The sequence below is a fragment of the Streptomyces sp. NPDC057854 genome (assembly GCF_042797055.1).
In the GTDB taxonomy this organism is placed as follows: Bacteria; Actinomycetota; Actinomycetes; order Streptomycetales; family Streptomycetaceae; genus Streptomyces.
On record NZ_JBHVMF010000003.1, the window covers coordinates 292,672 to 349,265 of the forward strand.

The 56,594-nt window shown below is 72.5% G+C and carries 50 protein-coding genes (2 of these 50 only partly in view); 31 read left to right on the top strand and 19 right to left on the bottom strand.

The annotated features are described in order from the left end of the window. The 3 genes from ACFVQZ_RS07610 to ACFVQZ_RS07620 all read right to left on the bottom strand — a co-directional run. A protein-coding gene (locus ACFVQZ_RS07610; RefSeq protein ID WP_383620377.1) for an enoyl-CoA hydratase/isomerase family protein crosses the window boundary here: on the bottom strand, window positions 1-170 show its beginning. 619 nt of this gene lie to the left of the window's left edge; 170 of the gene's 789 nt are visible here — the first part of the coding sequence; the start codon lies at window positions 168-170; the stop codon falls past the left edge of the window. Between the two features lie 7 nt (window positions 171-177). Next, a complete protein-coding gene (locus ACFVQZ_RS07615; protein WP_030494847.1) occupies window positions 178-2,400 on the bottom strand; it encodes an acetate--CoA ligase family protein in 2,223 nt (740 codons plus the stop codon). A 192-nt stretch (window positions 2,401-2,592) separates the two neighbouring features. After that, window positions 2,593-3,747 carry a flavin-containing monooxygenase gene (locus tag ACFVQZ_RS07620; RefSeq protein WP_383620379.1) on the bottom strand — a complete coding sequence of 385 codons (1,155 nt, stop codon included), beginning with the start codon at window positions 3,745-3,747 and terminating at the stop codon, window positions 2,593-2,595. Between the two features lie 159 nt (window positions 3,748-3,906). On the opposite strand from ACFVQZ_RS07620, the gene ACFVQZ_RS07625 reads away from it, so the two are divergent. The 4 genes from ACFVQZ_RS07625 (at window position 3,907) to ACFVQZ_RS07640 (ending at window position 8,298) form a co-directional block, all read left to right on the top strand. Then, window positions 3,907-4,356, top strand: a complete 450-nt coding sequence (locus ACFVQZ_RS07625) for a DoxX family protein (protein ID WP_383620381.1) — start codon at window positions 3,907-3,909, stop codon at window positions 4,354-4,356. Continuing rightward, window positions 4,356-4,772 (top strand): Zn-ribbon domain-containing OB-fold protein, encoded by a 417-nt coding sequence (locus tag ACFVQZ_RS07630; RefSeq protein ID WP_383620383.1) that lies wholly within the window; start codon window positions 4,356-4,358, stop codon window positions 4,770-4,772. The genes ACFVQZ_RS07625 and ACFVQZ_RS07630 overlap by 1 nt, the downstream gene beginning before the upstream one ends. A 593-nt stretch (window positions 4,773-5,365) precedes the next feature. Next, window positions 5,366-6,055 carry an ABC transporter ATP-binding protein gene (locus ACFVQZ_RS07635; RefSeq protein WP_383620384.1) on the top strand — a complete coding sequence of 230 codons (690 nt, stop codon included), beginning with the start codon at window positions 5,366-5,368 and terminating at the stop codon, window positions 6,053-6,055. Beyond that, window positions 6,052-8,298: an ABC transporter permease gene (locus tag ACFVQZ_RS07640; RefSeq protein WP_383620386.1), complete on the top strand. Its 2,247-nt coding sequence runs from the start codon at window positions 6,052-6,054 to the stop codon at window positions 8,296-8,298. Before ACFVQZ_RS07635 ends, ACFVQZ_RS07640 begins: the two co-directional genes overlap by 4 nt. A gap of 31 nt (window positions 8,299-8,329) precedes the next feature. Here ACFVQZ_RS07640 and ACFVQZ_RS07645 read toward each other — a convergent pair whose 3' ends face one another. Then, complete coding sequence (locus ACFVQZ_RS07645) at window positions 8,330-10,390, bottom strand: protein kinase (protein WP_383620388.1); 2,061 nt, start codon at window positions 10,388-10,390, stop codon at window positions 8,330-8,332. Between the two features lie 166 nt (window positions 10,391-10,556). Then, a complete protein-coding gene (locus ACFVQZ_RS07650; protein WP_383620390.1) occupies window positions 10,557-11,555 on the bottom strand; it encodes a LuxR C-terminal-related transcriptional regulator in 999 nt (332 codons plus the stop codon). 174 nt (window positions 11,556-11,729) lie between these two features. On the opposite strand from ACFVQZ_RS07650, the gene ACFVQZ_RS07655 reads away from it, so the two are divergent. The 4 genes from ACFVQZ_RS07655 (at window position 11,730) to ACFVQZ_RS07670 (ending at window position 15,290) form a co-directional block, all read left to right on the top strand. After that, on the top strand, window positions 11,730-12,026 hold the full coding sequence (locus tag ACFVQZ_RS07655; RefSeq protein ID WP_383620392.1) for a hypothetical protein: 297 nt from the start codon (window positions 11,730-11,732) through the stop codon (window positions 12,024-12,026). A gap of 274 nt (window positions 12,027-12,300) precedes the next feature. Beyond that, complete coding sequence (locus ACFVQZ_RS07660) at window positions 12,301-12,480, top strand: hypothetical protein (RefSeq protein ID WP_030494837.1); 180 nt, start codon at window positions 12,301-12,303, stop codon at window positions 12,478-12,480. 244 nt (window positions 12,481-12,724) lie between these two features. Then, entirely contained in the window at window positions 12,725-14,074 is a 1,350-nt protein-coding gene (locus ACFVQZ_RS07665) for an FG-GAP-like repeat-containing protein (RefSeq protein WP_051787817.1), read from the top strand. 82 nt (window positions 14,075-14,156) lie between these two features. Further along, window positions 14,157-15,290: an FG-GAP-like repeat-containing protein gene (locus ACFVQZ_RS07670; protein ID WP_383620395.1), complete on the top strand. Its 1,134-nt coding sequence runs from the start codon at window positions 14,157-14,159 to the stop codon at window positions 15,288-15,290. Window positions 15,291-15,336: 46 nt separating this feature from the next. Here ACFVQZ_RS07670 and ACFVQZ_RS07675 read toward each other — a convergent pair whose 3' ends face one another. Both ACFVQZ_RS07675 and ACFVQZ_RS07680 read right to left on the bottom strand, forming a co-directional pair. Continuing rightward, window positions 15,337-15,582, bottom strand: coding sequence for a DUF397 domain-containing protein (locus ACFVQZ_RS07675; RefSeq protein ID WP_383620397.1), 246 nt, complete (start codon window positions 15,580-15,582; stop codon window positions 15,337-15,339). Then, window positions 15,579-16,442 (bottom strand): Scr1 family TA system antitoxin-like transcriptional regulator, encoded by an 864-nt coding sequence (locus ACFVQZ_RS07680; RefSeq protein ID WP_383620399.1) that lies wholly within the window; start codon window positions 16,440-16,442, stop codon window positions 15,579-15,581. Before ACFVQZ_RS07680 ends, ACFVQZ_RS07675 begins: the two co-directional genes overlap by 4 nt. 91 nt (window positions 16,443-16,533) lie before the next feature. Between ACFVQZ_RS07680 and ACFVQZ_RS07685 the strand changes: the two genes are divergently transcribed. Continuing rightward, window positions 16,534-16,965, top strand: coding sequence for an ATP-binding protein (locus tag ACFVQZ_RS07685; RefSeq protein WP_383620401.1), 432 nt, complete (start codon window positions 16,534-16,536; stop codon window positions 16,963-16,965). On the opposite strand, the gene ACFVQZ_RS07690 is transcribed toward ACFVQZ_RS07685, so the two are convergent. The 6 genes from ACFVQZ_RS07690 to ACFVQZ_RS07715 form a co-directional block, all read right to left on the bottom strand. Next, entirely contained in the window at window positions 16,959-19,169 is a 2,211-nt protein-coding gene (locus ACFVQZ_RS07690; protein ID WP_383620402.1) for an FG-GAP repeat domain-containing protein, read from the bottom strand. The two genes, ACFVQZ_RS07685 and ACFVQZ_RS07690, sit on opposite strands and share 7 nt — an antisense overlap. A 36-nt stretch (window positions 19,170-19,205) precedes the next feature. Beyond that, the gene (locus ACFVQZ_RS07695) at window positions 19,206-21,455 is read right to left on the bottom strand and encodes an FG-GAP repeat domain-containing protein (protein WP_383620403.1); all 2,250 of its coding nucleotides are present in this window, start codon (window positions 21,453-21,455) and stop codon (window positions 19,206-19,208) included. 151 nt (window positions 21,456-21,606) lie between these two features. After that, window positions 21,607-23,850, bottom strand: a complete 2,244-nt coding sequence (locus tag ACFVQZ_RS07700) for a hypothetical protein (protein WP_383620404.1) — start codon at window positions 23,848-23,850, stop codon at window positions 21,607-21,609. Between the two features lie 49 nt (window positions 23,851-23,899). Continuing rightward, a complete protein-coding gene (locus ACFVQZ_RS07705; RefSeq protein ID WP_383620406.1) occupies window positions 23,900-26,107 on the bottom strand; it encodes an FG-GAP-like repeat-containing protein in 2,208 nt (735 codons plus the stop codon). 137 nt (window positions 26,108-26,244) lie between these two features. Continuing rightward, window positions 26,245-26,757 carry a DUF664 domain-containing protein gene (locus ACFVQZ_RS07710; RefSeq protein ID WP_030494826.1) on the bottom strand — a complete coding sequence of 171 codons (513 nt, stop codon included), beginning with the start codon at window positions 26,755-26,757 and terminating at the stop codon, window positions 26,245-26,247. Beyond that, a complete protein-coding gene (locus ACFVQZ_RS07715) occupies window positions 26,757-27,167 on the bottom strand; it encodes a DUF1992 domain-containing protein (protein WP_030494825.1) in 411 nt (136 codons plus the stop codon). Before ACFVQZ_RS07715 ends, ACFVQZ_RS07710 begins: the two co-directional genes overlap by 1 nt. Before the next feature lie 128 nt (window positions 27,168-27,295). Between ACFVQZ_RS07715 and ACFVQZ_RS07720 the strand changes: the two genes are divergently transcribed. After that, entirely contained in the window at window positions 27,296-28,201 is a 906-nt protein-coding gene (locus ACFVQZ_RS07720) for a M23 family metallopeptidase (RefSeq protein WP_081959034.1), read from the top strand. Between the two features lie 118 nt (window positions 28,202-28,319). On the opposite strand, the gene ACFVQZ_RS07725 is transcribed toward ACFVQZ_RS07720, so the two are convergent. Next, complete coding sequence (locus tag ACFVQZ_RS07725; RefSeq protein WP_030235313.1) at window positions 28,320-28,523, bottom strand: cold-shock protein; 204 nt, start codon at window positions 28,521-28,523, stop codon at window positions 28,320-28,322. A 295-nt stretch (window positions 28,524-28,818) separates the two neighbouring features. Here ACFVQZ_RS07725 and ACFVQZ_RS07730 point away from each other — a divergent pair, with 295 nt between their 5' ends. From ACFVQZ_RS07730 to ACFVQZ_RS07740, 3 genes are all read left to right on the top strand, one after another. Next, complete coding sequence (locus ACFVQZ_RS07730) at window positions 28,819-29,685, top strand: menaquinone biosynthesis protein (RefSeq protein ID WP_030494823.1); 867 nt, start codon at window positions 28,819-28,821, stop codon at window positions 29,683-29,685. A 280-nt stretch (window positions 29,686-29,965) separates the two neighbouring features. Beyond that, window positions 29,966-31,165, top strand: a complete 1,200-nt coding sequence (gene mqnC, locus ACFVQZ_RS07735) for a cyclic dehypoxanthinyl futalosine synthase (RefSeq protein WP_030494822.1) — start codon at window positions 29,966-29,968, stop codon at window positions 31,163-31,165. 7 nt (window positions 31,166-31,172) lie between these two features. Beyond that, a complete protein-coding gene (locus ACFVQZ_RS07740) occupies window positions 31,173-31,772 on the top strand; it encodes a hypothetical protein (RefSeq protein ID WP_030494821.1) in 600 nt (199 codons plus the stop codon). Here ACFVQZ_RS07740 and ACFVQZ_RS07745 read toward each other — a convergent pair. Beyond that, the gene (locus tag ACFVQZ_RS07745) at window positions 31,757-32,476 is read right to left on the bottom strand and encodes a hypothetical protein (protein ID WP_030494820.1); all 720 of its coding nucleotides are present in this window, start codon (window positions 32,474-32,476) and stop codon (window positions 31,757-31,759) included. The genes ACFVQZ_RS07740 and ACFVQZ_RS07745 overlap by 16 nt on opposite strands. A gap of 8 nt (window positions 32,477-32,484) precedes the next feature. Next, window positions 32,485-33,036: a SigE family RNA polymerase sigma factor gene (locus ACFVQZ_RS07750; RefSeq protein ID WP_051787812.1), complete on the bottom strand. Its 552-nt coding sequence runs from the start codon at window positions 33,034-33,036 to the stop codon at window positions 32,485-32,487. A 116-nt stretch (window positions 33,037-33,152) separates the two neighbouring features. Here ACFVQZ_RS07750 and ACFVQZ_RS07755 point away from each other — a divergent pair, with 116 nt between their 5' ends. Then, a complete protein-coding gene (locus ACFVQZ_RS07755; protein ID WP_081959055.1) occupies window positions 33,153-33,848 on the top strand; it encodes a demethylmenaquinone methyltransferase in 696 nt (231 codons plus the stop codon). 138 nt (window positions 33,849-33,986) lie between these two features. Further along, entirely contained in the window at window positions 33,987-35,273 is a 1,287-nt protein-coding gene (locus ACFVQZ_RS07760; protein ID WP_030494817.1) for a geranylgeranyl reductase family protein, read from the top strand. A gap of 80 nt (window positions 35,274-35,353) precedes the next feature. On the opposite strand, the gene ACFVQZ_RS07765 is transcribed toward ACFVQZ_RS07760, so the two are convergent. Next, window positions 35,354-36,286 (bottom strand): C40 family peptidase, encoded by a 933-nt coding sequence (locus ACFVQZ_RS07765; RefSeq protein WP_030494816.1) that lies wholly within the window; start codon window positions 36,284-36,286, stop codon window positions 35,354-35,356. A gap of 695 nt (window positions 36,287-36,981) precedes the next feature. On the opposite strand from ACFVQZ_RS07765, the gene ACFVQZ_RS07770 reads away from it, so the two are divergent. The 14 genes from ACFVQZ_RS07770 to nuoN are packed head-to-tail and all read left to right on the top strand — an operon-like array spanning window position 36,982 to window position 52,764. After that, the gene (locus ACFVQZ_RS07770) at window positions 36,982-37,341 is read left to right on the top strand and encodes an NADH-quinone oxidoreductase subunit A (protein WP_030494815.1); all 360 of its coding nucleotides are present in this window, start codon (window positions 36,982-36,984) and stop codon (window positions 37,339-37,341) included. 17 nt (window positions 37,342-37,358) lie between these two features. Further along, entirely contained in the window at window positions 37,359-37,913 is a 555-nt protein-coding gene (locus tag ACFVQZ_RS07775) for an NADH-quinone oxidoreductase subunit B family protein (protein ID WP_030494814.1), read from the top strand. Then, window positions 37,910-38,641, top strand: coding sequence for an NADH-quinone oxidoreductase subunit C (locus ACFVQZ_RS07780; RefSeq protein ID WP_030494813.1), 732 nt, complete (start codon window positions 37,910-37,912; stop codon window positions 38,639-38,641). The genes ACFVQZ_RS07775 and ACFVQZ_RS07780 overlap by 4 nt, the downstream gene beginning before the upstream one ends. After that, complete coding sequence (locus ACFVQZ_RS07785; protein ID WP_030494812.1) at window positions 38,638-39,960, top strand: NADH-quinone oxidoreductase subunit D; 1,323 nt, start codon at window positions 38,638-38,640, stop codon at window positions 39,958-39,960. Before ACFVQZ_RS07780 ends, ACFVQZ_RS07785 begins: the two co-directional genes overlap by 4 nt. After that, a complete protein-coding gene (nuoE, locus tag ACFVQZ_RS07790) occupies window positions 39,957-40,700 on the top strand; it encodes an NADH-quinone oxidoreductase subunit NuoE (RefSeq protein WP_030494811.1) in 744 nt (247 codons plus the stop codon). The genes ACFVQZ_RS07785 and nuoE overlap by 4 nt, the downstream gene beginning before the upstream one ends. Further along, a complete protein-coding gene (gene nuoF, locus ACFVQZ_RS07795) occupies window positions 40,700-42,049 on the top strand; it encodes an NADH-quinone oxidoreductase subunit NuoF (RefSeq protein WP_030494810.1) in 1,350 nt (449 codons plus the stop codon). Before nuoE ends, nuoF begins: the two co-directional genes overlap by 1 nt. Continuing rightward, entirely contained in the window at window positions 42,046-44,535 is a 2,490-nt protein-coding gene (locus ACFVQZ_RS07800; protein ID WP_383620413.1) for an NADH-quinone oxidoreductase subunit G, read from the top strand. The genes nuoF and ACFVQZ_RS07800 overlap by 4 nt, the downstream gene beginning before the upstream one ends. A gap of 29 nt (window positions 44,536-44,564) precedes the next feature. Continuing rightward, window positions 44,565-45,893, top strand: a complete 1,329-nt coding sequence (nuoH, locus tag ACFVQZ_RS07805; protein ID WP_321192755.1) for an NADH-quinone oxidoreductase subunit NuoH — start codon at window positions 44,565-44,567, stop codon at window positions 45,891-45,893. Continuing rightward, complete coding sequence (gene nuoI / locus ACFVQZ_RS07810) at window positions 45,853-46,503, top strand: NADH-quinone oxidoreductase subunit NuoI (protein WP_036414790.1); 651 nt, start codon at window positions 45,853-45,855, stop codon at window positions 46,501-46,503. Before nuoH ends, nuoI begins: the two co-directional genes overlap by 41 nt. Further along, window positions 46,500-47,324, top strand: coding sequence for an NADH-quinone oxidoreductase subunit J (locus tag ACFVQZ_RS07815; protein WP_030494806.1), 825 nt, complete (start codon window positions 46,500-46,502; stop codon window positions 47,322-47,324). The genes nuoI and ACFVQZ_RS07815 overlap by 4 nt, the downstream gene beginning before the upstream one ends. Next, on the top strand, window positions 47,321-47,620 hold the full coding sequence (gene nuoK, locus ACFVQZ_RS07820) for an NADH-quinone oxidoreductase subunit NuoK (RefSeq protein ID WP_383620415.1): 300 nt from the start codon (window positions 47,321-47,323) through the stop codon (window positions 47,618-47,620). Before ACFVQZ_RS07815 ends, nuoK begins: the two co-directional genes overlap by 4 nt. Before the next feature lie 10 nt (window positions 47,621-47,630). Beyond that, window positions 47,631-49,526, top strand: coding sequence for an NADH-quinone oxidoreductase subunit L (gene nuoL, locus ACFVQZ_RS07825; protein ID WP_383620417.1), 1,896 nt, complete (start codon window positions 47,631-47,633; stop codon window positions 49,524-49,526). A 5-nt stretch (window positions 49,527-49,531) separates the two neighbouring features. Further along, window positions 49,532-51,118, top strand: coding sequence for an NADH-quinone oxidoreductase subunit M (locus tag ACFVQZ_RS07830; RefSeq protein WP_030494803.1), 1,587 nt, complete (start codon window positions 49,532-49,534; stop codon window positions 51,116-51,118). After that, the gene (nuoN, locus tag ACFVQZ_RS07835) at window positions 51,115-52,764 is read left to right on the top strand and encodes an NADH-quinone oxidoreductase subunit NuoN (protein ID WP_383620419.1); all 1,650 of its coding nucleotides are present in this window, start codon (window positions 51,115-51,117) and stop codon (window positions 52,762-52,764) included. Before ACFVQZ_RS07830 ends, nuoN begins: the two co-directional genes overlap by 4 nt. An 83-nt stretch (window positions 52,765-52,847) precedes the next feature. On the opposite strand, the gene ACFVQZ_RS07840 is transcribed toward nuoN, so the two are convergent. Next, window positions 52,848-53,441, bottom strand: coding sequence for a hypothetical protein (locus ACFVQZ_RS07840; protein WP_383620421.1), 594 nt, complete (start codon window positions 53,439-53,441; stop codon window positions 52,848-52,850). 225 nt (window positions 53,442-53,666) lie between these two features. Between ACFVQZ_RS07840 and ACFVQZ_RS07845 the strand changes: the two genes are divergently transcribed. Both ACFVQZ_RS07845 and ACFVQZ_RS07850 read left to right on the top strand, forming a co-directional pair. Then, window positions 53,667-54,584 carry a helix-turn-helix domain-containing protein gene (locus ACFVQZ_RS07845; protein ID WP_030494800.1) on the top strand — a complete coding sequence of 306 codons (918 nt, stop codon included), beginning with the start codon at window positions 53,667-53,669 and terminating at the stop codon, window positions 54,582-54,584. 41 nt (window positions 54,585-54,625) lie between these two features. After that, the gene (locus ACFVQZ_RS07850; protein WP_030494799.1) at window positions 54,626-55,447 is read left to right on the top strand and encodes a carbohydrate-binding protein; all 822 of its coding nucleotides are present in this window, start codon (window positions 54,626-54,628) and stop codon (window positions 55,445-55,447) included. Between the two features lie 7 nt (window positions 55,448-55,454). Here ACFVQZ_RS07850 and fahA read toward each other — a convergent pair whose 3' ends face one another. Next, window positions 55,455-56,594, bottom strand: the 3' portion of a protein-coding gene (gene fahA / locus ACFVQZ_RS07855; protein ID WP_383620424.1) for a fumarylacetoacetase. It continues 87 nt past the right edge of the window; only the last 1,140 of its 1,227 coding nucleotides appear in the window; the start codon falls outside the window, past its right edge; the stop codon is at window positions 55,455-55,457.

Genomic DNA, 56,594 nt, shown 5'->3' on the forward strand with positions numbered 1-56,594 from the left:
CGCCCGGTGGCGGTGAGCACCACGCAGCGCACGGACGGGTCGGCGGAGGCGTCGGCCAGCAGGGCGGTGATCCGCTCCCGCTGCTCCCAGGTGACCGCGTTCATCGCCTCGGGGCGGTTGAGCGTGATCCACGAGACGCCGTTCTCCACCCGGTGCAGGACCTCGGACATGGGGCTCCTATCGGCAGACCGCGAGCGCGTCCAGTGCCACCGCGCCCTGGCCGCGCGGCAGCACCATCAGCGGGTTGATGTCGAGTTCGGCGAGGTCGCCGTCGAGTTCCAGGGCCATCCGCTGCACCCGCAGCACCACCTCGACCAGCGCGTCGACGTCGGCCGGCGGTGCGCCGCGTACGCCCTCCAGGAGCGCCCGGCCGCGCAGCTCGTCCAGCATCGAGCGGGCCTCGCGTTCGCCGAAGGGCGGGACGCGGACGGCGGTGTCGTTCAGGACCTCCACCAGTACCCCGCCGAGGCCGACCGTGACCGTCGGGCCGAACAGCTCGTCGTGGGTCACCCCCACCACCATCTCGACGCCCTTGCCGACCATCTGGCAGACGAGGATCCCGTCGAGGTCGATCTGCTCGTAGCGGGCGATGTCGGTGAGGTCGCGGTACGCGTCCCGGACCTGGCTCGCGGACGTCAGCCCGACCTTCACCAGGCCCAGCTCCGTCTTGTGGGCGAGCCGCGCGCCGGACGCCTTCATCACCACCGGGTAGCCGACGAGCCCGGCCGCCCGGACCGCCGCCGCCGCGCTCGTCACCAGCTGCTCGCGCGGCACGCGGATGCCGTACGCGCGCAGCAGCTGCTTCGCCGCGTGCTCGCTGAGCCGCTGCCCGGGCCGCATCAGCGCCTGCGCCTTGCGGAAGGACGGGGACGGGGTGCGGGGCGCCTCGTCGAAGGGGGAGCGGTAGCCGGCGGTGAAGCGGTGGTGGTCGAGGTACGCCTTCACCGCGCCGATGCAGTTGGCGAAGGTGCGGAAGGTCGCCACCCGGGACGAGCCGAGGAGGGTGGTCCGGTACGCCTCCTCCGTGCCGACGGGGGAGCCCCACACCACGCACACCAGCTTGTCGGTGGCCTCGGCCGCGTCCACCAGGTCCTGCGCCAGCTTGTCGCTCATCGGCGGGAAGGGGCCGGTGATGGGACAGATCAGCACGCCGACGGACGGGTCCGCGAGGATCGCGTCGATGATCTTCCGGCCGCGCCGGTCGCCGACGGGGTGGCCGCCGTTGTCGACGGGGTTGGCGACGTTCAGGTACTCCGGGATCCACTGGTGCAGCTCGTCCTGCTTGCCCTGCGGCAGCGTCGGCAGGCTCAGCCCGGCGGCCGTCGCCAGGTCGGCGAAGTGGGCGCCCGTGCCGCCGGAGATGGAGTAGACGACGACGCCCTCGGCGAGCGGCCTGCGGGCGCGGGCGAGCAGGGTGGCGGTGTCCTGGAGCTGGTCGAGCCCGTCGACGCGGATCACCCCGAACTGCCGCATGGCCGCGTCCACGACCCGGTCCGCGCCGGTCAGCTTCCCGGTGTGGGAGGCGGCGGTACGGGCCCCGGTCTCGGTCCTGCCGACCTTCACGGCCACCACCGGCACGCCCTCGCGCGCGGCCCGGTCGGCGGCGAGCAGGAACGACCGCCCGTCCTTCAGCCCTTCCACGTACGCGGCGATGGCGCCGACCTCGGGGAGGGAGGCGAAGTACGAGAGGAAGTCGGCGGTCTCCAGGTCGGCCTCGTTGCCGGTCGGTGCCCAGTGGGAGAGCCGGACGCCCAGCTCCTGGAGGGTGAAGACGGGCCGGCCCTGGTGTCCGGACTGGGTGATGAGGGCGACGGACGGGCCGTCGAGGTCGTCGCGGAACCGCTCGAAGGCGTTGAGGTTGGTGTTGGGCCCGAGGAGCCGGACGCCGGCCCGGCGCACGGCCTCGGCGAGCCGCTGCTGGGCGGCGGCCCCGTCGGCGCCGGTCTCGGCGAAGCCGGAGGCGAAGGCGACCGCGAACCGCACCTTCGCCGCGCCCAGCTCCTCGACGACCGGCAGCGGGTCGGCGACCAGCAGCACGGCCAGGTCGACGGGCCCGGCGAGGTCCTTGACGGACGGCACGCAGGGGAGGCCGAAGACGGCGGTACGGGTCGGGTGCACGGGGATCAGCTCCGCGCCGACCCGCCCGGCCCAGGCGAGCAGCTGCCGGGTGATGCCGGCGTTGGGGCGTCCCTCGGTGTCGGAGGCGCCGACGACGGCGACGGTCCGGGGCCGGAAGAACCGGTCGAGGTCGGGAACCTCGGCGTACAGCGCCCGCCCGCTGACGTCCCGGTCGCCGGGCGCGGCGGCGTGCCCGTGGACGGCGGTGCGGGGCGACTCCCCGCAGGCCTCCACGCGGGCGCGCAGACCGGAGGTGAAGGTGCCGTGAGTCGATCCAAGCATGGTTGCGCTCCGCCCTTCCGTGCAGGGACGCGTCCCGGACAAGTGACCTGACGCCCAGTCAGATTACAGAACTGACGCTCAGTCAGGAATGGGGCGGCGGGGAGGAAGCGCGGGAGGGGGCGCGGGCGGGGGCCCATGAGGGGCGCGGAAGCGCGAAGACCCCGCCGCGGCGGGGTCTTCTGGGCGCGGGTGCTACGTCCGCTTCGGTGCCGTGCGGGCGATCCGCCGCGCGATCCGTTCCGCGTCCCTGGCCAGCTCCCTCAGCATCCCGGAGATCGGGTTGGTGAACCCGGTGAAGTACAGCCCCGGCGCGTGCCGCGGGCTCCGGGCGCCGCGCACGACCGGCCGGCCCCGCGCGTCGAGCACGTCGAGGTGGCCGACGAGGGGTTCGAGGGCGCGGCGGTAGCCGGTGGCGGCGATCACCGCGTCCGGGGAGATCCGGCTGCCGTCGGCCAGCACCACCTCGTGCCCGTCCAGGGCCTCTACGGCCGCGACGACCTCGACCTTCCCGGCCCGGATCGCCGCGACGAGCCCCACGTCCTGGACGGCGATGGCGCCGTCGCGGACGCGGCTGGCGAGCCCGGCGTCGGGGCGCGGCAGCCCGTACGCGGTGAGGTCGGGCGAGGCGAAGCGGGCGACGCCCCGGCCGAGCAGGTCCACGACCGGGACGGGGAGGCGCCGGACGAGGATGCCGCTGCGCTGGGCGGGCCAGCCGGCGGTGGTGCGGCGCAGGATGTGCGGGGCGGTGCGGACGGCGATCCGGACCCGGCCGGCGCCGCCCTCGGCGAGGTCGGCGGCGATCTCGGCGCCGGTGTTGCCGATGCCGACGACGAGCACGTCCTTCCCGGCGTACGGCTCCGGATTGCGGTACTCGCGGGCGTGCACGAGGTCGCCCTCGTACGCGTCGAGCCCGGGCCAGGCCGGCACGGTCGGGGTGTGGTTGAAGCCGGTGGCGACGACGACGGCCCGGCCGGTCAGCCGCCGTCCGCCGGTCGCGTGCAGCACCCAGCCGGTGCCGTCCTCGGCGCGCTCGATCCGGTGCACCTCGACGCCGGTGACGACGTCCAGCTCGTGCTTCTCGGCGTACGCCTCCAGGTAGCGGACGAGGTCGGCGCGGGCGACCCAGCGGCCGTACGCGCGGGGTATCCGCATGCCGGGCAGGCCGGAGAGGCGCCGGGTGGTGTGCAGCCGCAGCCGGTCGTAGTGGCCGCGCCAGGAGGAGCCGACGTCCCCGGACTTCTCCAGGACGACGGCGCGGACGCCGCGGGCGCGCAGGGTGGCGGCGACCGCGAGCCCGCCGGGACCGGCGCCGATGACGTACACCGGCTCTTGGGGGGTGGTGACCATGAACGCTGAGCGTAATGACGTGTACACGCAGTGGGTCTCGCCGAAGCGGGGATTTCGGTTGCGAAACGGTCACGCGCGCCGACCCCTTGCGGAGCCCGGCGGCCCTGCGCTGAACTGACGTACTGTCAGATTCTTGGGTGTACGCCGAGGAGGCCCCCCATGCAGACCCTCTGGCTCACCGGCGCCGAATGGCTCGCCGTCCTCCGCATCGGCCTCGGCCTGTGGTGGCTGGAGAGCTGGCGCCACAAGGACCGCAAGGGCTGGTTCGAGCGCGGCACGGGCATCGCGTGGGCGGCGGACGTGGCCTCCCGGCACCGCTGGGCGGCGGTGCGCGGCGGCTTCGAGAAGGTCGTCGCCCCCCGCCCCCGGCTCATGGCGTACGTCGTCGTGTACGCCGAACTCGCCCTCGGCCTCGGCCTCACCGCCGGCTTCCTCACCCCGATCGCCCTCACCGGCGGCCTCCTCCTGAACCTCCTCTACCTCGTCCTGATGATCCACGACTGGGCCGAGCAGGGGCAGAACGCGATGATGGCGCTGATCTCGCTGGTCGCCCTCGGCGCGATGTCCTGGCAGACCTGGTCCCTCGACTCCGCGATCGGACTCTTCTGATGACGGCCACCCCCGAGGCCGACGCCTTCACCCGCCCCTACTGGGACGCCGCCGCCGAAGGCCGCCTCCTCATCCGCCGCTGCCGCGCCTGCGCCCGCGCCCACCACTACCCCCGCGAGTTCTGCCCCCACTGCTGGAGCGAGGACGTCGCCTGGGAACCGGCCACCGGCCGGGCCACTCTCCACACCTGGTCCGTCGTCCACCGCAACGACCTCCCGCCCTTCACCACCCGCACCCCGTACGTGGCCGCCCTCGTCGACCTCGCCGAGGGCCCCCGCATGATGACGGAGATCGTGGACGTCCCCGAGCCGTCCCTCCGCATCGGCATGCCCCTCACCGTCACCTTCCGCCCGTCCGACGACGGCTTCACGATCCCGGTCTTCACCGCCGCCCCAAACGCCTCTTCGGCCACTTAGGGAAGAACCTGTCCGAAAAGAATGCCGCGCGAACAAGCCATGAGAAGAGGGAGTTCGCGAGAGGGCTTCGGCCGTCTCCATCGCTGAGTTCCGTTCCGTATGTGCCGCAAACGCTCACTCGCACCCGCCGAAAAGTCCCCAGGTGATCACCGCACTTGACGCATTCCAGTTGTCTGCTGCTGGCAATTACGGGATGCGGGTACGCTGCTGGTGCGTTGCTCGATCCGCCGTCATGCTGTTTCGAGTCATGTTGAAATACCCCCCTTCGATCGCCCGTTACGAGGCGGCATAGTCGCGGTCCATCGCCCCCGGTGATGCCTTCGCAAGCCGGCGAGGGACGGTCCAGGTGCTGTGGCGGTCAGCGACACGAAGGCGGCCCGGTACCACCGTCTACAGCTCGGCGGACACGACCGACTACGTGACCAGGCTGCGGGCGTGCCAGGAAGTGGATTTCCTTCCGGACAGCTGCTCGTCCTACTCGTACCGGTAACGATTCCACTGCCTGAAAGGCCGTAGGGATGGCGGGGTGGCGCGTGGGGCGCGTCACCCCGCATTGCATGAAGACAGCGAGAGAAAGTCGCAGGAGGGGCGCCGTGGCGGAAGCGGTTCTGTCGGTGCGGGGGCTGGTGTACGACGTGCCCGGGCGGACGTTGTTCGGGGGGCTCGACCTCGATGTCGGGCCCGGGGAGTCCGTCGCGGTGATGGGACCCAGCGGATCCGGCAAGTCCACGCTGCTGTCCTGCGCCCTCGGGCTCGTCCGGCCGGCGGCCGGGACCGTCTCCGTGGGCGGCGCCGACATGACGGGGTTACGGGGCAAGGCCCTCGCCCGGCACCGCGCCCGGCACATCGGCATGATCTTCCAGTTCGGTGAACTCCTGCCGGAACTCTCCCCCCTCGACAACGTCGCCCTCGCCGCCCTCCTCGCCGGAGCCGACCGCGAGGACGCCTACCGGCGCGCCGGAGAACTCCTGGCCGAGCTCGGGGTGCCCGACGCGGCGACCAGCGTGGAGCTGTCCGGTGGCGAGCGGCAGCGGACGGCCGTGGCGCGCGCCGTGATCAACTCCCCGACCCTGCTCCTCGGGGACGAACCGACCGGCGCCCTCGACGAGACCGCCCGGGAGAAGGTGGCGGACACGCTGTTCGCCATGCCCCGGCAGCACGGCTGCGGCCTGCTCCTCGTCACCCACGACCCAGCCGTCGCGAGCCGGGCCGACCGCACCCTCACCCTCCACGGGGGAGCACTCGTCCCCGTACCGAGGAACGGGCAGGCGGCCGTCCGATGAACCACCGCCCCCAGCCGGCCCACCGCCGCGCCCCGAACCGCCGCCCCGGTCTCACCCGGCGCCTGCTCGCCGTCGGGGCCGAGGCCGGGCGCCGCGCCGAGGCGGGCCGCGTCCGCTTCGCCGCGCTCCTCCTCGCCGCTCTCACGCTCGCCCTCGCCCTCGCCTCCGTGGTCGCCGCGCACGCCACCTACCAGGGGCAGGAGGCCCGGGGGAAGGCGCGCGGACCGGTGTTCCAGCAGGACGCGCCCGACCGTCCCGCCGTGGCCCTCTGGAGCGTCACCGGCGACTCCGTCCCCGGGAGCGGCCAGTTCCCGGTCGTGTTCCTCACCCGGCTGACCGAGGACGCGCCGCTGCCGCCCGGCCTGGCGAGCTGGCCCGAGCCCGGCGAGGCCGTGCTCTCGCCCGCCCTGTGGGACCGCCCGGGAGCCCGGGACCTGGCGACCCGCTACGGCCGGACGGTCGGCACCATCGGAGCCGAAGGGCTCCAGTCGCCGGACGAACTCTTCGCCTACGTCGTGCCCTTCACCCGCGCGGAAGGGGACGGCGTCGATCCGATCGTCGGCTTCGGCCCGGACACCGGGTTCGTCGCCTTCTCCGTGGGCCAGCAGGACGACGCCAAGCCCGAGTGGAACTTCCTGCTCATGGGCGGACTTCTGCTCGTCCTGCCCGCCACCGTCCTCATGGTCGTCGCGGCCCGCGCCGGGGCGCACGCCCGGGACCGCCGTACCGCTCTCCTCGCGGTCCTCGGCGCGACCCCACGGAACCGCGCCCTGATCGTCCTGGGCGAGGCCCTGTACCCCGTCCTCGCCGGGGCCCTGCCGGCCGCCCTGGTGATCGCCCTCGCGGCCACGGTCGACATCCGCCTGCCGTGGGTCGGACACGTCCTGGTGGCCGCTGACGTCCGCGCGTGGTGGTGGGCGTTCCTGGCGGCCGTCCTCGCCGCCCTGCTGCTCGTGCTGGCCGTCGTCGTCCTCACGGACGCGACCGGCCGCGAGCGCGGGTCCGGCAACCGGATCAGAGGGGCTCGACGAGCTCCGGTGAGGTGGGCCGTCGCCTGTCCCGTTCTCGTTCTGATCGCCGTGCGCGGACCGGAGTTCTTCCCGACGGGCACGGCTCCGTTCGTCTTCGTCAACTGGCTGGGCGCCGCCGGCGCACTGGCCACGCTGCCCGCCGCGCTGGCCGTCGTTATCGGGGCTCTCGGACGCGGGCTGGCGGGGCTGGGCCGCCGCCTCGGCCGCCCCGGGCTCCTCGTCGCGGGCCGCCGCGCGGCGGCCCACCCCGGCCCCATGGCGCGGATGACCGCCGGAGTGGTGATCGCCATCGGCCTGCTGCTCCAGGCGGTCGCCTGGCAGGGGCAGCTCGGCTCGTACGCCAGGGCGGCCCAGGCCACGGTGGACCGTATCGGCACCTCGGCGCTCGTCGTCCGGCCGCCGACCGCCACGGCCGGTCAGTGGACCGCCTTCTCCCGCGCCCTGCCCGCCGGGACGGAGACCCTCTCGCTGACGTTCGAGCCGCAGGCGGGCCGGACGACGGTCACCGGCGGATGCCCGGCGCTCAGCGCCCTGGGGCTGCCCTGCGCGTCCGTGCCGGCGAGCGAGGTGGGCCTCGCGGCCGACCCCCGCCTGCGGGAACTCCTCGGCTGGAGCGACAGCGGCCGGAGCGCGGTGCGGGTGGTCCTGGGGGCGCCCGTCACCGGGCAGGGCGACGGCCGGGGCTTCACCCAGACCGTCCTGCTGTCACCCCGTGCGGGCGCGGACCTGTCGGAGGAGCGGATCAAGCAGGTCGCGTACGCGTCGTTCCCCATGGGCGCCAAGGTCGCCACCATCGGCGGCGAGTGGCTCACCGCCGCCCGGGTGAACCAGCTCCAGGGCGAGTGGCTCACCCTCTTCGGGCTCGCGGGCATCGTGATCCTCGCCATGGCGTCGGGGTTCGCGGGCCTGGCCGAGTTCCTGCGCCAGGGACGCGCGCTGGCCCCGCTCGCGACGCTGACCGGCAACGCGCGCGTGTACTGGTCCACGGCGCTGTACGGCATCCTCCTGCCGCTGGTCCTGGCGGGCCTGGTGGGCTCCGTCGTCGGCGCGTGGCTGGTCCTTCCGCAGACCGCGTCCGGGTCCTCGTACGTCTCCGACGGCCTGCTCGTCGCATGCGCCACCGCGGCCGCGCTGATCGGCGCCGCGGGCTGGGTGTGGGGCGCGGTCGTCTCCGTACGGCAGGCGGCGGCGTGGCGGCCCCGGGGCGAGTGACCCCGCCCGGGGCCGGGCCGGCGGCGGGCGGTCAGAGGGCGCCGATGGTGCGCCAGTGCTGGCTGGCTTGGGAGGTGTTGCAGGTGAAGGTGATCAGGGCGCCGGGGTTGACCGACAGGCACTGGCCGTTGCTCGCGTTCACCAGTTGTCGGCCCGCCGAGGTGGAGGCGCCGTACTTCCACGACTGGGAGCCCGCGCCCGTGCAGGCGGAGAGCGAGACCGAGAAGCTGCTGGCGACGTCCAGGCACTGGCCGGACCTCTTGCTGACCAGCCGGAAGGAGCCGTCCGCCTGGGTCCTGAACGTCCAGGAGTAGCCGACGGCGGCCGTGCTGGTCCCGCACCGCGTCGAGGTGACGGCGGACTGGCCGGGGTACTGCGGCTGCCGCTCCGCCAGGCAGTCGCCGCTGGTCCCGTTCTCCACCGCGTACGTCGACGAACCGCCGCCGCCCGAGGTCGGCGCGGGCCTGGGGGCGGACGTGGTGGGGGCGGGGCGGGGTGCGGAGGTCGCGGGTGGGCGGGTGGTGGTCGTCCCGCCGCCGGACGTCGAGCTTCCGCCGGATGTCGAGCCGCCGCCGGAGGACGTGCTCCCGCCGGACGTCGAGCCGCCGCCCGAGGACGTGCCGCCGCCGCCCGTCGTCGAGCCGCCGGAGGTCACGGTGCCGCCGGAGGTCGTGGTGCCCCCGCCCGTCGTCGCGCCGGAGGCGGACGCGCCGCCTCCGTCGCCGCCGGCCGCGGCGCCGCCGGAGGGCGGGTGTGCCGTCGCCGCGCCGGACGGCTTTCCGGCGGACGGCTGGGCCGTCGGTTTGGCGGAGGCGGAGGGGGAGGAGGGCTTCGCGCCCGGCTTCCCCGTGGTCGCCGGCGGGACGGACGGTGTCAGGGTGGCCGTCGGGGAGGAGGGCGGCCGGCCCTCCGCGCCCGCGCGGCCGATCTCGTACGGGGCCAGGGTGAGCGTCAGCGTCGTCCCCGTCGTGATCACGACCGGGACGGCCATCATGACGATCCGGTTCCGCCGCTTGCGCGCCCTGCCGTCCGCCGCCGCCCGCCCGTCGAGCGGGTGCACGGTGCCGGGCGGCGGCGGGACCGCCGGCTGCGGGGTCAGGGGCGCCGTGGCCACGTCCCTCGACGGGTCGGCGGCCTCCAGCTCGGCCAGCGCCTCGGCGGTCGGCGCCCCGGCCGCGAACGCGGCCCGCTCGGCGATCCGCGCCGCCACCGGCTCCGGCCAGCCGACCCCGGCCGCCCGCGCGTCCGCGTGCCCCACCAGCTCCGTCGCCGTCGGCCGGTCCTCCGGGTCCTTCGCCAGACAGGTCCGTACGAGGTCCGCCAGATCGGGGTCCGTCTCCGCGAGCCGCCCGAAGTCCGGCTCGCCGTGCACGACCCGGTAGAGCAGGTCGTGCCCGGAGCCGTCGCCGAACGGCGGCCGGCCGTTCGCCGCGTACAGCACCAGGCTGCCCAGCGCGAACACGTCCGCCGCGCCCGTCAGCCGCCGGTCCGCGACCGCCTGTTCCGGCGCCATGTACGCCGGCGTGCCGATGATCATCCCCGTCTTGGTGAGCCGGCTCTGGTCCGCCGCCCGCGCCACGCCGAAGTCGATCAGCGAGAGGCCGTCCCCGGTCAGCATCACGTTGGACGGCTTCAGGTCCCGGTGCACCATCTCGGCCGCGTGCACCGTCCGCAGCGCCGCCGCCGCCTCCCGCAGCAGCCGCCACAGCGCCCCCGCCGGCAGCGGCCCCTTGTTCAGCCGCAGCGCGTCGTTGAGCGTCACGCCCGGGATGAACTCGGTCGCGAACCACGGCGGCTTCGCCAGCCGGTCGCTCGCCAGCAGCTTCGTGCTGGCCCCGGCGGGCAGCCGCGCCAGGTTGTCCAGCTCGTGCCCGAAGTGGCTCAGGAAGTCCCGGTCCTCGGCGAGCGCCGGCAGCACCCTCTTGACGGCCGCGTACGTCCCCGGCACCGCGCCCAGGTAGACGCGGCCCATCCCGCCGGACCCGAGCACGCCGAGCAGCCGGAAGGCGCCGATCGCGCGCGGGTCGTCCGCGTCGAGCGGCATCGCGCCGCTGCCGCGCAAACTAGAGTCGTTTTCCAGTTCCCCCTGCATGGGGCACAGGGTAGCCCAGTGCGGCAGGCATCTGAATGGCCCTCAAGTCCCGGGGTGAGGGGCGAGGTTGAAGGTTCGGTGAACGGCGGGGCCGGGGCGGGGGCCGGGACGAGGGGCGGCCGGGGCCGCCCGGGGCCCCTTGCCGGGCCCTCCCCGAAGAGGGCCGTCAGGCCGGGTGGCGGGGCAGCCAGCCGCGCTGCACGGCCCGCACGCCCGCCTCGAAGCGGCTGCGGGCGCCCAGCCGTTCCATCAGGTCGGTGGCGATCCGCCGGGACGTGCGCTGGGAGACCCCGAGCCGCTTGGCGATCGCCTCGTCCGTGAAGCCCTCGGACAGCAGCCGGATCGTCGTCGCCTCCTGGCCGGTCAGCCCGTCGGCGTCCCGGACCGCCGGCCGCCCCAGCGGCTGCGCGGCGGCCCACGTGGTCTCGAAGAGCGCGCACAGCGCGCTCAGCGTGCCCTGCCCGGTCAGCACCACCGCCCCGGCCGCCGTGTCGTCGCTGTTCACCGGGATGACGGCGGTCGAACGGTCCGTGATGATCATCCGGGTGGGCAGGACGGGCGCGGTACGGATGTGCGCGCCGCGCGCCGACAGCCAGGAGACGTACTCGACGGTGTGCGGGCTGTTGCGGGCGCTGTCGAGGTAGATCGTCCGCATCCGGATCCCGCGCTTCAGCAGCTCCTCGTTGAGCGGGCGGGCCGCCGCGATGGACTCCGGCGTGTGGGCGCCGTCGGGCGCGAAGGTCATCACCTCGGTGGTCATCTCGCGGGTGAGCCGGGCCAGGCACTCCCGTATCCGGTCGAGACCGATCAGCTGCTCCACGCCCGGGCTCGGCTCCGCCGGCCGCAGGTCGGCGAAGTCGGCGATCAGCTGGGCCGCGGCGGCCCGCGAGGTCTCCACCCGCTGCTGCTGCGCCGCGAGTTCGGCCTGCTGCCGGGCGAGCAGGATCTCCATCCCGATGTCCGGCGAGACGGCCCGCAGCCGCCCCTCCTGCTCGGCGGACGGCCGGACGAGCGCCAGCTCGCTCAGCAGGTCGAGCGCGTCCCGCACCTGCTCCTCACCGAGTCCCGTCGCCTCCGCCAGGGCGGCCACGCCGGCCTGCGGCTGCGCGAGCATCGAGCGGTAGACGGACTCCGCGCGCGTGTCGAGGCCCAAAACGGCCAGCATCTCCAACCCCCCGCGAGAGACAGCACCAGCGAACTTCTCAGGCATCGTGATCATGCCATAACCGCAGGTGACCGGGCAGGTTTCCGCCGGGTCCTGGCCGGAACCGTCCATGGCCCGAAACGACCCCGCGTCAAACGTTGAACACGGGTCTACCTTCCTGTTTGGCTCGTACGCATGTATCTCATCCACGCGAGCCTGCGGGCGCTCGGTGGCGCTGCGACGCTCCCTTCCGACACCCGCGCTCTCGTCCTCGGCCAGGTGCTGCCCGGGGAGCGGGTCGAGCACGTGGCCGTCCACGCGGACGCGCTGCCCCACCCCGTCCTCGGGCTCTACGTCCTCTCGGGCCGGCTCCAGGACGCCGAGGCGACCGCCCGCGCGGTCTGCCGGCGCGCCCTGCTCAACTGCCCCCAGCTCGACGGGTGGACGCTGCTCCGCGCCCAGGCGCCCCTGCTCGCGCCCTTCTTCCCGTAGGGGCCCGGGCGCCCGGGGCCCGGGGCGGCCCCGGGGTGGACGGAAGGGTCCAAGGCCCTTTCGGGCCAGCCGGAAGCCCTTCCGGAGCCTGCGGCGGGCGACGAAGGTAGTGCTCGCCGGCAGGGAACACCGACCGGCGGGCAAGGACCGGAAACGCGTCACCGCGGGACGCGCACCGGTTCGGGCCACCACCCCGGGCACCCCGCCCGGACCCGCCCCGGACACGGCCCCGGGCCCAGCGCCCCCGGCCCGTACAGAGCAAAGGACTCACGCCATGATCAGCACCCGTATCGCCCTGGCCGCCGCGGTCGCCGTCCTCGCCCTCGCCGCCCCCGTCGCCCAGGCCGCCACCGCCGGCCCGGCCGCCGCACCCGTCACCGGGGCCGTGACCGTGGCCGCGAGCCCGGCGGAGGAGCCGGTCGTCGCCACCCCCGACGACATGATCTGGCAGTAAGTCCCCGGCACGTCCCCACCGGCGCCCCTCACGCGCCACCCGCCACCCCGGCCCCGCTCACCCGACCGCTGCTCCTGCAGGGCAGCAGTCGCAGGAGCAGCGACCGGCACCGGCGCAGGACCCGGCGCAGCAACCGACGCCGGCACAGCGACCGGCACGGCAACCGCCCCACCCACCGGCGCCGGCGCCCCGCGCGGCCCCCCTCGACCACCTCTCGGCAGTACCGACCCTTCAAGGATCTGACATGTCCATGTCTTTTCGCGCCCGTCGTACCGTCTCCGCCACCGGCGTCATCCTCGCCGCCATGGGCTGCACCGTGAGCCTCGCCGTCTCGCCGGCCTTCGCCGACACCACCGCCCAGGCCGCCGCCCTGGCCCGGGCCCAGCTCGGCGACCACGCCTGCTCCACCAACTCCCTCGGCGGCACCGGCTTCCTGACCAGCTGCAACACCTCCACCGGCACCGAGGCGGAACCCTGGTGCGCGGACTTCGTGAAGTGGGTCTGGAAGAACTCCGACTTCAACGTCAACGGCACGACCGCCGCCGCCTCGTCCTTCTACTCCTACGGCCAGGCCAACGGCACCCTGCACACCTCGTCCTCGTACCAGCCGCAGGTCGGCGACGCCGTCGTCTTCAACTACTCGGGCGGCTGGGCCCAGCACGTCGGCATGGTCACCGCCGTCAACGCGGACGGCTCGATCCTCACCACCCACGGCAACTGGAGCGACCGCGTCGCCGACGTCCCGGTCAGCGCCTCGCAGAAGCAGGTCGGCGACACCCCGAGCGGCATCGGCCAGCGGATCAGCGCCTACGTCTCCCCGGTCGGCGCGACCCCGGCCTCGTACAGCAAGGGCGACCGCGACTTCACCAGCGACCGCAACGACGACCTCCTCGGCGTGAGCGCGAGCGACGGCAAGCTGCGCATGTACGCCGGCAACGGCGACGGCGACTTCGCCTCGCACGAGGTCGGCCCGGGCTGGGGCGCCATGGACAAGGTCAAGGCCGCCGACTTCAACAACGACGGCGACGGCGACCTGGTGGCCCGCGAGGCCGCCACCGGCGAACTGCACCTCTACCTCGGCAACGGCAACGGCGGCTTCAAGTCCCGCACCGTCATCGGCACCGGCTGGAACGCCATGGACGACTTCGTCGCCGGCGACTTCACCGGCGACGGCAAGGCCGACATCGCGGCCGTCCGCAAGGACGACGCCACCCTCCGCCTCTACGCCGGCACCGGCACGGACGTCTTCTACGACAAGCAGATCGGCTCCGGCTGGTCCGGCATGTCCAAGCTCGCCGCCGGCGACTTCAACGGCGACGGCCGCGCCGACCTCGTCGCCCAGGTCGACGCCACCGCCAACCTCAACCTGTACGTCGGTACGACCACGGGTGTGGCCCCCGCGATCCAGATCGGCCAGAACTGGGGCGGCATCGGCAAGCTCACCCTCGCCGACATCGACAGCGACGGCCGCGCCGACGTCGTCGCCACCATCGCCAGCACCGGCGACCTCTACCTCTACAAGAGCCAGAGCAACAGCCTCAAGGCGGGCGTGAAGGTCGGCCAGGGCTGGGGCGGCATGAACCACCTCATCTAAGCGGTGCCCACCGGGGCCCGTTCCCCCAGGAACGGGCCCCTCACCGACCGACTTCCCCCTCCGACACGAAGGTCAGCCCGCCATGCCCTCGCACGCCCCGCGCCGCACCGCCCTCCCCCTCCTCGCCGCCACCGCCCTCGCCGCCCTGCTCCCCCTCACCGCCGCGTCCCCCGCCTCCGCCGCGTCCGTCGCCACCTGGGACAAGGTCGCCCAGTGCGAGTCCGGCGGGAACTGGTCCATCAACACCGGCAACGGCTTCTACGGCGGCCTCCAGTTCCTGAAGTCCACCTGGGACGCGTACGGCGGCGGCACCTACGCCGCCTACCCCCACCAGGCGTCCAAGATGGAGCAGATCCTCGTCGCCGAGAAGGTCCTCGCCTCCCAGGGCGAAGGCGCCTGGCCCACCTGCGGCCCCCGGGCCGGCCTCGGCTCGGACCACCAGGACCCGTACCCCGCGCAGCCGGTCGTCCCCCGCGACCACGACTTCACCGGCGACGGCAACGACGACCTGCTGAGCGTCAGCGCCGCCGACCACAAGCTCCGCCTCTACGCCGGCAACGGCGACGGCCAGTTCGCCTCCAGCGAGGTCGGCGCCGGCTGGGGCGCCATGGACAAGGTCAAGGCCGCCGACTTCAACAACGACGGCGACGCCGACCTCGTCTCCCGCGAGGCCGCCACCGGCGAACTGCACCTCTACCTCGGCAACGGCGGCGGCGGCTTCAAATCGCACACCGTCATCGGCACCGGCTGGAACGCGATGGACGACTTCGTCGCCGGTGACTTCACGGGCGACGGCAAGGCCGACATCGCCGCCGTCCGCAAGGACGACGCGAGCCTCCGCCTCTACTCCGGCACCGGCACCGACGTCACGTACACCAAGCAGATCGGCACCGGCTGGTCCGGCATGTCGAAGCTCGCCGCCGGCGACTTCAACGGCGACGGCCGCGCGGACCTGGTCGCCCAGGTCGACGCCACCGCCAACCTGAACCTGTACGTCGGTACGTCCACAGGCGTGGCCCCGGCGATCCAGATCGGCCAGAACTGGGGCGGCATCGGCAAGCTCACCCTCGCCGACATCGACAGCGACGGCCGCGCCGACGTCGTCGCCACCATCGCGAGCACCGGCGACCTGTACCACTACGCCAGCATGAGCAACAGCCTCAAGCCCGGCGTCAAGATCGGCCAGGGCTGGAACGGCATGAGCCACCTCATCTGACGCGACGAACCGCCCGGCCCCTCCTGGGGCCGGGCGCTTCCGTCGTTCAGGCCCGGGACGCCCCCGCGACGAACGCTGCCCAGGCGGCGGGGGAGAGGGCGAGCTGCGGGCCGTCGGGAACCTTGGAGTCACGGACGTGGACGGTGGAGGGGTGAGCGGCGACCTCGACGCACTCGCCGCCTTCGCCGCCGCTGTAGCTGGACTTGCGCCAGTCGTAGGCGACCTCGATGCAGTTACCGCCGGAGGCGTCGCTGTAGCTGCTCTTGAACCAGGCCAGATCCGCGGTGCTCATCGTTCTCCCAGCAGTTTCTCGATCCAGGTCAGGGACTCCCGTTTGGAGAGCGCCTGTGAGCGCAGGATTCCATAACGCTCAGAGTGCTGGCGAACCTCTTCCGGATCGGTGATCAGCCGTGCGTGGCCGTAGATTTCGGTGTACGCGACCTCCCGCCGCCCTGGTGGCGTCAGCAGGGTGAAAGCACCGCCCAGGTAGGGGTGATCGTCTCTGTCGAGCATCAAAACCTGGAGCTCTACAGTTCGGCGCTGGCCCACCTCAAGGATGCGCTGCAGCTGTTCCCGGTGCACTTGTCGACCGCCGAAGGGGCGGAGCAAGACCGCCGCCTCCAGCACGAAGGTAATCGTTGGCGCCGGCCATCTCTCAAAGAGCGCCTGCCGCGAGATGCGGTCGGCGATCCGCCTCTCGATCGTTTCCTCGTCCAACATCGGACGGCGGTGCTCGAACAACGAGCGCGCATATGCGGGCGTCTGGAGGATGCCCGGCACCGCCTGCACCTCGTAATAGTGCGCCGCCAGCGCCCGCGCCTCCTCCTTCGCGAAGCTCTGGAACCAATCCGGGTGCCGTACCCGCGCCCGGGCCAGCGCCTCCTCCGTGTCTTGAACGGCCGCCGCCAGCACGCCGCCCGCGTTCAGCACCGTCTCCGCCCGCAGCAGAAACTCCGGCTGCAGCGTCCGCACCCCCCGCTCCATCGCCGAGACAAGGTCCTCGCTGCAATGCGTAGCCGAAGCCAGCTGCGCCTGGCTCATCCCCGCGTTCATGCGCAGCACCTTGAGGATCTTCCCCAGCGCCTTGAACAGGTGCGTCGTACCGTCCACTTCGGAGGGCTTCTCCGGCCGCTCCTCTTTGTTCCCCGACATCCGTACCGCCCTCTTGGCGTACCCGTACAGTTACCCAGCGTCGTGGCGTCGCTGCTGGTCAGCGTACGGCCGGGGCGCCACCCTCGAAGGCATGAAGCCGGAAATCTCCACTCCAAGAAGTGAGCGCACGCCGGAGTTCGCGCTGCGCCTGAGCCCCACGCCCCGGGGCGCGCGGCTGGCCCGCCTCCTCGCGGCGCACCAGTTGCGGGACTGGGGCGTCACGGGGGCCGCGGCGGAGGCGGCGGAGCTGGTGGTGGCCGAGCTGGCGAACAACGCGGTCCAGCACGGCCGGGTCCCGGGCCGGGACTTCGAGCTGCGCATGGGGTACACCGGCGACCACGTGACGGTCGAGCTGTCCGACGCGCGGGGCGAGAGCCGGCCGTTACCGTGCCGGGAGCCCGACGAGGGCGGCTACGGACTCCTCCTCGTAGCCACCCTCGCCACCACCTGGGGCGTCAAGGACCGTCACGTCGGCAAGACGGTCTGGGCGACCGTCCCGCTGGCCCCGGCCGTGCGTCAGTAGTAGGTGCCGCTCCCCAGGTAGTAGTCGTGCATGTCGTTGCGGGCCGCCAGGGGCCGCTTCCAGTCGCCGGTGCCGCGGTAGAGGGCGGGGCCGGTCCCGTCGACCGCCATGAGGTCGACGCGGCCGTCGCGGTTCTGGTCGCCGACGTCGATGATCTGGGTGAAGCCCTTCCAGCCGCCGCCGATGCGGGTGCGGGCGGCGAAGGTGCCGTCGCCCTTGCCGAGGTAGAGCCACAGGACGCCGTCGCGGTCGCGGGCGACGAGGTCGCCGGCGGGGGCGCCGCCGAGGTTGCCGACGGCCGCGATCTTGTCGTAGGTGTTCCAGCCGCCGCCGACGCGGGTGCGCGCGGCGAACGGGGCGGTGGCGTTGCCGGTGCCCTTGTACAGCCACAGGACGCCGGTCTTGTCGGTGGCGACCAGGTCGGTGCGGCCGTCGCCGGTGAGGTCGGCGGCGCTGGTGAGCTGGTCGTAGATCTGCCAGCCTCCGCCGACCTTGACGCGGTGGGCCAGGCCCGTGCCGTTGCCCTGGTGGAGCCAGAGGACGCCGGTGCGGTCGCGGGTCAGGATGTCGGCGTGGGCCGCGCCGCCGACGTTCGCGGTGGGGACGATCCGGTCGTACACGTTCCAGCCGCTGCCCAGGACGGAGAGGGAGCTGCGGTTGCTGGCGGCGTCCCAGGAGGAGCCGATGTAGACGACGGTGTTCCGGTAGAACCCGCCGGTCTCGGAGAGGGACAGGACGTCGGGGAGCCCGTTGTCGTCGAAGTCGTGCGGGACGACGGGGCGCTGCATGCGGAAGGTGCCGGTCGTGTCGAGGGCCGGGCCGATCCCGTTGTGCGGCTTGGCGGTCAGACGCCAGGTGTAGGCACCGTTGGGGCCGGGCACGTCGGTGTCGAACTCGCCGTTCCAGTAACTCTCGGCGGTGCCGTTGGCGTCGGCCCAGAGCTTCAGCGTCCGGGACCACCCGCTCGCCACGTGGGTGAGGGTGGCGGTGGCGACGACGTGGGTGTTGCTGAGGCGCCAGGTCAGGGGCACCGGGTGCCGGTTGTCGAGGTTCATGACGGCCGGGAGGTCGCTGCCCAGCAGCGTCACCGCGGTGGGCCGGCCGGTGCTCGCCACCTGCCGTGCCGCCGGCACGCCGTCCGCTCCCGGGGCGATCCGGTACATGCCCTCGCCGGCGGCGAGGGTGCCGCCCTGCACGAGCGCGGTGCCGTCCGGGCCGGGCGCGGACGCCGTGTACGTGTCGAGGACCTTGAGCGTCGTCGCGCCGGTCAGGGAGCGGGCGGTGAGGCCGTACAGCGGGTTCGGGGTCGAGTACGACTTGTCATGACCGCCCATGCCGTAGAGCACCCACCCGTCGATCAGCCTGACCGACACGCCCGTCGCCTTCGTCAGGGGGATGCGCAGGGCGCCGGCCGGGGTGCCGCCCCGGGGCATGACGACGACGGTGGCCGTGGAGCTGGACGGCTGCTCGACCCAGGCGAGGTGGGTCGCGGAGGCGGCGACGGAGACGGCCGGGTGGGCGGGCGCCACGTCCACGACCCGCTCGGCCCGCGCGGTGTCGACGAGGGCGATGCGGGAGGTGGCGGTGGTGTCGGCGGGGTCCGTGTACCGCACCAGGACGGTGCCGGGGGCGGGCGTGGAGAAGGAGGTGATGTCCGCCCCGGCGGGCAGGCCGGTGACCGGGTCGGCGCGCAGCCCGTCCGCCGTCGCGGTCACGAGGTGCAGTTCCTCGCCGCCGGACGGGTTCGCCCGCACCGTCACCAGGGAGGCCGGGCCGACCGGGTACCCGGCCTGGTAGCCCGCGCCGAGCGCGGCGAGGTCCATGACGACGGGCTCGGCGGCCGTCCCCATGTCGCGGAAGGTGTGCACCAGCCCGTCGACCTTGACGACCACGTCGGTGCCCCGGAGGTGCCGGTACGGGCCGGTGCCGTGCGGCAGGGCGGTGGTGGAGCCGTCGGCGTACCGGGTCCAGACGGACGAGCTGACGCCGTCGGCGGAGTGCCACGTCAGGAACCCGGACGGCCCGGCGGCGTACAGCGTCCCGCCGTCCCGGATCACCGGGACCTCCTGCTCGACGGCGGTGGCCTCGCCTGCCGCCACGGCGACCGGCGCCCCGGCGGCCACCGCCGGGGCGGTCAGCACTCCGGCGGTGACGGCGAGGGCGACGAGGGTGGCCGCGGCGAGGCGGCGGGGGGTGGATCTCATGGACTGCTCCGGGGGTGGTGAGGCGTGGTGGAGGGATCAGAAGAGGACGGGGCGGGTGCCGTACGGGGAGGCGTACGGCGGGATGCCGATCAGGTGGCGGGCCTTGAAGGGGGCCTTCCAGTCGCCCGTGCCCTTGTAGACGCTGAGCCAGGGGTCTTGCTGCGTGCCGTCCTCGGCGAGCAGGTCGGCCCGGCCGTCGCGGTCGACGTCGCCGATGTTGACGATCTGGTCGTAGGTGCCCCAGCCGCCGCCGACCCGGACGCGCGGCGCGAAGGTGCCGTCGCCCTTGCCGAGGTACAGCCACAGGACGCCGTCCCGGTCGCGGGCGAGCAGGTCGCCGGCCTTCGCGCCGCCGAGGTCGCCGGGGGCGTTGAGGAGGTCGTACGTGTTCCACCCGCCGCCGATCCGGACGCGGGGCGCGAACGGCTTGGCGGCGGTGCCGGTCGCCTTGTACAGCCACAGGACGCCGGCCTTGTCGGTGGCGACGAGGTCGGGACGCCCGTCGCCGGTCAGGTCGAAGCCGGCCGCGAGCTTGTCGTACGCGTTCCAGCCGCCGCCGACCCGGAGGGGCTTGCCGAGCGCGTGGCCGGTGCCCGGGTACAGCCACAGGTCGCCGGTGTCCTTGCGGCGGGCGACGACGTCGGAGTACGGGCTCGCGTCGAGGTTCCCGGCGGACAGCATCCGGTCGTACACGTACCAGCCGCCGCCCCGCTCGGTCCGCTCCCAGTCCCGGTGGGGCCCCTCGACGAACTGCCGTACGTCGTACGAGGCGAGGTGGCCCGAACCGTCGCGGAGGAGCAGGTCGGGCGAGCCGCTGTCGGAGTAGTCGTGCGCGGCGGTGCCGCTGTCGACGGTCAGGGTGCCGGTCCGCACGACCTTGCCGCCGACCCCGCTCATCGATTCGACGGTCATCTCCCAGGTATAGGCCCCGTTGTACGTGGCCGTCCCGGTGTAGGCCAAGGGGCGGGCCTGGGCGTCCCAGCCGCCGAACGTCCCGTCCCAGTCGAACGCCGCCTCGGTCTGGGTGCCCTTGAGTGTCCGGCCCTGGGACCAGCTCCTGCCCGACTTCGTGTGGGTCACCTGGAGGCTCACCCACACGTCGCTGCGGCCGTACGTCCACCGCAGCACCGCCTTGGCGCCGGCGCGCCGGAAGTCGGCGGCGGCCGGCACCTGTTCGGTCAGGACGGTGGTCGGCGTGGTCGCTCCGTTGGTGGCCAGCAGGGTCGCCGTCGGCCGTCCGTCCACGCCGGGTGCGATCCGGTAGACGCCCTTGCCGCCCTCCGGAGTGCTGCCCTGCGCCAGCAAGCCGTCGCCGGCGCCGAACAGCCATCCCGTGGCGGAGGCGAGGAAGCCGCTGACGGTCGTCCCGTCCTGGAGGGAGACGGCCGAGAGCTCCTTCCCGGGAAGGCCGTACACGGCCCAGTCGCTCAGCAGGGAGACGCGCACGGGGGACCCGCCGGCCGGGACCGCGTGCCGTGTGGTCTGCGTGGTGCCCCGGCGGACCGCCACCAGGGTCACGTTGTTCTGGGAGTCCGATTCGGGCCAGGCCAGGTGGGTGGCCGACACCGCGATGCTCCCGTTGGGGGAGAAGCGGGGCACGGCGCGGTCCTCCACGACCTTCGCGGTCGCGAGGTCCACGACGGCCAGGCGCTGCCCGGTCACGCCGCCGACCGTACCTCTGTACTGGACGGCGAGAACGCCGGAGGCGGAGTACGCGCTCCTGTAGATGTCCGCATCGGCGGGAAGGCCCGACACCTGGCGGTGGACGACCGTGTCGGCGGGCTTGGAGACCAGATGCAGGCTCTCGCGCTGGGTTCCGTCGTACCGCACCAGCACGAGAGAGTCCCCCGCGAGCTGCGAGAGGTACGCGTTCGTGCCGATGGTGCTGGTGTCGATGTCGACGGACGCGCCGGCCATGTCCAGCAGCCGGTACACGCTCCGGCCCATCTGCACGGCGACGCGGTCGCTGTCGGGGGCCGCGACGGGCCGGTAGTGCAGGGCGTCCTGGGGCAGAGGGATGACCGCCCCGTCCTCAAGCCGGTGCCACCGAAAGGCGCGGCCCGTGCCGTCGTCGGTCACGGTGTCGGTGATGAAACCGTTCGCTCCGGAGCCGGTCAGAATCTCGTCCGTGCCGAGGACGAAGGGCCCTGCCTGCCCCGCCGTGGCGGACGCGGCCATGGGGACGGGCGGCGCGGCGAACGAAGGGGCGGCCGTCCCGGCCGTCACTGCGAGTGCGACGGCGACGGCCACGGTGAGGCGGCGGCCGGCCGGGCGGAGGTGCTTCAAGGGGATTCCTCCCGAAGTCTGTGGTCGAGACGTCGGTGCGTCTCGACCACAGGACTCCTGAAGGTCGTTCAGGGTTGTACGGCAGTTCGAAGCAGGTTCCCCCGTTCGTCACGCCGCCCGCCGGCGGGACTCCCGCCCGCCGCTCCGGACGTCAGGACACGTTCGTGAACTTCGTGCCCTCGTTCGGGTACAGCCACGTCTTCATGCGCGCGAACGGCGCGGTGGCCGAGCCCGTCGAGCGGTAGACGTACGTGCCGCCCGAGCCGTACGCGATCAGGTCCGGACGGCCGTCCGCGTCCACGTCGCCCGCGCCGACGAGCTGGGAGAACGCGTTCCAGCCGCCGCCGATCCGCTGGCGCGCCTGGAAGCTGTAGCCGTTGCTCTTGTAGAGCCACAGCACGCCGTCCTTGTCGCGGGCGACCAGGTCGCCGCCCGCGTCGCCGGCGACGTTCCCGAGGGCCGTGATCTGGTTGTAGGCGCCCCAGCCGCCGCCGACCCGGATCCGGGGGGCGTACGGCTTCGCCAGGTCGCCGGTGCCGCGGTAGTACCAGAGGTAGCCCGCGGTGTCGACGGCGAACAGGTCCGCCGCGGCGTCCGGGGTGTGCCAGTCCGAGCCGCCCGCGAGCTTGGTGTACGCGCCCCAGCCGCCGCCGACCCGCACCCGCGTCCCGAAGGTGCCGTCGCCCTTGCCCGGGTAGGTCCACAGCACGCCGGTGGTGTCGAGGGCGACGAGGTCGCCGTTCTTGTCGCCGCCGATCTGCCCGGCCGCCTCGATCTGCTTGTACGTGTTCCACCCGGAGCCGATCCGCGTCCGGCGGGCCGACTGCGCCTGGCCGTTGACCGGCCAGTCGTACAGGTCGTCGCGCCACAGCACGCCCGCCGCGTCCCGGGCGAGGACGTCGGTGGAGCCGTTGTCGGTGTAGTCGTGCGGGTTGGCGGTGCGGGTGACGGTGAGCGTGCCGGTCCGCGTGTCGGTGGCGGTCCCGTCCTGGGAGGTGGCGGTGACCTGCCAGGCATAGGCGCCGTTCGGGGCGCTGACGCCGTCGAGGACGCCGTCCCAGGCCGTCCCGAACTCGCTGCCGCCGTCGGCGAGCGGCGGCAGGTCCCGGACGAGCTTCTTGCCGGAGCGGGTGTGGGTGAGCGTCAGGGTGACGCGCGCGTCGGGCCGGGACAGCTCGACGGAGAGCGGGACGCTCGTACCCGGCTTCTCCAGGCTCACCGAGGCGGGCACGGACGCGCGGGTCACCTTCAGGGCGACGACCCGGCCGGTGTCCGCGACGAGCGAGAGGGCCGGCTTGCCCGCCCAGTCCGCCGTCACCTTGAACAGGCCGTCGGCGGTGCCCGTCGCGCCGCGCACCAGCAGGCTGCCGTCCTCGTGGTGGGCGACGGAGGAGAAGTTCTCCATGACCTTGACCGGCGCCGGGGCCGCCTGCGTCAGGTCGAGCGCGTACAGCGGCGTCAGGACCTCGGGGCCCGCGAACGGGTCGCGCTGGGCGGCGTAGAGGGCCGTGTCGCCGATGATCCCGGCGAGGACGGCCTTCCCGGGCACGTGCGGGAGCGTGAGGGGGGCACGGCCGTACACGCTGAGCTGCGCGCCGCCGCCCGCCGGGTGGGTGATCCAGGCGCGGTACTTCCCCCCGATCGCGCCCGTCGTCGACGCGTCCCAGTCGCCGCCCGGTCCGCCCGGGGTCTCCTGGACCATCGGCGTCCCGGTGGGCACGAGGACCACGCGGTGCGTCGTGTACGGGTCGGGCTGCTGGTTGCTGAGCCGGTAGCCGCGGATGAGGACGAGGGCGACGAGGTTGCCGCTGGCGTTCCGGCCCGACGCGACGACCTTGTGCTCCGTCTCGGTGTACTTGTTGAACTGGTTGCCGTTGGTGTCGGTGAGCTTCGTCTTGCGGACGACGCCGTTGACGTGCTCCAGCTGCCACAGCTCGCGGCCCACGCCGGACTCGGCGGTCCGGCTCTCGTAGGCGACGTTGTGTGCGACGCCGGCCAGTTCGCCGGTGAGGGTGTGGTTGGCGTACTTCCCCTGCGTGGGGTTGTAGTGGGTGAGGTAGCCCTGGTTCTGCGTCACCATCCAGTCGGAGAAGGAGTCGTGGACGTTCGTCTCGCTCCCGAAGACGGCGGTCGAGCCGTCCGGCTTGTGCAGTGTCAGCGTCCGCTCGCCGTTCTCGTCCGTGCAGGACGTGACGTAGCCGAAGGAGCCGGAGGACACGACCTCGGCGCCGACCGGCAGCAGCCCGGGCGCGGACGGCTCGCAGCGGGCCGTGGCGGTCGCGGCGGCCGGGGCGGCCACCGCCGGGGCGGTGACGAGGGTGCCCGTCACCGCTCCGACGGTGGTCAGGGTGACGAGGGCGGCGGCGAGCCGGCGCCCGGTGATGCGGTGGTTCACGGTGCTCCCGTTCGATAGGAAGACGACGAGGAAGAGAGGGGGGCGACGGTCAGGCGACGCTGGTGAACTTGGTGCCCTCGCCCGTGAACACCGCGGTGCTCAGGCGGGTGAAGGTGCCGGTGACCGTGCCGTTCGCGTGGTAGACGGACGTGCCGCCGGCCCCGTAGGCCAGCAGGTCGGGCCGCCCGTCGCCGTCGACGTCCCCGGCGCCGACGAGCTGGCTGAAGGCGTTCCAGCCGCCGCCGATGCGGGTGCGGGCGAGGAAGGTGCCCTTGCCGGTGCCCTGGTACAGCCAGAGGACGCCGCTCGTGTCGCGCGCGACGAGGTCGCCGGCGGCGGTGCCGGCGATGTTCCCCGTGGCGACGAGCTGGTTGTAGACGCCCCAGCCGCCGCCGACGCGGACCCGGGTCGCGAACGGCCTGGCGAGGTCGCCGGTGCCCTTGTAGAACCACAGCACCCCGGAGCCGTCGGTCGCGAGCAGGTCGGACCGCCCGTCCCCGTCGAGGTCGGACCCGCCGGTGAGCTTGTTGTAGATCCCCCAGCCGCCGCCCACGCGGACACGGGTGCCGAAGGTGCCGTCGCCCTTCCCGGCGTACGACCAGAGCACCCCGGCGCCGTCGAGCGCGACGAGGTCGCCGGTCAGGCTGCCGTCGAGGTCCCCGACGGCCTCGATGTGCTTGTACGTGTTCCACCCGGAGCCGATCCGGCTCCGCTGGGCGGTCATGACCTGCCCGTTCACCGGCCGGTCGCGCAGGTCGTCGCGCCACAGCACGCCGGCGGCGTCCCGGGCGAGGACGTCGGTGGAGCCGTTGCCGGTGAAGTCGTGCGGGTTGACGTCGCGGCTGACGTACATCTGCCAGCCCTGGTAGGCGGGTTCACCGGAGCCGTCGAGGAGCGACGCCTCGGCCTCGATCGCGTACCGGCCGTTGGGGGCGTCGGTGCCGTCGTCGAGGGTGCCGTCCCAGACGAAGGAGAACCGGGTGCCGGTCTCGGGCGCGGGCACGCGCGCGTGGAAGGTCTGCTCGGTGACCGTGTGGTGCAGCGTCACGTCGAGGAAGGCGTCCGGGCGGGACAGGTCCCAGCCGAGCGTCACCTTGCCGCCGGTCCGGTCGAGGTTCACCCCGTCGGGGACGTGGACCTGCTCGATCGCGAGCGGTACCGAGGTGTCCAGCTCCGCGACCTTGGTGACGACGGGCACGCCGCCCGCCGCCGCGGTGATCCGGAACAGCCCGGCGCCGTCCTCGGCGCGCGAACCGGCGGCCACGACGCTGCCGTCGGTGCCCGCGGCCAGGCCGGACAGCGTCGTGGTGAGCTGCCGGGTCCCCGCGCCGGTCAGCGAGACGGCGGTGGCGGGCTCGCCGTCGGCGCCGTACACCAGCCAGTCGCCCGCCAGCGCGGCCCGGGTGTGCAGGCCGGGGCCGAGGACGGTCGTCTTCCGCTCGCCCGTCGCGCGGTCGACGGAGACGACCCGCCGGCCGTCACCGGAGCCGGCCTCCAGCCAGGCCACGTGGGAGGCGGACAGCATCAGGCCGCCGGCGGTGCTGCCGTCGTCGCCGGGGGCGTCGTGGTGCGCGACGACGGTCTTCTTGCCGAGGTCGACCAGGGCGCGGGCGGGGGTGTACTCGGCGGTGTCGCCCGACGTGTAGGAGACGACCGCGAAGCCGTCCCGCACGGGGGCGGAGGACCGGAAGAACCCGGCGTTCGCCGGCAGTCCGGAGATCTTCTCGCTCCGGAGCACGCCGCCGTCCTGGGTCACGACGTGCAGCTCGACGGTGTGGTCGTCCAGGACCACCTCGGCCAGCACACTGTTCCGGCCCAGCACCGAGAGGAAGGTGCCGCCGATCTCCGCCAGGTCGATCGTGACCCCACGGGCGGTGGGGGAGGCCATGTCGTGCAGGGTGAAGCGGTTCATCGGGTACTCGTGCCCGACCGCGACGACGTCGCCGGACGAGGCCCAGCCCAGGCGGCCGTCGAACCGCTGCGCCGTGCCGCCGGCGTACGGCGTCCACAGCAGCTGCTCGTCGGCGAGCTGCGCGAGGAAGCCGCTCGGCCCCGTGGCGACGAGAGCCGCGCCCGCGGGCAGCACCGGCAGGCCGGAGACGGCGGCCGGGGCGGCCGGGGCGGCTTCCGAGGTGGCCGCGAAGGCGGCGGGTGCCGTGCCGAGGGTGCCCGCGCCGAGCGCGGTGACGGCGAGAACGGCGGTGACGGCCGCGGCGAGACGCGGACGGCTGGTGCGGAACTGCAAGGAGACCCCCACGATGAAGACCGGGCACGAGACGTGCCGCGCCCGGTCAGACTCGTGATCGGGTCGGGTGGTTGTACGGAGGATCGAGGATTCGTTCGATCGATCTCCCGCCAACCTCCGGCGGGGCAGGAGAGGTTACGGCGCACGCCTCAGCCGCCCGTCCGCTCCAGCACCCCCCGCACGTACCCCGCCTGCCCCGCGTGCTGGAGGTCCTCCGCGAGCACCGACACCAGCCGGACGCCCAGCGTCACCGGCGGGTCCCACGCGGTGTCCACCACCCGGTCCAGGTCCGCGTTCGTCACCCCGGCCAGCAGCGACGCCGTCCGCTCGTGCACCGCGTCGTGGTAGCCGAGCAGCAGCTCCGCCGGCACCCGTACGGCCCCGACCTGCGCGGACGTGTGGCCGAAACCGGTCGCGCCGGGCGGGAACGGCAGGCCGAAGCGGTCCCGCCAGCCGTCGGAGCGCCACACCTGCTCCGTACCGAAGGCGTCCGCCAGGTGGTCGTCCTGGACACGGGTGAGGTGCCAGACGAGCCAGGCGATCGAGTTGGCGTCCGGGTCGATCCGGGCGGCCAGCCGGTCCTCGTCCAGGCCCTGCACGGCCGCGTGGACGGCCTCCCGGATCCGGCCGAAGGAGTCGAGCAGCAGGCCGGCACTGTTCATCACGCCCCCTTGGGGTCGCGCGCCGCCCGCCACCGGGCCAGCTCCGCCTCGACGTCGAAGGGCGCCAGGCGCAGCGGGGGACCGGCCGGCGGGCGGCGCAGGGCTTCCGCGATCTTGGTGTTGATCTCGCCGAGGATCCGCCGGACCTGCGCCTCGGACCGGGCCGCCGCGACCGCCGCGGCGGCGTCCTCGACGTCCTTGCGCAGCTGGAGCGCGGGCGGCAGCACCGCCACGCCCTCCCGGTGCAGCTTCTGCTTGACCCACCACAGCGCGTCGTAGGGCGCGGTGTCGTCCGGAAGGGGCTTGCCGAAGCCGGAGAGCGCGCGGAACTCGCCGCGCGCGGTGGCCTCCCGGATCTGCTTGTCGACGAAGGACTCGAAGCTGACGCCCGGCGGTTTCCGTTCGGTCATGTGTCCAGCGTACGTATCCGGGCCGTTCCGCATGTGGTGAACGCGGTCTACTCCGGCGCCCGGTCTTCCGGCACCCTGAGGGCGGTCAACGCGCGTAAACCCTGGTCACCTCACGCCACGGAGGACACATGCGTCACCCGCGTACGACTCGCCCCGCCCCCCGGGCCACCGCCGCCACCACCGGCCGCGCCCGCCGCCCCGCCCCCCGGGCCACCGCCCTCGGCGCCCTGCTGGCCCTGCTCGCCGGGCTGCTCACCGTCCTCGGCACGGCCGGCACCGCCCACGCCGCGCCGCTCTTCAAGGCCCCCTTCGCCTGCGGCCAGAAGTGGACGTACAGCCACCACTCCGCCGAGGTCCGCCAGGCCCTCGACTTCGTCCGCTCCGACGGCGGCGCGACCGCCGGCGCCCCGGTCCTCGCCTCCGCCTCCGGCACCGCCTACCGCTACTCGCAGCCCTCCGGCGCCGGCAACTACATCGTGGTCGACCACGGCGGCGGCTGGAAGACGTACTACTTCCACCTGAACGCCTACTCGGTCGCGCACGGCGCCGCCGTCTCCCAGGGCCAGCAGATCGGCACCACCGGCTCCACCGGCAACAGCTCCGGCGCCCACATCCACTACGAGCAGCTGTACAACGGCGTCGGCCAGACCATCGTGATCAACGGCGTGTCGCTCGCGCCCTACCCCGGCTCGTACGGCTCCAAGCACCTGACCAGCGACAACGGCTGCTCGGGCGGCGGGACCGGGAAGTACTGGGTGGACACCTTCGCCAACGCCACCGGCTACGCCGCGCCCAACACGAACGACCCGCAGGGCGTCCTGAACGCCGGCACGAACTACGTGTACTGCAAGGTCTGGGGCCAGGAGATCCGCGACGCCTCCGGCAACTACAACCACTGGTGGCTCCGCACCGACCTCGACACCGTCTACGCCGGGAAGAACGGCCGCGGCGCCTACGTCTCGGCCTACTACCTGTCCCGCTGGGGCAACGACGAGGCCCGCGACAACAACGGAACCGTCATCCCGAACTGCTGAGCGGGCGGACCGGCCGGACCTCCCGAAAACGGGCAGGAGCCCCGCTCGTGCCGGCAGGCGGCACGGAGCGGGGCTCCTTGGGTACTGCTCTAGAAGATCTCGATCGCCACTACGGCGTTCAGATCGCGGTGACGTTCTCCGCCTGCGGACCCTTCGGGCCCTGGGTGACGTCGAAGCTCACCGCCTGGTTCTCCTCGAGGGAACGGAAGCCGTTCGCGTTGATCGCGGAGTAGTGGACGAAGACATCCGGGCCGCCGCCTTCCTGGGCGATGAAGCCAAAGCCCTTTTCAGCGTTGAACCACTTGACGGTTCCGGTAGCCATGAGCCCTCCTATGGGCCAAAGGGTCGCCCTGCTCCAGAACCTGCAAACAAGTCTGAAAACTACAAAAGCCTGCGGGTCACATGCTCCGCAGGCTCTGTACTGCAAGGGAAACCAAACTGCAACTTGCGTCGAGCGTAGCACGCAGTGTGTGCGACGCGATAGAGGGAAAGATCACGTCACCCGCATGTTTGATCCCGGCGCTATGCCGCTGACGCGCCGCGCCGGTGAGAGCGACGGCCTTCCCGACCGGATCCCCGGCGATGTCCACCGTACGAGACGGGGCTAGCCTCGCGATGTGGACAATGCGAACGACGAGCACCAGCGCAGCCGGCCCCGCGTCGGGCACATCCAGTTCCTGAACTGCCTGCCCCTCTACTGGGGCCTCGCCAGGACCGGGACGCTCCTCGATCTGGAGCTGACCAAGGACACCCCGGAGAAACTGAGCGAGCGGCTCGTCCGGGGCGACCTCGACATCGGTCCCATCACCCTCGTCGAGTACCTGCGCCACGCCGACGGCCTGGTCGCCCTCCCCGACATCGCCGTCGGCTGCGACGGCCCCGTCATGTCCTGCGTGATCGTCTCCCAGCGCCCCCTGGAGGAGCTGGACGGCGCCCGCGTCGCGCTCGGCTCCACCTCGCGGACCTCGGTGCGCCTCGCCCAGCTGCTGCTCGCGGAGCGGTACGGCGTCACGCCCGACTACTACACCTGCCCGCCCGACCTGGGGCTGATGATGCAGGAGGCCGACGCGGCGGTCCTCATCGGCGACGCCGCCCTGCGGGCCTCGCTGCACGACGCGCCCCGGCTCGGCCTCGCCGTCCACGACCTCGGCCTGATGTGGAAGGAATGGACGGGACTGCCGTTCGTCTTCGCCGTCTGGGCCACCCGCAAGGAGTACCTGGAGCGCGAACCGGAGACCGTCCACGAGGTCCACCGCGCCTTCCTCGCCTCCCGCGACCTCTCCCTCGACGAGGTCGCCAAGGTCGCCGAACAGGCCGCCCGCTGGGAGGCATTCGACGCCGAGCTGCTGGAGCGCTACTTCCGCACGCTCGACTTCCGCTTCGGCCCCGGGCAACTCGCCGGAGTACGCGAGTTCGCCCGCCGCACCGGTCCGACGACCGGATTTCCGGCGGACGTGCGGGTCGAACTGCTGCCGCCGCAATAACCCGCCGGGCGACCCGCCCGCCGCCCGCCGAATTCCCGCCCGGATTTCCGGGCCGCCCCCGTTTCCCGGCCTCTCCGGCGCCTTCCCATTCCCGCCGCCGGAATCGCGCAAGGGAACGTTCATCGGAAATTCATCCCCACCCGGACCCCGGCCCGGCGGGCGGACCCCCCTGGCGTACGCTGGATCGGGCCGCCGACCGGCCCTGAAGCACGCGCGCCGGCACGCTCGACCGCACGCCTCGACTGCCCGCCCCGAAGCAACCTCCGAAAGGGACGAAACGGTGACCGAGAAGGCCGACCTCCAGTCCGTTCTCGACCGTGCCGCCGCCGGTGGCCGCATCACCCCCGAGGAGGCGCTCGACCTCTACCGCTCGGCGCCCCTGCACGCCCTCGGCGCCGCCGCCGACGCCGTGCGCCGCCGCCGCTACGCCGGTACCGAGCACATCGCGACGTACATCATCGAGCGGAACATCAACTACACCAACGTCTGCGTCACCGCCTGCAAGTTCTGCGCCTTCTACGCGGCCCCCAAGGACACGAAGAAGGGCTGGACCCGCGACCTCGACGACATCCTGCGCCGCTGCGCGGAGACCGTCGAGCTCGGCGGCACCCAGATCATGTTCCAGGGCGGCCACCACCCGGACTACGGCGTCGAGTACTACGAGAAGCACTTCGCCGCCATCAAGAAGGAGTTCCCGCAGCTCGTCATCCACTCCCTCGGCGCGTCCGAGGTCGAGCACATGGCGCGCATCTCCGGCGTCTCCGTCGAGGAGGCCATCGGCCGCATCCACGCGGCCGGCCTCGACTCCTTCGCCGGCGCCGGCGCGGAACTCCTCCCCGAGCGCCCCCGCAAGGCCATCGCGCCGCTCAAGGAGTCCGGCGAGCGCTGGCTGGAGATCATGGAGATCGCCCACGGCCTGGGCGTCGAGTCCACCTCCACCATGCTCATGGGCACCGGCGAGACCAACGCCGAGCGCATCGAGCACCTGCGGATGATCCGCGACACGCAGGACCGGACGGGCGGCTTCCGGGCCTTCATCCCGTACACGTACCAGCCCGAGAACAACCACCTCAAGGGCCGCACGCAGGCCACCCTCTTCGAGTACCTGCGCATGATCGCCATCGCCCGGATCTTCCTCGACAACGTCGCCCACATCCAGGGCTCCTGGCTCACCACCGGCAAGGAGGTCGGCCAGCTCTCCCTGCACTACGGCGCCGACGACCTCGGCTCGATCATGCTGGAGGAGAACGTCGTCTCCTCCGCCGGCGCGAAGCACCGCTCCAACCGGCTGGAGATCATCGACCTGATCCGCAAGGCCGGCCGCGTCCCCGCCCAGCGCTCCACCACCTACGAGCACCTGGTCGTCCACGACGACCCGGCGAACGACCCGGCCGACGACCGCGTCGCCTCCCACATCTCCTCTGTGGCCATCGAGGGCGGCACCGCCCACCCCGAGCTGAAGCTCCTCGACGCCCGCTGACCGCCCCGTGCTCACCCTCCACACCGCCGACGCCGCCCCGGAGCTGGCCGTCCTCGTCGACGGCCCCCGGATCGCCGCCGTCGGCCCGTACGAGGAACTGGCGGACGCCCACCAGGACGCCCGCCTCCGCCGCTGGCCCGGCATCCTGCTGCCCGGCCTGCTCAACCCGTACGCCCCCGAGCTCCTGGAGCGCACCTACCACCCCGACCCGCGCGAGGCCGACACGCTCGGCACCGCGCCGATCACCGGGGAGCGGGCGGCGGAACTCTTCCGCGCCGACCCCGCCCGCCTCGCCGCCAGCGCCCGCCGCGGCGTCCAGCGGCTGCTCGCGCACGGCACGGTCGCGATCGCGGGCGAGCTGCGCACCCGCGCCGCGGCCGACGCGGTCCGCCGCGCCGGCCTCGCCACCGGCCGGCGCCCCGACCAGCTCCCCGGCCCGCCGTCCCTCTCCCCGCGCCCGCTGATCCTCCTGCCCCGCCCGACCCCCGGCGCCCCGGCCCGCTTCGCCGTCTTCGACGTCCCCGACCCGGCCACCCTGGTCCGCCGCGGCGCGTCCACCTGCGTGGCCACGGTCCTCGACGGCCGCCTGGTCTACCGCGCCCGCTGATTCCCGGCGGGCGGGGCGACCGGGTCGAGCGGCGGGTCGTCCGCCTCCATCTGGTAGAAGTACGCCCGCTCCACCAGGCTCGGGAAGGACCAGTCCCCGGCGACGGCGAGCAGGTCGGCGGCCTTCACCGGCACCTTCCCGTCCTTCCCGGCGTACACGGCGAGGACGACATCGGCGTCCTTGTACGCGTACCTCACCAGCACCCGGTCGGGCGACTCGCTGACCGGCCCGAGCCGCAGCTCCCCGACCTCCATCTCCCGCCGGTCCCGCCGCACCCCGTCGTTCACGGGCCGCCGCACCGACACGACCGCGCGGAAGCTCCCGCCGCCGGCCTCGATCACGTACTCGCTCACCCGGTCGCCCACCGGCCGGACGAGCTCCACCGGCAGCTCCGAGCCCAGCAGCCGGGCCATCTGCCCGCGGTACTCGTCACGGCGGACCCAGTCGGCCCCCGTCAGCCGCGTCTCGCGGACGGTCGGCGCGGCCGGCAGCGGCTCGCCGGTACCGCCGCCCGGCAGCAGCGCCAGGCCGAGCGCCCCCGCCGTGACCACGGCGAACGCGGCCGTACCGACCGCGAACCGGGCACGGGCCCGCCGCCTGCGCCCCTCGCGCACCGCCAGCGGCACGAGGTCGGGCAGCGGCGGAAGGTCCTCGGCCGTACGGTCCAGGGCGTCGCGGAGCAGAAAGGTCTCATCGGTGTCCACGGTGAACCTCAGCTTCCTTCCATCGAGAGCCCGGCGTCGGCCAGCCGGGTGCGGAGTCGGGCGAGCGAGCGCGAGCACTGGCTCTTCACGGTGGCCTCGCTGCACCGCAGCAGCGCCGCCACGGAGGCCACGCTCTGGTCGTCCCAGTAGCGCAGCACCACCATCGCCCGCGCCCGGGGCGGGAGTTCGGCGAGCGCCGCGAGCAGCGTCACGCGCAGGTCGGCGTGGTCGGCGACGGCCTCGGGCACGGTCCCCCCGGCCCGGCCGAGCGCCAGCAGGTCCCGCAGCCGGCGCCGCCGCTCGGCGAGGAACGTCCTGGTCAGCACGGTCTTGGCGTACGCGAGCGGATGCTCGGCCGCGCCCGCCCGCCGCCAGTGCTGGTACAGCTTCGCGAGCGTGGTCTGGGTCAGGTCCCGCGCGCCCTCCGCGTCCCCGCAGAGCAGGTACGCCGTCCGGTACAGCCGCTGCTGCGCGGAGCGCGCGAACTCCTCGAACCCGGTCTCCGACCCCACGTCCACGGCCGGGACCGCCCTCGGCCCGGCCTCGGTCGTCACTGCCATCGCACCTCTGCTCTCCTCGCCGCCGTCTGCTGTGTCCGACCGTCCTTGAGCACGCCCGGGCCCGAAAGGTTGAAGCGGTACGGGGAGAGATTCGGGCGGCTGCTTGAATGGGTTCCGTGACCCGAGCCAACCTGGACAAACAGCCGCACGAAGTCGCCTCCATGTTCGACGACGTGGCGGCCAACTACGACCTCACCAACGACGTGCTCTCGCTCGGCCAGGACCGCCGCTGGCGCAAGGAGGTCGCCAAGGCGGTCGACGCCCGGCCCGCGCAGAAGGTCCTCGACCTCGCGGCCGGCACCGCCACCTCCTCGCAGCCGTTCGCGCGGGCGGGCGCGTACGTCGTCCCGTGCGACTTCTCGCTCGGCATGCTGCGGGTCGGGAAGCAGCGGCACCCGTGGATGCCGTTCACGGCGGGCGACGGCACGAAGCTGCCCTTCCGGGACGACGTCTTCGACGCGGTGACGATCTCCTTCGGGCTCCGCAACATCCAGGACACCGAGCAGGCGCTGCGCGAGCTGTACCGGGTGACGAAGCCCGGCGGCCGGGTCGTCATCTGCGAGTTCTCGCACCCGACGTGGGGCCCGTTCCGCACGGTGTACGAGGAGTACCTGATGCGCGCGCTGCCGCCGGTCGCCCGCGCGGTGTCCTCCAACCCCGACGCGTACGTCTACCTCGCCGAGTCCATCCAGTCCTGGCCCGACCAGCCGTCCCTCGCGGGCCTGCTCCAGAAGGCCGGCTGGTCGAAGGTGGCCTGGCGGAACCTGACTGGCGGCATCGTCGCCCTCCACCGCGGCTTCAAGCCCGCGTAACCCCCGCAGCGCCCCGTCCGCCGCCGGGCCCGTCCGCCGCCGGAGACCCGGTCGGCGGTGCAGGGCGCCGTCGTCGGCGGAGGGGCCCGCCCTAGACTTCCCTACGACCCTCTTCGCCGACCTTTCGGGAGATTCGCCGTGACCGAGACCCCCCTCTCCGAGCACAGCGCAGATGTGATCGTCGTCGGAGCGGGCCCGGCCGGCTCCACCACCGCGTACTACCTGGCCAAGGCCGGCCTGGACGTGCTGCTCCTGGAGAAGACGGCGTTCCCGCGCGAGAAGGTCTGCGGCGACGGCCTCACCCCGCGCGCCACGAAGCAGCTCGTCTCGATGGGCATCGACATCTCCGAAGAGGCCGGCTGGCTGCGCAACAAGGGCCTGCGGATCATCGGCGGCGGCGTGCGGCTCCAGCTGGACTGGCCCGACCTCGCCTCGTACCCGGACTACGGACTGGTCCGCAAGCGCGACGACTTCGACGAGATGCTGGCCCGGCAGGCGCAGAAGGCCGGCGCCCGCCTGTACGAGCGCTGCAACGTCGGCGCCCCGGTCGTGGACGCCCGCACCGGCCGGATCACCGGCGTCCACGCCAAGCTCGGCGAGGAGAAGACCGAGGTCACCTTCCACGCCCCGCTGGTCGTCGCCGCCGACGGCAACTCGACGCGCCTGTCCCTCGCCATGGGCCTGCACCGGCGCGAGGACCGCCCGATGGGCGTCGCCGTCCGCACGTACTTCACGACCCCCCGGCACGACGACGACTACCTGGAGTCGTGGCTGGAGCTGTGGGACAAGCGCGGCCCCGAGGACCGCCTCCTCCCCGGCTACGGCTGGATCTTCGGCATGGGCGACGGCACCTCCAACGTCGGCCTGGGCATCCTCGACTCCTCGTCCGCCTTCCGTGAGCTGGACTGGCGCGAGGTGCTGAAGACGTGGTGCGCGTCGATGCCGGAGGACTGGGGCTTCACCCCGGAGAACATGACGACGCCGATCCGCGGCGCGGCCCTCCCGATGGCCTTCAACCGCCAGCCGCACTACACCAAGGGCCTGCTGCTCGTCGGCGACGCGGGCGGCCTGGTCAACCCGTTCAACGGCGAGGGCATCGCCTACGCGATGGAGTCCGGCCAGATCGCCGCCGACGTCATCGTCCAGGCCCACGCCCGCGCCACCCCCGCCCAGCGCGAACTGGCCCTCCAGCGCTACCCGCGCGTCCTCAAGGACACCTACGGCGGCTACTACACGCTGGGCCGCGCCTTCGTGAAGCTCATCGGCAACCCGAAGATCATGAAGATCGCCACCCAGCGCGGCCTGACCCACCCGCTCCTGATGAAGTTCACCCTCAAGATGCTGGCCAACCTCACCGACCCCACGGGCGGCGACGCGATGGACCGCATCATCAACGGCCTCTCGAAGGTCGCCCCGAAGGCCTGACGCCCGGGCCCCGGACACGCCGAAGGGCCGTCGCTCCCCCGAGGAGTGACGGCCCTTCGTACTGCTCCGATCGCCCGGGATCAGAGGATGCGGACGGCGCCCGACGGCGGGTCCCAGTCGAGCGAGCGCTCGACGACGCCGGTGGACGAGTTCTGCGCGCCGACGTACTTGCCGCCGCCGACGTAGACGGCGACGTGGTACGAGCCGCTGCGGCTGCCCCAGTAGAGGATGTCGCCCGGCTGGAGGTTGCCCAGGGAGACGGAGGTGCCCATGCTCGACTGCTGGTACGAGATGCGCGGCAGGTCGATGCCGGCGGCGGCGTAGGCGGCCTGGACGAGGCCGGAGCAGTCCCACGAGTTGGGGCCGGTGCCGCCGGTGACGTACGCGTCGCCGACCTGGGCGCGGGCGAAGGCGACGATCGCGGCGGCGGTGCCGGAGGCGGCCTGGGTCGACTCCGAGGAGGAGGCGGAGGAGCCGCTGTCGCTCGACGAGTCCGCGCGCGAACCGGAGTCCGAGGAGGAGGACGAGGAGGACGCGTCGGACGCCGCGGTGGTGCGCAGCTGGGTGCGGGCGGCGTCGCGGGCGGCGCGGGCCTGCGCCTCGGCGCGGGCCTCGGCCTCGGCGCGCTCGCGCTCGGCCTTCGCCTCGGCCTCCTGGCGGGCCTTCTCGGCGCGCTCGGCCTCGGCCTTGCGGTCGGCCTCGGCCTTGGCCTTCTTGGCCTCCTTGGCGGCCTTCTCCAGGGCGGCGGCCTCCTGGGCCTGCAGGCTCTGGTCGAGGGCCTCCTGCTGGGACGCCTCGGCGGAGGCGGCCACGGCGCTGGAGAGGTCCGCGGTGAGAGAGCCCAGGGTGGGCATCTCGATGGTCTCGGTCACCGGCTCGGCACTCGCCGGGCCGGCAGCACCGGCCACCGCGATGGTGCCGAGGACGCCACCGGCAACTCCGGCGCGGAGCGCGAGCTTCGAGGCGCTGCGGCGGGGCTTCCGGTGGCTGGGTATGTGAGCGGTGTGGGACATGGGTACAACCGCTATCAGGGCTTCACGGTTCCCTTCAAGAAACGTGGGTTGCGCCACAGTTACGACCGGAACTCCACAATCCGCTTCCTCGGCCCCCTTATTGACGCCGTAACGGGCAAAACGGGCACGGCTCATTGTGCCCTTGATCATGGGTTTTCAATGAGATGCCCGAATTGCCCCTCGCTTACCACCTCTTGAAGCCGATGGCCAAGCCCCGTTCTTTTCGGGCCGCCGCGGCGTGACGCAGGTCACACCCTCGTCTCGTGAACGCGTGCACACGGAGCCGCGGCGTCCACTTCCGTCCCGCGGGCCCCTCGGACGGGCGACGGCCCTGCCTATATCACCCAGACGCGTCCACTGCCAATTTGCTTGCACGGCCCATCTCTTGATAGAGCGCCACCCGTTCCGACCAGCGATTTCCGGTCCGAATGTCACACCTGGTGATCACCTGGGCGCTTCACGCGACAAGATCACTGCTCATCCGACTTCATGATCCTTCGTCAGGTGGTGGAGATCACAAATCCGTTGGCGACCCCCGTGTCGCAGATCACAGAGGGGCGGGCTTAAGATACGCGGACGTCGGGCTTGTGAACTGCCTCACATGTGGGCGATCTTCCCGGAGGTCGCCGCGGGGCTCCGCGAGCGAGCCGACAGTGCGGTCCAACGGTCAAGGACGACTGGAAGGAGCGAGGAGCGTGAATGCGTACGCGCCCATCCTCGTGCTCGGTGCCCTGGGTGCGGGGTTTGCGATCTTCTCCGTGGTCATGGCCACGCTAATCGGGCCAAAGCGGTACAACAGGGCAAAACTTGAGGCGTACGAGTGCGGCATCGAGCCCACGCCGACGCCCGCCGGGGGAGGCCGCTTCCCCATCAAGTACTACCTGACGGCGATGCTCTTCATCGTCTTCGACATCGAGATCGTCTTCCTCTACCCCTGGGCCGTCACCTTCGACGCCCTGGGGCTTTTCGGGCTCGTGGAGATGCTGCTCTTCGTGCTCACCGTCTTCGTCGCCTACGCCTACGTGTGGCGGCGCGGCGGCCTGGAATGGGACTGAGGGGCTGAGGAGCACCCATGGGACTCGAAGAGAAGCTGCCCAGCGGTTTCCTGCTGACCACCGTCGAGCAGGCCGCGGGCTGGGTCCGGAAGGCGTCCGTCTTCCCCGCGACCTTCGGCCTCGCCTGCTGCGCCATCGAGATGATGACGACCGGCGCCGGCCGCTACGACCTCGCCCGCTTCGGCATGGAGGTCTTCCGCGGCTCCCCGCGCCAGGCCGACCTGATGATCGTCGCCGGCCGGGTCAGCCAGAAGATGGCGCCCGTCCTGCGGCAGGTCTACGACCAGATGCCCAACCCCAAGTGGGTGATCTCCATGGGCGTCTGCGCCTCCTCGGGCGGCATGTTCAACAACTACGCGATCGTGCAGGGCGTCGACCACATCGTGCCGGTCGACATCTACCTGCCGGGCTGCCCGCCGCGCCCGGAGATGCTGATGGACGCGATCCTCAAGCTCCACCAGAAGATCCAGGGCTCCAAGCTCGGCGTGAACGCCGAGGAGGCGGCCCGCGAGGCGGAGGAGGCGGCGCTGAAGGCACTGCCGACCATCGAGATGAAGGGTCTGCTGCGTTGAGCGAAGAAACGCCGAACCCCGAGAAGGAGCTCTCCGCGCAGAACCTGCCCGGGCAGCGCGGTGACCACGGGGAGGAGGTACGGCTCCAGCGCGGCATGTTCGGCGCGAACAACGGCGGCGACACCTCCGGTTACGGCGGCCTCGTCCGCTCGATCCGCCTCCCCGGCCCGGCCGCCCGCCCCTACGGCGGCTGGTTCGACGAGGTCGCCGACGAGCTCGAAGGCGCCCTGGAGGAGCAGGGGCTCGTCCCCGAGAACGCCATCGAGAAGACGGTCGTCGACCGCGGCGAGCTCACCTTCCACATCGAGCGCGAGCACCTGGTCCGCGTGGCCCGCACCCTGCGCGACGACCCGGCGCTCCGCTTCGAGCTCTGCACCGGCGTCTCCGGCGTCCACTACCCGGGCGACAAGGGCCGCGAGCTGCACGCCGTCTACCACCTGCGGTCGCTCACCCACGGGCGGCTGATCCGGCTGGAGGTCTCCGCCCCCGACGCCGACCCGCGGATCCCGTCCCTCGTCGCCGTCTACCCGACGAACGACTGGCACGAGCGCGAGACGTACGACTTCTTCGGGATCGTCTTCGAAGGCCACCCGGCCCTCACCCGGATCATGATGCCGGACGACTGGCAGGGCCACCCGCAGCGCAAGGACTATCCGCTCGGCGGCATCGCCGTCGAGTACAAGGGCGCCCAGATCCCGGCTCCGGACCAGCGGAGGTCGTACTCGTGAACAGCACCGCATCCAGCCCCCGCGAGACCACCGAGGGGTCCGTCTACACGGTCACCGGCGGCGACTGGGACGAGGTCGTCCAGTCCGCGGCGAAGGCCGACGACGAGCGGATCGTCGTCAACATGGGCCCCCAGCACCCGTCCACCCACGGCGTGCTCCGGCTCATCCTGGAGATCGACGGCGAGACCGTCACCGAGGCCCGCTGCGGCATCGGCTACCTCCACACCGGCATCGAGAAGAACCTCGAGTACCGGACCTGGACGCAGGGCACCACCTTCGTCACGCGCATGGACTACCTCACCTCGTTCTACAACGAGACGGCGTACTGCCTCGGCGTGGAGAAGCTGCTCGGCATCACCGACGACGTCCCCGACCGGGCGAGCGTCATCCGGGTCCTGCTCATGGAGCTCAACCGGCTCTCCTCGCACCTGGTGTGCATCGCCACCGGCGGCATGGAGCTCGGCGCCACCACGATCATGATCTACGGCTTCCGGGACCGCGAGATGATCCTGGACCTGTACGAGCTGATCACCGGCCTGCGCATGAACCACGCGTACATCCGGCCCGGCGGCCTCGCCCAGGACCTGCCGCCCGGCGGCGTCGACGCCGTGCGCGAGTTCGTGAAGACCATGAAGAAGAACCTGCCGGAGTACGACAAGCTCGCCACCGGCAACCCCATCTTCAAGGCCCGCATGCAGGGCGTCGGCCACCTCGACCTGACCGGCTGCATGGCCCTCGGCGCCACCGGACCGATCCTCCGCTCCGCGGGCCTCCCGCACGACCTGCGGAAGACCGACCCGTACTGCGGCTACGAGACCTACGACTTCGAGGTCCCCACCGCCGACACCTGCGACGCCTACGGCCGCTTCCTCGTCCGCCTGGAGGAGATGCGCCAGTCGCTGCGGATCGTCGAGCAGTGCCTCGACCGGCTGGAGCCCGGCCCGGTCATGGTCGGCGACAAGAAGATCGCCTGGCCCGCCCAGCTCGCCCTCGGCCCCGACGGCCTCGGCAACTCCCTCGACCACATCAAGAAGATCATGGGCACCTCCATGGAGGCCCTGATCCACCACTTCAAGCTGGTCACCGAGGGCTTCCGGGTCCCGGCCGGCCAGGCGTACGCGGCCGTCGAGTCCCCCAAGGGCGAACTCGGCGTGCACGTGGTCTCCGACGGCGGCACCCGCCCCTTCCGGGTCCACTTCCGCGACCCGTCCTTCACCAACCTCCAGGCCATGGCCGCGATGTGCGAGGGCGGCCAGGTCGCCGACGTCATCGTCGCCGTCGCCTCCATCGACCCCGTGATGGGAGGCGTCGACCGATGACCGAGAACGTCAGCCTCGGGATGCCCCAGCTCCCCGCGGACCCGTACCCGGCGGACGTCCACGCCCGCCTGACGGCGGACGCCCAGGCGATCATCGACCGCTACCCCGGCTCCCGCTCCGCGCTCCTGCCGATGCTGCACCTCGTGCAGGCGGAGGAGGGCCACGTGACCCGCACCGGCATGCAGTTCTGCGCCGACATGCTCGGCCTGACCACCGCCGAGGTCACCGCCGTCGCCACCTTCTACACCATGTACCGCCGCAAGCCGTCCGGCGACTACCAGGTCGGCGTCTGCACCAACACCCTGTGCGCGGTCATGGGCGGCGACGCCATCTTCGAGGAACTGAAGCAGCACCTCGGCGTCGGCAACAACGAGACCACCGAGGACGGCAAGGTCACCCTCGAGCACATCGAGTGCAACGCCGCCTGCGACTACGCCCCCGTCGTGATGGTCAACTGGGAGTTCTTCGACAACCAGACCCCCGAGTCGGCCAAGAAGATGGTCGACGACCTCCGCGCGGGCCGCACCGTCGAACCCACCCGCGGCGCCCCCCTGTGCACCTTCAAGGAGACCGCCCGCATCCTCGCCGGCTTCCCCGACGAGCGCCCCGGCGCCGTCGCGGCCACCGGCGGCGCGGGCCCCGCGTCCCTCGTCGGCCTCCGGCTGGCCAAGGGCGAGACCCCGCAGCAGACCCGCATCGTCCACCCGCGCGGTGAGGCAGCCGGTCAGGAGGGAGAGTGATGACCTTGGCCGCCGAGATCAACTCCAGCAGCCCGGAGAAGCTTCTCTCCCCGGTGCTCTCCGCCTTCTGGGACCAGCCCGACTCCTGGACCCTGGAGACGTACGAACGCCACGACGGCTACCAGGGCCTGCGCAAGGCCCTCGCCATGAGCCCCGACGACCTCATCGCGTACGTGAAGGACTCCGGGCTCCGCGGACGCGGCGGCGCCGGCTTCCCCACCGGCATGAAGTGGCAGTTCATCCCGCAGGGCGACGGCAAGCCGCACTACCTCGTCGTCAACGCCGACGAGTCCGAGCCCGGCACCTGCAAGGACATCCCCCTCCTCTTCGCCAACCCGCACTCCCTCATCGAGGGCATCGTGATCGCCTGCTACGCGATCCGCTCGAACCACGCCTTCATCTACCTGCGCGGCGAGGTCGTCCCCGTCCTGCGCCGCCTCCACGAGGCCGTCCGCGAGGCGTACCAGGCCGGCTACCTCGGCCGGAACGTCCTCGGCAGCGGGCTCGACGTCGAACTCACCGTGCACGCCGGCGCCGGCGCGTACATCTGCGGCGAGGAGACCGCCCTCCTCGACTCGCTCGAAGGCCGCCGCGGCCAGCCCCGGCTCCGGCCCCCCTTCCCCGCGGTCGCCGGCCTCTACGCCTGCCCCACCGTGGTGAACAACGTCGAGTCCATCGCGTCCGTTCCCGCGATCCTGCACCGCGGCAAGGACTGGTTCACCTCGATGGGCAGCGAGAAGTCCCCCGGCTTCACGCTCTACTCGCTGAGCGGCCACGTCGCCTCGCCCGGCCAGTACGAGGCCCCCCTCGGCATCACCCTGCGCCAGCTCCTCGACATGAGCGGCGGCATGCGCCCCGGACACCGGCTCAAGTTCTGGACCCCCGGCGGCTCCTCCACCCCCATGTTCACCGAGGAGCACCTCGACGTGCCCCTCGACTACGAGGGCGTCGGCGCCGCCGGCTCCATGCTCGGCACCAAGGCCCTCCAGTGCTTCGACGAGACCACCTGCGTCGTCCGGGCCGTCACCCGCTGGACCGAGTTCTACGCCCACGAGTCCTGCGGCAAGTGCACCCCCTGCCGCGAGGGCACCTACTGGCTCGTCCAGCTCCTCCGCGACATCGAGGCCGGCCGGGGCGTGATGTCCGACCTCGACAAGCTGAACGACATCGCCGACAACATCAACGGCAAGTCGTTCTGCGCCCTCGGCGACGGCGCCGCCTCGCCGATCTTCTCCTCGCTGAAGTACTTCCGCGACGAGTACGAGCAGCACATCACGGGCAAGGGCTGCCCCTTCGACCCGGCCAAGTCGACCGCCTGGGCGGACAACCACAAGGAGGTGACCGCATGACCGTCACCACGCCCGACAGCGCGGGCGGCGGAAGCCCGGCCGTACCGCCGGAAGACCTCGTGACGCTGACCATCGACGGCGCCGAGATCTCCGTCCCCAAGGGGACCCTGGTCATCCGCGCCGCCGAACAGCTCGGCATCGAGATCCCCCGCTTCTGCGACCACCCGCTCCTCGACCCCGCCGGCGCCTGCCGCCAGTGCATCGTCGAGGTCGAGGGCCAGCGCAAGCCGATGGCCTCCTGCACCATCACCTGCACCGACGGCATGGTCGTCAAGTCGCAGCTGACGTCGCCGGTCGCCGAGAAGGCCCAGCACGGCGTGATGGAGCTGCTGCTCATCAACCACCCGCTGGACTGCCCGGTCTGCGACAAGGGCGGCGAGTGCCCCCTGCAGAACCAGGCCATGTCCCACGGGCAGGCCGACTCCCGCTTCGACGGCGTCAAGCGGACCTACGAGAAGCCCGTCCCGATCTCCACCCAGGTGCTGCTCGACCGCGAGCGGTGCGTCCTGTGCGCCCGCTGCACCCGCTTCTCGAACCAGGTCGCCGGCGACCCGATGATCGAACTCATCGAGCGCGGCGCCCTCCAGCAGGTCGGCACCGGCGACGGCGACCCCTTCGAGTCGTACTTCTCCGGCAACACCATCCAGATCTGCCCGGTCGGCGCCCTCACCTCGGCGGCGTACCGCTTCCGCTCCCGCCCCTTCGACCTGGTGTCCTCGCCCTCCGTGTGCGAGCACTGCGCCGGCGGCTGCGCCACCCGCACCGACCACCGGCGCGGCAAGGTCATGCGCCGTCTCGCGCAGGACGACCCCGAGGTCAACGAGGAGTGGATCTGCGACAAGGGCCGGTTCGCCTTCCGGTACGCGCAGCAGCGCGACCGGCTGACGACCCCGCTCGTGCGCAACGCCCAGGGCGTCCTCGAACCGGCGTCCTGGCCCGAGGCGCTGGAGGCCGCCGCCCGCGGACTCGTCCGCGGCCGGACCGGCGTCCTCGCCGGCGGCCGGCTCACCGTCGAGGACGCCTACGCCTACGCCAAGTTCGCGCGGGTCGCCCTCGACACCCACGACGTCGACTTCCGCGCCCGCGTCCACTCCGGCGAGGAGGCCGACTTCCTCGCCGCGCACGTGGCGGGACGCGGCCGCGACCTGGACGGCTCCGGGGTCACGTACACCTCGCTCGAAGCCGCGCCGACGGTGCTGCTCGTCGGCCTGGAGTCCGAGGAGGAGGCCCCCGGCGTCTTCCTGCGGCTCCGCAAGGCGTGGCGCAAGCGCGGACAGAAGACGTACGCCGTCGCCACCCACGCCACCCGCGGCCTGGAGAAGGCCGGCGGCACCCTGCTGCCCGCCGCCCCCGGCACCGAGGCCGAGTGGCTCGACGCCCTCACCTCCCGCGTCGGCCTCGACTCCACCGGCTGGGCCGCCGCCGAGGCCCTGCGCCAGGACGGCGCCGTCATCGCCGTCGGCGAACGGCTCGCCGGCGTGCCCGGCGCGCTCACCGCCGCCCTCCGCGCCTCCGCCGCCACCGGCGCGCAGCTCGTCTGGATCCCGCGCCGGGCCGGCGAGCGCGGCGCGGTCGAGGCCGGCGCGCTGCCGAGCCTGCTGCCCGGCGGCCGTCCCGCGACCGACCCCCGCGCCCGCGAGGAGGTCGCCGCCGCCTGGGGCGTCCGCGAACTCCCGCATGGCTACGGCCGCGACACCGGCCAGATCGTGGAGGCCGCCGCCGCCGGCGAACTCGCCGCGCTGCTCGTCGGCGGCGTCGACGCCGACGACCTGCCCGACCCGGCACGCGCGCGGGAAGCCCTCGACGCGGCCTTCGTCGTCTCCCTCGAACTGCGCCCCGGCGCCGTCACCGAGCGCGCCGACGTCGTCCTCCCGGTCGCCGCCGTCGCCGAGAAGCCCGGCACCTTCCTCAACTGGGAAGGCCGCGTCCGGATGTTCGAGGCCGCGCTCAAGCCCGAGCAGATGACGAGGACGCTCGCCCCGAGCGACCTGCGGGTCCTCCACATGCTCGCCGACGCCATGGACGCCCACCTCGGCCTGCCCGACCTGAAGGCGGCCCGGCGCGAGATGGACCGGCTCGGCCGCTGGACCGAGGAGCGGGCCTCCGAGCCCGCCGCGCACGCCGTGCCCGCGCCCCGGCCCGGCGACGGCGAGGCCGTCCTCGGCGGCCACCGGCTCCTGCTCGACCTCGGCCGGCTCCAGGAGGGCGACGAGGCGCTGGCCGGCACCCGCCACGCGGCCGTCGCCCGGCTCTCCGCCGGCACCGCGGCCGACACCGGCGTCAAGGACGGCGACCTGCTGGAGGTCACCGGCCCCGCGGGCTCCGTCGCCTTCCCCCTCCAGGTCACCGAGATGCCCGACCGGGTCGTCTGGCTCCCGATGAACTCGGCCGGCCGCGGCGTCCTCGCCGGCACCGGCGCCCGCCCCGGCGACCTGGTCCGCATCGGCCCGGCCGCCCCTTCGACTTCGCCGGAGGTGCAGGCGTGAACACCCTCCTCGCCGCGGAGGACCTGTCCATGTTCGGGACGGACCCCTGGTGGCTCGTCGCGGTCAAGGCCGTCTTCTGCTTCGCGTTCCTCATGGTGACCGTGCTCTTCTCCATCGTGTGGGAGCGCAAGGTCGTCGCCTGGATGCAGCTGCGCATCGGCCCCAACCGGCACGGCCCCTGGGGCCTCCTCCAGTCCCTCGCGGACGGCATCAAGCTGATGCTCAAGGAGGACGTGATCGTCAAGCGGGCCGACAAGGTCGTCTACGTCCTGGCCCCGATCGTCGCCGCCATCCCCGCCTTCATGGCCATCGCCGTGATCCCCTTCGGCCCGGCCGGCCACGAGGTGTCGATCTTCGGCCAGCGCACCACGATGCAGCTCACCGACCTGCCGATCGCGATGCTGTACATCCTCGCGGTCGCCTCCGTCGGCATCTACGGCATCGTCCTCGCCGGCTGGTCGTCCGGCTCGACGTACCCGCTCCTCGGCGGCCTGCGCTCCTGCGCGCAGATGATCTCGTACGAGATCGCCATGGGCGCCGCCTTCGCGTCCGTCTTCCTCTACTCGGGGTCGATGTCCACCTCGGCGATCGTCGAGGCCCAGCAGGACCGCTGGTTCGTGATCCTGCTGCCGGTGTCGTTCCTCATCTACATCGTGACGATGGTCGGCGAGACCAACCGCGCCCCCTTCGACATGCCGGAGTCCGAGGGCGACCTCGTCGGCGGCTTCAACACCGAGTACTCGTCCATCAAGTTCGCGATGTTCATGCTCGCCGAGTACGTGAACATGGTGACGGTCTCCGCGGTGTCGGTGACCCTCTTCCTGGGCGGCTGGCGGGCCCCCTACCCGATCAGCACCTTCTGGGAGGGCGCCAACCACGGCTGGTGGCCGATGCTGTGGTTCGTCCTCAAGGTGCAGCTGCTGCTCTTCTTCTTCATCTGGCTCCGCGGCACCCTGCCCCGCGTCCGCTACGACCAGCTGATGAAGCTCGGCTGGAAGGTCCTCATCCCGGTCTCCGTGGTCTGGCTGATGCTGGTCGCCACTGTCCGGGCGCTGCGCAACGAGAACATCGCCTTCACCAACATCGTGCTGTACGTGGCCGGCGCGGTCCTCGTGGTGCTGCTGCTCTCCTTCGTCGCCGACCTCTTCCGCGACCGGAAGGCGAAGGCCGCGGGCGAGGACCCGGCCGCCGAGCGGGAGTTCGACCCGATGGCCGGCGGTTTCCCCGTACCGCCCAAGCCCGGACAGACCCTGCCGCCCGTGCCCCGGCGCAGGCCCCGACACCAGCGGGACCTCGTTGTCAGTGGTGGCCCCGATACTGCTACCGAGAGTGACGAAAGGGGGACGGATCGTGTCTGACTTCCAGAATCCGGTGGCCGGCTTCGGCGTGACCTTCAAGGCCATGTTCAAGAAGCGGCTGACCGAGCAGTACCCGGAGCAGCAGAAGACGACGGCACCCCGCTTCCACGGCCGGCACCAGCTCAACCGCCACCCGGACGGGCTGGAGAAGTGCGTCGGCTGCGAGCTGTGCGCCTGGGCCTGTCCCGCCGACGCCATCTACGTGGAGGGCGCGGACAACACGGACGAGGAGCGCTACTCGCCCGGCGAGCGGTACGGCCGCGTCTACCAGATCAACTACGCCCGCTGCATCCTGTGCGGGCTGTGCATCGAGGCGTGCCCCACCCGCGCGCTGACCATGACGAACGAGTTCGAACTGGCCGACTCCTCCCGCGAGAACCTGATCTACACCAAGGAGCAGCTGCTCGCGGGCCTCGACGACCGCATGGTCGACACCCCGCACGCGATCTTCCCCGGCATGACCGAGCAGGACTACTACCGGGGTCTGGTCACCGAGGCCGCGCCCGGCACCGAGCGCCAGGTCGCCGTGTCCAAGGGGGAGGGTCCGCAGGAGGCCGCGTCGACCTTCGGCGAGGACGAGCCCGCGTCGGGGAAGGTGGTCGGCCGATGAGCGCGCTCGCCGCCTACGCCACCTCCACCGGCGAGGCGATCCAGTTCTGGGTGCTCGGCACCGTCGCCGTGATCGGCGCGCTGTGCACCATCCTGATGAAGAAGGCCGTGCACTCGGCCCTCTGCCTGGCCGGCACCATGATCGTCCTCGCGGTCTTCTACCTGGCCAACGGCGCGTACTTCCTCGGCATCGTGCAGATCGTCGTCTACACCGGCGCGATCATGATGCTGTTCCTCTTCGTCGTCATGCTGGTCGGCGTCACCGCCGCGGACTCGCTGAAGGAGACCATCAAGGGCCAGCGCTGGTGGGCCGCCGCGTGCGGCCTCGGCTTCGGCGTCCTGCTCTTCGCCGGCATCGGGAACGCGGCGCTGACCGAGTTCACCGGCCTCGGCGCGGCGAACGCCGCCCACGGGGGGAACGTGGAGGGCCTGGCGGCCCTCATCTTCACCAAGTACGTGTTCGCCTTCGAGATCACCGGCGCCCTGCTCATCACCGCGTCCGTCGGCGCGATGCTCCTCACCCACCGGGAGCGCACCGAGCGGGCCCGGACCCAGCGCGAACTGTCCGAGCAGCGGGTCCGCGAGGGCAAGCACCTGCCGCCGCTGCCCGCCCCCGGCGTCTACGCCCGGCACAACGCGGTGGACATCGCGGGCCTGCTGCCCGACGGCACCCCGTCCGAGCTCACCGTCATCTCGACCCTGCGCAAGCGGGGCCAGGTGCGGGACGTGTCGACGGAGGCGCTCGCCGATCTCAAGGCCCTGGAGCAGCGCTCCGCGGAGCGGCTCGGCCGCGACCGGGAAGAAGAGGAGGCCGGCCGGTGAATCCCGTCAACTACCTGTACCTCGCCGCCCTGTTGTTCACCATCGGCGCGGTCGGGGTGCTGATCCGGCGGAACGCGATCGTGGTCTTCATGTGCGTGGAGCTGATGCTCAACGCCTGCAACCTCGCGTTCGTCGCCTTCTCCCGGATGCACGGCAACCTGGACGGCCAGATCGTCGCCTTCTTCACGATGGTCGTGGCCGCCGCGGAGGTCGTCGTCGGGCTCGCGATCATCGTGTCCGTCTTCCGATCCCGCCACTCGGCCTCGGTCGACGACGCCGGCCTGATGAAGCTGTGAGGGGCTGACCGTGGAAAATCTCATCGCGCTCCTCATCGGGGCACCCCTGCTCGGGGCCGCCGTCCTGCTGTGCGGCGGGCGCCGGCTCGACAAGGCCGGGCACTGGCTCGGCACGCTCCTCGCGGCCGTCTCCTTCGTCCTCGGTCTCGCGCTCTTCGCCGACATGCTCGGCAAGGGCGCCGACGAGCGGGCGGTGCGCCAGCACCTGTTCTCCTGGATCCCCGTCGAGGGCTTCCAGGCGGACATCGCCTTCCAGCTCGACCAGCTGTCGATGACCTTCGTGCTGCTGATCACCGGCGTGGGCACGCTCATCCACGTCTACTCGATCGGGTACATGGAGCACGACGAGCGGCGCCGCCGCTTCTTCGGCTACCTGAACCTGTTCGTCGCGGCGATGCTGCTGCTGGTCCTGGCGGACAACTACCTGCTGCTGTACTTCGGCTGGGAGGGCGTCGGCCTCGCCTCGTACCTCCTGATCGGCTTCTGGCAGCACAAGCCCAGCGCGGCCACCGCCGCGAAGAAGGCGTTCCTGGTCAACCGGGTCGGCGACATCGGCCTGTCGATCGCGATCATGCTGATGTTCACCACCTTCGGCACCTTCGCCTTCGGGCCGGTGCTGGAGTCGGCGGCGGAGACCTCCGAGGGCACGCTGACGGCGATCGGCCTGATGCTGCTCCTCGCGGCCTGCGGCAAGTCGGCCCAGGTGCCGCTGCAGTCCTGGCTCGGGGACGCGATGGAGGGCCCGACCCCGGTCTCGGCCCTCATCCACGCGGCCACCATGGTCACCGCCGGCGTCTACCTGATCGTCCGCTCCGCCGACATCTTCAACGCGGCGCCGGACGCGCAGCTCGTCGTCACCATCGTCGGCGCGGTCACGCTGCTCTTCGGTGCGATCGTCGGTTGCGCGAAGGACGACATCAAGAAGGCCCTCGCCGGGTCGACGATGTCGCAGATCGGCTACATGATCCTGGCGGCCGGTCTCGGCCCCATCGGCTACGTCTTCGCGATCATGCACCTGGTGACGCACGGCTTCTTCAAGGCCGGGCTGTTCCTCGGCGCCGGTTCGGTCATGCACGGCATGAACGACGAGGTCGACATGCGGAAGTACGGCGGCCTCAGGAAGTACATGCCGGTCACCTTCGCCACCTTCGGCCTCGGCTACCTCGCCATCATCGGCTTCCCGGGCCTGTCCGGCTTCTTCTCCAAGGACAAGATCATCGAGGCGGCCTTCGCGAAGGGCGGCACCGAGGGCTGGATCCTCGGCGCGGTCACCCTGCTGGGCGCCGCCATCACCGCGTACTACATGACCCGCGTGATGCTGATGACCTTCTTCGGCGAGAAGCGCTGGCAGCCGGACGAGCACGGCCACGAGCCGCACCCGCACGAGTCCCCGAAGTCCATGACGGTCCCGATGATCCTGCTGGCCTTCGGCTCGGTCTTCGCGGGCGGGATCTTCGGCATCGGCGACCGGTTCGTGAACTGGCTGCAGCCCGTCACCGACTACGAGCACGGCCACCCGCCGATCAGCGCCCTGGCCGTCACCTCGGCCACCGTCGCCGTCATGGTGATCGGCGTCGGCCTCGCCTACCTCCAGTACGGCCGCAAGCCCGTCCCGGTGGTCGCCCCGCGCGGCTCGCTGCTCACCCGGGCCGCCCGCCGCGACCTGCTCCAGGACGACTTCAATCACGCCGTCTTCGTCACCGGCGGCACCCACCTGACCCGCTCGCTGGTCTACGTCGACCACTCGCTCGTGGACGGCGTGGTCAACGGCACCGCGGCCTCCGTGGGCGGTCTCTCCGGCCGGCTGCGCAAGCTCCAGAACGGCCATGTCCGCTCGTACGCGGTCTCCATGTTCGGCGGTACGGCGATCCTCATCGCCGCGACCCTGCTGATGAGGGCGGTGTGACGCCGATGTCCTTTCCCCTTCTGACGGCGACGGCAGCGGTGCCGGCGGTCGGCGCGATCCTCACCGCCGCCGTGCCCGCCGCCCGGCGCACCGCCGCCAAGTGGCTGGCGCTGACCGTCTCCCTGGTCACGCTGGTGCTGGCCGGGATCGTCTTCGCCCGCTTCGAACCGGGCGGCGACCGCTACCAGCTGGTCGAGTCCCACTCCTGGATCAAGGACTTCGGGGTCCGGTACGAGCTGGGCGTCGACGGCATCGGGGTGGCGCTGATCGCGCTGACCGCGCTGCTGATCCCGTTCATCGTCCTGGCGGGCTGGCACGACGCCGACCCCCTGGAGACCTCGTCGAAGAGGTGGCGGCCGACGCAGGGCTTCTTCGCCCTGATCCTGATGGTCGAGGCGATGGTGATCCTCTCCTTCGAGGCCACCGACGTCTTCCTCTTCTACATCCTCTTCGAAGCCATGCTCATCCCGATGTACTTCCTCATCGGCGGCTTCGGCGACCGCGCGCACAGCGGCAGCGACGAGAACGCGGCGGCGCAGCGCTCCTACGCGGCGGTCAAGTTCCTGCTGTACAACCTGGTCGGCGGCCTGATCATGCTGGCGGCGGTCATCGGGCTGTACGTGGTCGCGGGGAACTTCTCGCTCACCGAGATCGCCGAGGCCCGGGCGAACGGCTCGCTGGAGATGGCGTCCGCCACCGAGAAGTGGCTGTTCCTCGGCTTCTTCTTCGCCTTCGCGGTGAAGGCGCCGCTGTGGCCGCTGCACACCTGGCTGCCGAACGCGATGGGGGAGGCGACCGCCCCGGTCGCCGTCCTCATCACCGCCGTCGTCGACAAGGTCGGCACCTTCGCGATGCTCCGCTTCTGCCTCGGCCTCTTCCCCGAGGCGAGCAAGTGGGCCACGCCGGCGATCATCGTGCTCGCGCTGATCAGCATCGTGTACGGGGCGCTGCTCGCGGTCGGCCAGCGGGACATCAAGCGGCTGGTCGCGTACGCGTCGATCTCCCACTTCGGCTTCATCATCCTGGGCATCTTCGCGATGACCAGCCAGGGCCAGTCCGGCGCCACGCTGTACATGGTCAACCACGGCATCTCCACCGCCGCGCTGATGCTCGTCGCCGGCTTCCTGATCTCCCGGCGCGGCTCGCGGCTCATCGCCGACTACGGCGGTGTGCAGAAGGTCGCGCCGGTCCTCGCCGGCACCTTCCTGATCGGCGGGCTCGCGACCCTGTCGCTGCCCGGACTCGCTCCGTTCGTCAGCGAGTTCCTGGTCCTGGTGGGCACCTTCGCCCGCTACCCGGTGGCCGGGATCGTCGCCACGACCGGCATCGTCCTCGCCGCGCTGTACGTCCTCGTCCTCTACCAGCGGACGATGACCGGCCCGGTGAAGGAGGAGGTGCGGACGATGCCCGACCTGCGGCCGCGCGAGCTCGCCGTCGTCGCCCCGCTGATCGCCGTCCTGCTCTTCCTCGGCGTCTTCCCGAAGCCGCTGACGGACGTGGTCAACCCGGCGGTCCGGCACACCATGTCGGACGTGCAGCGGACCGACCCCCAGCCCGAAGTCCCCGTCCAGAACGTGGAGGCGGCCAAGTGAACGCCCTCGCTGTCCACAGCCTGTGGACGACGGCCGCCGAGCCGCTGAACAAGATCCCGGCGCCGAAGATCGAGTACACCCAGCTCGCCCCGGTGCTGATCGTCGTCGGCGCGGCGGTCCTCAGCGTCCTCGTCGAGGCCTTCGTGCCCCGCAAGGGCCGGTACATCAGCCAGCTGTTCCTCTCGGTGCTGGCCCTCGCCGCCTCGTTCGCCGCCGTCGTCGGCCTCGCGGCCGGCGGGTACGGCACCACCAAGGCCCGTATCGCCGCCATGGGGGCGATCGCCGTCGACGGCCCCGCCCTGTTCCTCCAGGGCACGATCCTGCTCGCCTCGATCGTCGCCGTCTTCACCTTCGCCGAGCGCAGGCTCGACCCGGCCGACCACGGCCACAAGGTCGACTCCTTCGCCGCCGAGGCCGCCGCCGTCCCCGGCGGCGACCACGAGAAGGCGGCCGTCAAGGCCGGCTTCACCACCACCGAGGTCTTCCCGCTCGCCCTCTTCGCGATCGCCGGCATGCTGGTCTTCCCGGCCGCCAACGACCTCCTGACCCTGTTCATCGCGCTGGAGGTCTTCTCCCTCCCGCTCTACCTGCTGTGCGCCCTCGCCCGCCGCAAGCGGCTGATGTCGCAGGAGGCGGCCGTCAAGTACTTCCTCCTCGGCGCCTTCTCCTCGGCGTTCCTGCTCTTCGGGATCGCCCTGCTCTACGGCTACGCGGGCTCCGTCTCGTACGCCGCCATCGCCGACGTCGTCGACGGCGCGGTCGCCTCCGTGAACCCGGCGCTCGCCCAGACCATGGGCAACGACGTGCTGCTGCTCATCGGCTTCGCGCTGGTCCTCATGGGCCTGCTCTTCAAGGTCGGCGCCGTCCCGTTCCACATGTGGACCCCGGACGTCTACCAGGGCGCCCCGACCCCGGTGACCGGCTTCATGGCCGCCGCCACCAAGGTCGCCGCCTTCGGCGCGCTGCTCCGCCTGCTGTACGTGGTGCTGCCGGGGCTCACCTGGGACTGGCGGCCGGTCATGTGGGGCGTCGCGATCGTCACGATGCTCGGCGGCGCGGTCGTCGCCATCACCCAGACCGACATCAAGCGGCTGCTCGCCTACTCGTCGATCGCGCACGCGGGCTTCCTGCTCGCGGGCGTCATCGCGGCCACCCCGAGCGGCATCTCGTCGGTCCTGTTCTACCTGGGCGCCTACTCCTTCGTGACGATCGGCGCGTTCGCCGTCGTCACCCTGGTGCGGGACGCGGGTGGCGAGGCCACCCACCTGTCCAAGTGGGCCGGTCTCGGCCGCCGTTCGCCGCTCGTCGCGGCGGTCTTCGCGGTCTTCCTGCTGGCCTTCGCCGGCATCCCGCTGACCTCCGGCTTCTCCGGCAAGTTCGCGGTCTTCAAGGCGGCGGCGGAGGGCGGCGCGGGCGCGCTCGTGGTGGTCGGCGTCCTCGCCTCGGCGGTGGCCGCCTTCTTCTACATCCGGGTGATCGTGCTGATGTTCTTCAGCGAGCCGAAGGCGGACGGCCCGACGGTCGCCGTGCCGTCGGCGCTGACGACACTCGCCATCACGGCGGGCGTGGTCGTCACCCTGGTCCTCGGCCTCGCGCCGCAGTACTTCCTGGACCTGGCGAGCCAGGCGAGCGTGTTCGTGCGCTGACGCCGGCCCGCTGACGGACAGGGCCCGGCTCGGGGGCGAGCCGGGCCCTTCCGTGTGCCCGCGCGGGTGCGCGGCGCCGCGGTCTACGCCTTCGGGGCGTCCTCCGGGCAGACGCAGTGCACCCGCGGGTTGTACGGGGCGAAGAGGCCGGCCGGGTTCTTCTTGTGGATCCAGGCGTGCAGCGTGTAGACGTCGCCGACGCCCGGGATCACGGCCGGCCCGTCGAAGTCCCGGCCGAAGATCCGCGGCGGCTCGGGCTGCCCGGTGTTGGGGATCACCCACTCGACCGCGACCAGTTCCCGCTTGCCCGTCTCGTGGTTCTTCGCGTACAGCACGGCCGCCGGCCGCGCCGGGTCGGCCGAGCCGACGTGGGCCGGCTTCACGTAGTGGTAGCCCATGCCGCCGAGCCGCGCCGCGCTGGTGTCCTCGACGCACACGTCGGTGCGCCGGTAGCCGTCGGCGATCGCCCGCTCCTCGGACGCGTACTTCTTCGTGGCCTCGTACGTCCTCGCCAGGTCCGGGTGCGGCCAGCCGTGCTCGCCGCCCGCGACCGGGGCGGCCTGTGCCGCGGGGGCGGCCGGGACCGCGGAGACGGCCGGGGCGGCGGCGCCCAGGGCCAGGGCGGCGGAGGCGGCCAGCGCGCACGCGGCCATCAGGGAACGGGGTCGTGCGGACATCGGGATGTGCTCCTCGGGTGGGGGGAAGCGCCCGTCGGGCGCGGGACCGGTGGGCCGCTCCTCCTGGGAGCCGCCGTGAGGAGCATCGAACGCCCGCCCGCCGCCCGCACCCGGGACTGGCCCGGCGGAGTGGCTTCGCGCGGTGACGTCCGGGGGCTCCTGACAGGGCCCGGACGGCATGGGATCGTGGAACCGGTAGTGGTCTGTACCAGTGGGGAGGGACGGATGCGCGGGACCACGGTCCTACCCGGGACGCCCTGTGAAGCGCCCCGGCACGGGGAGCCGCCGGTGCACCGGCTGGAGCTGCGCCTGCCGGACCAAGTGCCGTTCGCCGCCGGAGGGTTCGACGCCATGGGGCCGATGTCGCGGGCCGACTACCCGCACCGGCACACCTTCTACGAGATCGTGCACGTCGTCGCGGGGACGGGCGTGCACGTCCTCGACACCGAGCGGTACGCCGTCCGGCCGCCGCAGCTCGGGGTGATCCTGCCCGGACAGGTCCACCGGTGGGAGGGCGTGCACGGCCTCGAAGGGTCGCTCGTGCTGTTCACGCCCGAGTTCCTGGTCGGCGGCGTCGGCGACGAGGAACTGCTGCGGCGGCTGGGGGAGCGGCCCTGGGCCGACCTCGACCCGGCGGCCCACGCCCGCACCACCCTGCTCATGGAGGAGCTCGCCGAGGAGTACCGGCGCGGCGACGACGGCTTCGCCGGGGTGCTGCGGTCCCTGCTGCACGTGCTGCTCGTCCGCGCCGCCCGGATGCCCGGCGGGCGGGTCGTGGCGCCGCCGCGCGGGCTCGCCGGCGACTTCCTGGCCCTCGCGGGCCGGGCCGCCGCCGAAGGGCTCTCGGTACGGGAGTGCGCCGGGCGGCTCGGGGTGTCCGCCGGCCACCTCAACGAGGCCGTGCGCGCCGCCACCGGCCGGACGCCCGCCGCCCTGCTGCGCGAGGCCCGGGTGCGGGAGGCGCAACGGCTCCTGGTCGCCACCGCGCTGTCCGTGCGGCAGGTCGCCGCCCGGGTCGGCTTCCAGGACCCCGCGTACTTCTGCCGCTTCTTCCGCCGCGAAGTCGGGTGCAGCCCGGGCGACTTCCGAAAACACCACGACCCCCGCGTTCCGTCCATCGCCGCGGATTCCGCGCCCGCCTAGGTTCGTTGCCGATCCCAGCCCCCACCTGAGGAGCCAGGCACATGGACAGCGAGACCAGCACCGGGCACGTCACCCGCAAGACCGTGCTGCGGGCCGCGCTCGCGGCCGGCATGGCCGCGCCCGCCGTGCTCATGGGCGTCCCCGCCCTCGCCCGTACCCTCACCGGCGACGAGGCACCCGCGCTCACCCCGGCCTGCGACGACGGCGACGACCCCACCCCGCCGCAGATGGAAGGCCCCTACTTCAAGCCCAACTCGCCGCGCCGCAACACCCTGAACGACGGGCCGGGCACCCGGCTGACCGTCTCCGGCTACGTCTTCGGGCGGGCCTGCCGGCCGATCTCCGGCGTCCTGCTGGACTTCTGGCAGGCCGACGTGAACGGCGCCTACGACAACACCGGCTACCGGTTCCGCGGCCACCAGTTCACCGGCGCCGACGGCTCGTTCACGCTGACGACGATCGTCCCCGGCCTCTACCCGGGCCGCACCCGCCACCTCCACGTCAAGGTGCAGGCGCCCGGGCGGCCGGTGCTCACGACCCAGCTGTACTTCCCGAACGAGCCCCGCAACACCACCGACTCGCTCTTCGACCCGCGGCTGCTGATGACCGTCCGGGACGCGGGCGGGGGCCGCGAGGCCGCCTTCGACTTCGTCCTCGACGTGCCGCAGACCCCGGGGCCGACGCCGACCCCGACGGGCACGCCGACGACCGCCCCGCCCGGCGGCACGTGGACCGCCGGACGGACCTACGCGGCGGGCGACCGCGTCACGTACGGCGGTGTGGGCTACGTCTGCCTCCAGGCCCACACCGCCACGGCCGGCTGGGAGCCGCCGAACGTCCCCGCCCTCTGGCGGGTCGGCTAGCGCCGGCTCAGGCCGACGGGACGATCCGGCCCCGGACCTCGCCCAGGCCCACCCGGGTGCCGTCCGGGCCGGGCGCCCACGCGGTCAGCACGACCTCGTCGCCGTCCTCCAGGAACGTCCGCTTGCCGCCGGCGAGTTCGATGGCGTCCCGGCCGTTCCAGGTCAGCTCCAGGAGCGAGCCGCGCTGGTGCACCTCGGGGCCGGAGACCGTGCCGGAGCCGTACAGGTCGCCGGTGCGCAGCGAGGCGCCGTTCACCGTCATGTGGGCGAGCTGCTGCGCGGCCGTCCAGTACATGGTGGAGAACGGCGGCTCCGCCACCACCTCCCCGTTGATCTCCACGGAGATCCGCACGTCGTAGCCGCCCGGCTCCTCCTCCGCCGCGTCGTCCAGGTACGGCAGGAGGGGGAGGTCCCGGGCCGGCGGCGCGGTGCGGGCCGCGTCCAGCGCCTCCAGCGGCGTCACCCACGCCGACACCGAGGTCTGGAAGGACTTGCCGAGGAACGGGCCCAGCGGCACGTACTCCCACGCCTGCACGTCCCGCGCCGACCAGTCGTTCAGCAGCGTCAGCCCGAAGACGTGGTCGCGGAAGGCGGACAGCGGCACCGGGCGGCCCAGCTCCGACGGGGTGCCGACGAGGAAGCCGACCTCCGCCTCGATGTCCAGCTTCACCGACGGGCCGAACACCGGCGCCGCGTCCGCGGGCGCCTTCCGCTGGCCCGACGGGCGCACCACGTCCGTTCCGGAGACGACGACCGTGCCCGACCGGCCGTGGTAACCGATCGGCAGGTGCTTCCAGTTGGGGGTCAGCGGCTCGCCGTCCGGGCGGAAGATGCGGCCCACGTTGGTGGCGTGGTGCTCGCTCGCGTAGAAGTCCACGTAGTCCGCGACCGTGTACGGCAGGTGCAGCGTCACCGCGTCCAGCGGGTGCAGCAGCGGCTCGATCTCCGGGCGGTGCGCCGGGACCGTCACCCAGGCCGTCAGCGCCCGCCGCACGTCCCGCCAGGCGGTCCGGCCGGCCGCCAGCAGCGCGTCGAGGCCCGGCTGCGCCAGCAGGGAGGCGTACGGGGAGCCGAGCGCGTGCGCCGCGGCCCCCGCGTCCAGCACGTACCCGCCGATCCGGACGCCGAGCCGGCGGCGGCCCGGCTC

What these genes read in the sequence shown, in the direction of transcription:
- ACFVQZ_RS07660 (WP_030494837.1), top strand. Translation starts at nt 12,301, where the DNA reads ATGATCAGCACCCGTATCGCCCTGGCCGCCGCGGTCGCCGTCCTCGCC.
- nuoF (WP_030494810.1), top strand. Translation starts at nt 40,700, where the DNA reads ATGACCTTGGCCGCCGAGATCAACTCCAGCAGCCCGGAGAAGCTTCTC.
- ACFVQZ_RS07800 (WP_383620413.1), top strand. Translation starts at nt 42,046, where the DNA reads ATGACCGTCACCACGCCCGACAGCGCGGGCGGCGGAAGCCCGGCCGTA.
- ACFVQZ_RS07630 (WP_383620383.1), top strand. Translation starts at nt 4,356, where the DNA reads ATGACGGCCACCCCCGAGGCCGACGCCTTCACCCGCCCCTACTGGGAC.
- ACFVQZ_RS07645 (WP_383620388.1), bottom strand. Translation starts at nt 10,390, where the DNA reads ATGCAGGGGGAACTGGAAAACGACTCTAGTTTGCGCGGCAGCGGCGCG.
- ACFVQZ_RS07775 (WP_030494814.1), top strand. Translation starts at nt 37,359, where the DNA reads ATGGGACTCGAAGAGAAGCTGCCCAGCGGTTTCCTGCTGACCACCGTC.
- nuoE (WP_030494811.1), top strand. Translation starts at nt 39,957, where the DNA reads ATGACCGAGAACGTCAGCCTCGGGATGCCCCAGCTCCCCGCGGACCCG.
- ACFVQZ_RS07850 (WP_030494799.1), top strand. Translation starts at nt 54,626, where the DNA reads ATGGACAGCGAGACCAGCACCGGGCACGTCACCCGCAAGACCGTGCTG.
- ACFVQZ_RS07670 (WP_383620395.1), top strand. Translation starts at nt 14,157, where the DNA reads ATGCCCTCGCACGCCCCGCGCCGCACCGCCCTCCCCCTCCTCGCCGCC.
- ACFVQZ_RS07665 (WP_051787817.1), top strand. Translation starts at nt 12,725, where the DNA reads ATGTCCATGTCTTTTCGCGCCCGTCGTACCGTCTCCGCCACCGGCGTC.
- ACFVQZ_RS07830 (WP_030494803.1), top strand. Translation starts at nt 49,532, where the DNA reads ATGTCCTTTCCCCTTCTGACGGCGACGGCAGCGGTGCCGGCGGTCGGC.
- ACFVQZ_RS07655 (WP_383620392.1), top strand. Translation starts at nt 11,730, where the DNA reads ATGTATCTCATCCACGCGAGCCTGCGGGCGCTCGGTGGCGCTGCGACG.
- nuoH (WP_321192755.1), top strand. Translation starts at nt 44,565, where the DNA reads ATGTTCGGGACGGACCCCTGGTGGCTCGTCGCGGTCAAGGCCGTCTTC.
- ACFVQZ_RS07685 (WP_383620401.1), top strand. Translation starts at nt 16,534, where the DNA reads ATGAAGCCGGAAATCTCCACTCCAAGAAGTGAGCGCACGCCGGAGTTC.
- ACFVQZ_RS07750 (WP_051787812.1), bottom strand. Translation starts at nt 33,036, where the DNA reads ATGGCAGTGACGACCGAGGCCGGGCCGAGGGCGGTCCCGGCCGTGGAC.
- ACFVQZ_RS07690 (WP_383620402.1), bottom strand. Translation starts at nt 19,169, where the DNA reads ATGAGATCCACCCCCCGCCGCCTCGCCGCGGCCACCCTCGTCGCCCTC.
- ACFVQZ_RS07710 (WP_030494826.1), bottom strand. Translation starts at nt 26,757, where the DNA reads ATGAACAGTGCCGGCCTGCTGCTCGACTCCTTCGGCCGGATCCGGGAG.
- ACFVQZ_RS07620 (WP_383620379.1), bottom strand. Translation starts at nt 3,747, where the DNA reads ATGGTCACCACCCCCCAAGAGCCGGTGTACGTCATCGGCGCCGGTCCC.
- ACFVQZ_RS07815 (WP_030494806.1), top strand. Translation starts at nt 46,500, where the DNA reads ATGAGCGCGCTCGCCGCCTACGCCACCTCCACCGGCGAGGCGATCCAG.
- ACFVQZ_RS07625 (WP_383620381.1), top strand. Translation starts at nt 3,907, where the DNA reads ATGCAGACCCTCTGGCTCACCGGCGCCGAATGGCTCGCCGTCCTCCGC.
- ACFVQZ_RS07845 (WP_030494800.1), top strand. Translation starts at nt 53,667, where the DNA reads ATGCGCGGGACCACGGTCCTACCCGGGACGCCCTGTGAAGCGCCCCGG.
- ACFVQZ_RS07650 (WP_383620390.1), bottom strand. Translation starts at nt 11,555, where the DNA reads ATGCTGGCCGTTTTGGGCCTCGACACGCGCGCGGAGTCCGTCTACCGC.
- ACFVQZ_RS07765 (WP_030494816.1), bottom strand. Translation starts at nt 36,286, where the DNA reads ATGTCCCACACCGCTCACATACCCAGCCACCGGAAGCCCCGCCGCAGC.
- ACFVQZ_RS07640 (WP_383620386.1), top strand. Translation starts at nt 6,052, where the DNA reads ATGAACCACCGCCCCCAGCCGGCCCACCGCCGCGCCCCGAACCGCCGC.
- ACFVQZ_RS07840 (WP_383620421.1), bottom strand. Translation starts at nt 53,441, where the DNA reads ATGTCCGCACGACCCCGTTCCCTGATGGCCGCGTGCGCGCTGGCCGCC.
- ACFVQZ_RS07680 (WP_383620399.1), bottom strand. Translation starts at nt 16,442, where the DNA reads ATGTCGGGGAACAAAGAGGAGCGGCCGGAGAAGCCCTCCGAAGTGGAC.
- ACFVQZ_RS07720 (WP_081959034.1), top strand. Translation starts at nt 27,296, where the DNA reads ATGCGTCACCCGCGTACGACTCGCCCCGCCCCCCGGGCCACCGCCGCC.
- ACFVQZ_RS07715 (WP_030494825.1), bottom strand. Translation starts at nt 27,167, where the DNA reads ATGACCGAACGGAAACCGCCGGGCGTCAGCTTCGAGTCCTTCGTCGAC.
- ACFVQZ_RS07675 (WP_383620397.1), bottom strand. Translation starts at nt 15,582, where the DNA reads ATGAGCACCGCGGATCTGGCCTGGTTCAAGAGCAGCTACAGCGACGCC.
- ACFVQZ_RS07725 (WP_030235313.1), bottom strand. Translation starts at nt 28,523, where the DNA reads ATGGCTACCGGAACCGTCAAGTGGTTCAACGCTGAAAAGGGCTTTGGC.
- ACFVQZ_RS07615 (WP_030494847.1), bottom strand. Translation starts at nt 2,400, where the DNA reads ATGCTTGGATCGACTCACGGCACCTTCACCTCCGGTCTGCGCGCCCGC.